The sequence below is a fragment of the Streptomyces iakyrus genome, from assembly GCF_000717055.1.
Taxonomy (GTDB): domain Bacteria; phylum Actinomycetota; class Actinomycetes; order Streptomycetales; family Streptomycetaceae; genus Streptomyces; species Streptomyces iakyrus.
The window spans coordinates 1-55830 of the sequence record NZ_JNXI01000033.1; the positions used below are offsets into that span (position 1 = coordinate 1).

Genomic DNA, 55830 nt, shown 5'->3' on the forward strand with positions numbered 1-55830 from the left:
TGGCTGGACTGGTACAACTACCACCGACCCCACACCGGAATCGGCGGCCAAACGCCAGCCAGCCGCGTCACCAACCTGCCCGAACAGCACACCTAGGGCGTCCGGGTGGCGGCCTTTGACGGGTCCGGCCCGACGCCGTCCCAGAAGTCGGCGAGGGCGTGGGCCGTCGGGAGCGGCTGATCGGCGTTGGGGGAGTGCTCGGCTCCGGTGACGACCGTGCGGTGCGCGTCCAGGCGCAGGGCCATGTCGTCCAGGATCGCCACCGGCCAGGTGTCGTCGTGCGCGCCCGACAGGACGTGGAACGGCAGCGGGACGGCGGCGAGTTCGGCCACGCGGTCCGGCTCGGTGCACAACTGGCGACCTGTCGCGAGCAGTTGTGCGGGGCTGTGGCCGAGCCAGCGGCGGCGCAACTGGTCCTGGTCACCGAGGCCGCGGGCCGGCCCGCCGACTTCCTCCGGCGGTCCCATGGCCTGGATGGCCTCCCACACCTCCTCCATCGACAGCACGGCGAGCGCGTCGCGCAGCAGCTTCACGCGCTGCTGCTGGGAGACGGAGATCTCCGCCGGGCCGGACGAGACCAGGGTGAAGGAGACGAAGGGGGAGTGGTCGAGCAGCACGGCCGCACGGGCGATCTGCCCGCCGAGTGAGTGCCCCACGAGGTGGACGGGCACGCCCAGCGCCTCGGCCTGTGCGAGCACGTCCCGCGCCAGTTCCCGCTGGGCGTAGGCGGATTCGTCGTGCAGGGGACCGGCCGACTCGTGCTGCCCGCGCCCGTCCACGGCGACGACCCGGTACCCCCGCTGTGCGAGCGGCTCGTGGAGCAACCGGAAGTCCTCCTTGCTCCCGGTGAACCCCGGCAGCATCAGGACGACTCCCCTGGCCTCCTCACCCGCCGCCGGCGGCGAGTCGACGACGGCGAACTCGCCGCGCGCGGTGCGCAGGGGGTAGGCGCGGGCGCCCGGGGGCGGGGGGAAGGCGGGGTGGCTGGTCACGGGGCGAGGGTAGCGGGTGGGAATCGCCCCTGGCCTCCGGGCGAATGCCGACGGCCCGGCTCCCCGTGAGGGGCCGGGCCGTCGGAGAGGGGTGTGTCAGCCCTCCGTGGGCTCCGCGGTGGCCGTGGCCTTGCGGGTGCGGCGGGCCCTGGGCTTCGCCTCCGTCGCGTCCTCCGCAGCGGCAGCCGTGGCGGCCGTGGCGGTCGTGGTCGCCTTGCGCGTGCGGCGCGGCTTGGCGGCCTCCGGCTCCTGATCCGCCTGTGCGGGGATCTCGGCGGGCTCGGCGGCCTTGCGGGTGCGGCGGCGCGGCTTGGCCTCCGTGCCCTCGGCCGTGTCGACGGCAGCCTCGGCCGCGGCGGCGGTCTTCCGCGTGCGGCGCGGCTTGGCCTCGGCGGCCTCTCCGTCCGGGGCGGCGGCGGTCTTCCGCGTGCGGCGCGGCTTGGCCTCGGCGGCCTCCCCGTCCGGGGCGGCCGCGGCGGTCTTCCGCGTCCTGTGCGGCTTGGCCTCGGCGGCCTCCGGCTCCTGAGCCGTCTGGGCCGGGATCTCGGCGACGGCCGCTGCGGCCGTCTTGCGGGTGCGGCGCGGCTTGGCCTCCGTGCCTTCGGCCGTGTCGACGGCGGCCTCCGCCGGGGCGGCGGTCTTGCGGGTGCGGCGCGGCTTGGTCTCCGCGGCCTCCGGAGCCGTGGCCGTGGTCTCGGTGGCCTCGGCCACCTCGGCGGTCTTGCGGGTGCGGCGGCGCGGCTTGGCCTCGGTGGCCTCCGCCGTGTCGACGGCGGCCTCGGCTGCCGCTGCCGTCGCCTTGCGCGTACGCCGGGGCTTCGCCTCGGCCGTCCCGGAGGTGTCCTCCGCCGTTGCGGCCGTCTTGCGCGTGCGGCGCGGCTTGGCTTCGGCCGCCTCGGCCGTGTCGACGCTCGCCTCGGCCTTCGCGGCCGTCTTGCGGGTACGGCGCGGCTTCGCCTCCACCGGCTCCGCAGCGGCCTCGGTGGTCCCCTCGGCCGTGTCGGCCGCGGACTCGGCCGCGGACGCCGCCGTGGCCTTGCGGGTGCGGCGGCGCGGCGTGGCGACGGCGGCCTCGGGCCGAGCGGTTTCCGCAGGGGCCTCGGTGACGGTCACCTGCTCCGGGACCGACGGCGTCACCGCGGCCTCGGTCTCCACCACGGGCGTCTCCGAGCGGCGCGTACGGCGCCGGCGCGGCTTCGCGGCCGTCTCCGGAGCCTCGGCCGTCGTGCCCTCCGCCGTCGCGACGGCGGTCTCCGCCTGCTCGGACACCGGGGACTCGACCGCCACGACCGGGGCCGCCTCGGGCTGGGCCCCGCCGCGGGTGCGGCGACGGCGGCGCGGGGTGCGCGGAACCGTGACGGCGTCCGCCTCGGCGGCACCGTCGCCGACCGTGGTGCCCGGCGCGGTCGTGCCGGTGGACTCCGGCGCCCCGTCCACCGCGGCCCCGCCACGGGTACGGCGGCGGCGACGCGGCGTACGCGAGGACCGCTCGCGGTCCTCCGAGCGGGACTCGTCCCGGTCGCCGCGGCCACCCCGGCCGCCGCGACCGCGCGGCCCGCGCCCGCCCGGCTCACCCAGGTCTTCCAGCTGCTCCGCGTCCAGCCCGGCGCGCGTACGCTCCGAGCGCGGCAGGATGCCCTTCGTGCCCTCGGGAATGCCGAGGTCGGAGTAGAGGTGCGGGGAGGTGGAGTACGTCTCCGGCGGGTCGTTGAAGTCCAGCTCCAGCGCCTTGTTGATCAGCTGCCAGCGCGGGATGTCGTCCCAGTCGACCAGGGTGATCGCCGTACCCTTCGCGCCCGCGCGGCCCGTACGGCCGATGCGGTGCAGGTACGTCTTCTCCTCCTCCGGCGACTGGTAGTTGATGACGTGCGTCACGCCCTCGACGTCGATGCCGCGGGCGGCGACGTCGGTGCAGACGAGTACGTCCACCTTGCCGTTGCGGAAGGCGCGCAGCGCCTGCTCGCGGGCGCCCTGGCCGAGGTCGCCGTGAACCGCCCCGGAGGCGAAACCGCGCTGCTTCAGCTGGTCCGCGAGATCGGCCGCCGTGCGCTTGGTGCGGCAGAAGACCATGGCCAGCCCCCGGCCCTCGGCCTGGAGGATGCGCGCGACCATCTCGGGCTTGTCCATGTTGTGCGCGCGGTAGATGTACTGCTTGGTGTTCGCGACCGTCGCGCCCGCGTCGTCCGGCGACGTGGCGCTGATGTGCGTGGGCTGCGACATGTAGCGGCGGGCGAGGCCGATGACCGCGCCCGGCATGGTCGCCGAGAACAGCATGGTCTGACGCCGCACCGGCAGCATGTTGATGATCTTCTCGACGTCGGGCAGGAAGCCCAGGTCGAGCATCTCGTCGGCCTCGTCGAGGACCAGCGACTTGATGTGCTTCAGGTTCAGCTTCTTCTGCCCGGCGAGGTCGAGGAGCCGGCCCGGGGTGCCGACGACCACGTCGACGCCCTTCTTCAGGGCCTCGACCTGGGGCTCGTAGGCCCGGCCGCCGTAGATGGCGAGGACCCGTACGTTGCGCACTTTGCCCGCGGTCAGCAGGTCGTTGGTGACCTGCGTGCACAGCTCGCGCGTGGGGACGACGACGAGCGCCTGCGGGGCCTCGGTGAGCGCCTCGGGCTCGGCGCGCCCGGCCTCGACGTCGGCGGGGACGGTGACGCGCTCCAGGAGCGGGAGACCGAAGCCCAGCGTCTTGCCGGTGCCGGTCTTGGCCTGGCCGATGACGTCCTTGCCCGAGAGGGCGACGGGGAGCGTCATCTCCTGGATGGGGAAGGGGGTGATGATGCCGACGGCCTCAAGGGCCTCGGCGGTCTCGGGGAGGATTCCGAGCTCTCGGAACGTAGTCAGGGTGCTGCCTCTTCTGTGTGGGCGGCGCGAGGCGAGCGCGGGGTCGTGTCAGACCGTGCCGGGGACGTCGGCTGCCTACGGGCGGGCCGTAGAGCACGGGACCGCGCCGACGCTCTAGCGCTCGTGCCGCTGAGGGTGTCCCCTCCGGGTCTCGTACGCACTGGGGCGGACGGCCGGGGAGGGCTGTCGGGTCGGAGCCGATCGGGCCACCGACCGGGCATCCTCATACGTGCGGCCTGTCGAGGTACGTCGACGTACCAGCAGGCGCATTACCACCATACCCCGGAATCGCGCACATGCGATGGCCGATTCGGTCACGTAGTCGTCGTCACAGTGAATGACCAGGGCCTTACGCCCCCCGGCGGGCAGACTATTGTGCGCTTCATGACGAGCTCTGACAAGCCTGAGAACGCCTCGGACACCGCCGCCGCCGAACCGACCTCGGTCGCCGCCCGGGACTGGGCGACGGCCTCCGCCGACCCGCAGTACCGCGCCGCGGTCGTGGACCTGCTCGGTGCGCTTGCGTACGGGGAGCTGGCGGCGTTCGAGCGGCTCGCGGAGGACGCCAAGCTGGCGCCGACACTGGCGGACAAGGCGGAGCTGGCGAAGATGGCGTCGGCGGAGTTCCACCACTTCGAGAGGCTGCGCGACCGGCTCGCCGAGATCGGGGAGGAGCCGACGCGGGCGATGGAGCCCTTCGTCGCCGCGTACGACGGGTTCCACAAGCAGACGGCCCCCTCGGACTGGCTGGAGGGCCTTGTCAAGGCCTACGTCGGCGACTCCATCGCCAGCGACTTCTACCGGGAGGTCGCCGCCCGGCTGGACTCCGACTCCCGCAATCTCGTGCTGGCCGTGCTCGACGACACGGGGCACGGCGGCTTCGCCGTGGAGAAGGTGCGGGCCGCGATCGACGCCGACCCGCGCGTGGGCGGGCGGCTCGCGCTGTGGGCGCGGCGGCTGATGGGCGAGGCCCTGTCGCAGTCCCAGCGGGTGGTCGCCGACCGCGACGCGCTGTCGACCATGCTGGTGGGCGGTGTCGCGGACGGCTTCGACCTCGCCGAGGTCGGCAAGATGTTCTCCCGGATCACCGAGGCCCACACCAAGCGGATGGCCGCGCTGGGACTGGCCGCCTAGTCCATCGCCGGGCGGCCGGGCCACGTCGTCAGCGCCACCACCGTCGGCGACTGCTCAGGCGGTCGCCGACCGGCGGCGCAGTCTTCCCGCGGGGCGCAGCAGCAGCGACAGCGAGGCCACGGAGACGATCACCGCACCGAGCAGCACGAGCAGCACGTGCCCGGCGTCCAGCGCGCTGTGCATGACGAAGGCCCCGAAGAGGGCGCCGGCGACACCGGTCGACAGCACCATGGGGCGCGCCGGGAGACGGTGCGACAGGCGGTGCGTGGCCGCCCACGCCAGAGCCAGGCCGAGGATCGCGGAGCTCAGCGCTTCCAGGAGCATGTCGGGGTCCCTCCCACACGGCCGGATGCCCACATCGGTCGTAGCCCGTCTTACCCCTGACCTGCGAAATCCAATCCACCCCTGTGGGCGACTTGTGCTCCATCCGTGGAGGAAGCGGTGTACCGCAAGGGGCCGGGGAACGCGAAGGGGCCTGGGAGCGCGAAGGGCGCGCATGCGCATGAAGGGCGCGCATACGCGAAGGGGGCGGAACGGCCGGCAGCCGTTCCGCCCCCTTCGCGTATGCGCCTACAGCGCGCCGAAGCCCACCTTGCGCGGGGCCGGCTCACCGATCTCGACGTACGCGAGACGGTCGGCCGGGACGAGGAGCTTGCGGCCGTGCTCGTCCACGAGGCTCAGCAGCTGCGACTTGCCTGCCAGTGCCTCGGCGACCACGCGCTCGACCTCCTCGGCAGTCTGACCGCTCTCCAGAACGATCTCGCGGGGCGCGTGCTGCACGCCGATCTTGACCTCCACGGCTATGTCCCTCCGACGGTCAGTGATGTGCGCGACCTTCCGCGCCGTACGCAGCACACATTAGCCCGGTGAGGGGACGTACATGGTCCGCCCGAGAACGCCACGAGCGAACACCGGACGGGAACAAGGCGCCCCTCAGTGGTGCGGCTGGTCCATGCCGTGCAGCGGGAAGCCCGCGATACCGCGCCACGCAAGCGACGTGAGCAGCTGTACGGCCTGGTCGCGCGGCACGCTGCGGTCGCTGTGCAGCCAGGACCGCGCCACCACCTGGGCCAGGCCGCCCAGGCCCGAGGCGAGCAGCATCGACTCCGCGCGCGACAGGCCGGTGTCCTCGGCGATGACGTCGCAGATCGCCTCCGCGCACTCGTTCGTGACCTTGTCGACGCGCTCGCGCACGGCGGGCTCGTTCGTCAGGTCCGACTCGAAGACCAGGCGGAAGGCGCCGCCGTCGTCCTCGACGTAGGCGAAGTAGGCGTCCATCGTCGCCCGGACGCGCTGCTTGTTGTCGGTCGTCGACGCGAGCGCGTTCCGCACGGACTGGATGAGCGACTCGCAGTGCTGGTCCAGCAGCGCGAGATAGAGGTCGAGCTTGCCCGGGAAGTGCTGGTAGAGCACCGGCTTGCTGACGCCCGCGCGCTCCGCGATGTCGTCCATCGCGGCCGCGTGGTAGCCCTGGGCCACGAAGACCTCCTGGGCGGCGCCCAGGAGCTGGTTGCGTCGGGCACGGCGCGGCAGGCGTGTGCCCCGCGGGCGAACCGCCTCTGTCTGCTCGATGGCTGTCACGCCGCCTCCCATGTTCGTCCATGTGCGGATCTGGCCGCGTCGCCATCGTACTTTTCGGTAACCGTGGTGTGCGCGGTGAGAACGCAGAATTTCACGGACCGGACGGTTGCGAAAGCGGTTGCGAAGGTTTCAAACAGGGTCAGAGCGGGCAAACTGCTGCCTCTTTCCTGTTCGTGGGAGCTGCTCGTCGCCCGTCGGCGGCGAGTGTCACCGGTAGTCGTCCTCGTCGAGCGAGACGATCCGGGCCTGCTCCACCAGGTCGGCCTCATTGGCGCGGTCCGGGTCGACGGCGGTCAGCGGGTCGTCGCGGTCCGGCGCGATGTCCGCCTGCTGCTCGGCCGCGTCGACCTCGGGGGCCTCGACGTCGAACTCCTGCGCCTGTGGCGCGTCCTCGGCCTCGAACGTCTCGGGGTCGGTGGGGTCTACGGCCATGCTGGGCTCCCTTCCTACGAACGTCCCTGGGAATGCAGGGGCCACACGCGGGTGCCCTCTGTACGAGCCTAGGAGACACCCGATCCGGACGCTATGCGATCCGCGTCCGGGACGTGACACAGTGCGCATTCCCTTCACTGCTACCCGCAGCTGTCCGGGTGCCTCCACTTCCGCCTCCGCAACGGGCCGAATCCTGTGACGGCGAACACAGGCGAACACATGAGTCACTGCGTGATCGTCTCGTAACATTGCCGCATGTCTTCGACCGAGCTGCCGTTCGTGCCGCCCGCCAATGTGCTGCCGAAGGTGGGGACCGTCCGGGTCGCGGAGGGGGAGCGCCTGCGGTCGGTCGAGCTGCCCGGCGTCACGCTGACGGTCCGGTCGAGGCCTCCCGCGCGCGAGGGGCTGCCGCCCGCGCTGTACGTGCACGGGCTCGGCGGTTCCTCACAGAACTGGTCGGCGCTGATGGCGCTGCTGGACGGCGACGTCGACGGCGAGGCCCTCGACCTGCCCGGCTTCGGCGACTCCCCGCCACCGGACGACGGCAACTACTCCGTCACGGGCCACGCGCGCGCCGTCATCCGTTACCTCGACGCCTCCGGGCGCGGCCCCGTGCACCTGTTCGGGAACTCGCTCGGCGGCGCCATCACCACACGTGTCGCCGCGGTCCGGCCCGATCTGGTCCGTACGCTCACCCTTGTGTCGCCCGCCCTGCCGGAGATCCGAGTGCAGCGCGCCGCCGTGCCCACGGGGCTCCTGGCGGTGCCCGGAGTCGCCCTGCTCTTCACCCGGCTCACCCGCGATTGGACGGCGGAGCAGCGGGTCCGCGGCGTGATGGCGCTGTGTTACGGAGACCCCGGGCGGGTGACGCCGGAAGGATTCCGCAACGCCGTGCAGGAGATGGAGCGGCGGCTGCGGCTGCCGTACTTCTGGGACGCGATGGCGCGCTCCGCGCGAGGGATCGTCAACGCGTACACCCTGGGCGGCCAGCAGGGGCTCTGGCGCCAGGCCGAACGGGTCCTCGCCCCGACCCTCCTCGTCTACGGCGGCCGCGACCAGCTCGTCGGCTTCCGCATGGCACAGAAGGCGGCCCGGGCCTTCCGCGACTCCCGGCTCGTGACGTTGCCCGACGCGGGCCATGTGGCGATGATGGAGTACCCGGAGACGGTGGCTCTGGCGTTTCGTGAACTCCTCGAAGACGCGGGAGAGTTGGGCGCGCAGCGAGCGAGGCGGGCCGGCCGGGCGGACACCGGGGGCGACGCCGTCGACGAAGCAGGAACCGACGAGAGCATGGGGGGCTGAGGCGCGACGTGGGACGCCACAGCCGCCGCGGACCGGTCGCCAAGGGCGACAGCGCGGACACAACCGCAGTACGGGACGGCCGGGCCGGGGCCGCGCAGGGGCAGAGGCCGGGCCAGGCGCCGGACGCCGGCCGTGGAGCCAGGACCGCACCGCCCGGCGCCCCGCAGGGCGGCTGGCCGTCGCAGGGCCCGCGCAGGGTGCCGGGGCCGCGGCCCGCGCCGGCTGAGGGGACGCCGCCGCCACCCGGCATGCCCCGCCTCCCCGACGGCTGGCACCCGCACGGCACACCGCCCCAGGGCCTCCCGCGCCTGCCGGACGGCACGCCGGTGCGTGGGGTGCCGCGGCTCGCGGACGGGACTCCGGCGCGGGGTGTTCCGGGGTTGGCGGATGGGACTCCTGCGCATGGTGTGCCGAGGTTGGCTGATGGGGCCCCTGGGCACGGCGTTTCTCGGCTGCCCGATGGGACTCCCGCGCACGGGATGCCACGGGTGGCCGGTGGTACGCCGCCGCGCGGTGTGCCGCGGCTGCCCGACGGCCCGCCCGCGCACGGCTTTCCGCAGGCCCGCGGCGGGCATCCCGAGCAGCGCGAAGCAGGAGGCGCCTGGGGTGAGTTGAGAGGGAACGGCGGGGCACCCGCCGAAGTCGGTGTTCCCATACCGCGGCAGCGCCGGGCCTCCGTGCCCGGGCCGCGGCAGGACTATCTCGATGCCTTCGTCGACGAGGAGGACGACGTCTTCGCGCCCCGTACGCCCGGCTCCGCGCACGCCGCGGACGCCTACGCCTCCGTCACGGACTGGAGCGTCGGCAGCGCCGCCGACTCCGGGTCCGGGTCCGGCGGCCAGGACGACGCGAGGCCCACCGGCGCGCCCGTGCCGGGCAAGGGCGGCAAGGGCCGTGCCTTCACCGGCATCGCGGCCGCGGCCGTCACCACCGTGCTGGCCGTCGTCGTCGCCGGCCAGGTCACCGACGACAACGGCGGCGCCGGCGTGCAGTCGCAGTCCGCCCCCGACCGGGGCCGCGACGTCCGCGACTCCGCGTCCCGCGCGGACGGCCGGGCACCCGCCCCCGAGGTCAAGCCGCTGACGTACGACGAGAAGATGAGCCGGACCTACCCGCTCGGCGCCGAGCTCAAGGGTTCCGGGAGGTTCGACGCCGTCCCCGGCATCGCCGAGGCGCCGGGCGCCGGGCAGAAGTTCACCTACCGCGTCGACGTGGAACAGGGACTCGGACTCGACGGCGCCCTGTTCGCCGAGGCCGTGCAGCAGACGCTCAACGACCGGCGCAGCTGGGCCCACAACGGCGCCCGCACCTTCGAGCGCATCTACTCCGGCAAGCCCGATTTCGTGATCACTCTCGCCAGCCCCGGCACGACCGCCGACTGGTGTGCCAAGTCGGGCCTGGACACCACCCAGGACAACGTCTCCTGCGACTCGGCCGCTACCGAACGCGTGATGATCAACGCCTACCGGTGGGCCCAGGGCTCACCGACCTACGGCGACAGCAAGATCCACGCCTACCGGCAGATGCTGATCAACCACGAGGTCGGCCACCGCCTCGGCTACAACCACGTCACCTGCGACAAGAACGGCGACCTCGCGCCGGTCATGCAGCAGCAGACCAAGTTCCTCGACCACGACGGAATCCACTGCCGCGCCAACCCCTGGGCCTACCCCGGCAGTTGACGATCGGCACCGGTGGTGTGGCACGGCTCGCGTTGACATGCTCGGAAAGTTCGATCATATTTCTGAGCATGTCGCCCCGCCACGTCTCCGTTCGCGCCGCCATCGAGCTGGCGCTCATCGGCGTGACCCCGCTGTGCGTGGCCGACATTCACTGTTGCTGACGCCCGCCCCAGGCGCGCGTCGCTGACCTTCCCGTGACCCTGTCGCGGCTTTTCGACGACCCGGCGCCGGGCAGACGTCTGTCTTCTTTCGTCTCACCCTTCGTCATTTCGTCTCGCGATCCGAGATCTGTGATCAGTGATCCGTGATCTGTGATTCAAGATCCGTTTCTGTGATCCGTGATCCGTGATCCGGGACGCCTTCCGAGAGGTCGTCATGGTGATGCGCCATCCGTCCGTCAGAGCGCGCCGCGTGGCCGCGGCATCCGTCAGCCTGGTCCTGGCAGCGGGTGCCGCCGCCTGCGGGCCGAAGGACAACGATGCCAAGGGCGCCGGCGGCGACTCCGCGCCCCACAAGGGCGGCACCCTCACCGTCCTGAACGCCAACGCCCAGCAGGACTTCGACCCGGCCCGCCTCTACACCTCCGGCGGCGGCAACGTCCCGTCCCTGGTCTTCCGCACGCTCACCACCCGCAACCGCGAGAACGGCGCCGCCGGCGCGAAGGTCGTCCCCGACCTCGCCACCGACACCGGGCGTCCCAACAAGGACGCGACCGTCTGGACGTACACCCTGAAGGAGGGCCTGAAGTACGAAGACGGCACCACCATCACCTCGGCCGACATCAAGTACGGCATCGAGCGCTCCTTCGCCCCCGAACTGTCGGGCGGCGCCCCCTATCTGCGGGACTGGCTCGTCGGGGCCGCCGGCTACCAGGGCCCGTACAAGGACAACAAGGGCCTCGACGCGATCGAGACGCCGGACGAGCGGACCATCGTCTTCCACCTGAACAAGCCCGAGGGCGAGTTCCCCTACCTGGCCACGCAGACGCAGTTCACGCCCGTCCCGAAGAGCAAGGACACCGGCACGAAGTACGAGGAGCACCCGGTCTCCTCCGGGCCGTACAAGGTCGTGCGGAACGACAACGACGGAGAGCGGCTGGTCCTGGAGCGCAACCCGCACTGGTCCGCCGCTACCGACGCCGAGCGCAAGGCCTACCCGGACAAGATCGACGTACGGTCCGGGCTCGACTCGTCCGTGATCAACCAGCGCCTGTCCGCGTCCCAGGGAGCGGACGCCGCCGCCGTCACCACGGACACCAACCTCGGCCCGGCCGAACTGGCCAAGGTCACCGGGGACAAGGACCTCGCCTCCCGCGTCGGCACCGGGCACTTCGGCTACACCAACTACATCGCGTTCAACCCGTCCATCAAGCCGTTCGGCAACGCCAAGGTGCGGCAGGCGATCTCGTACGCCATCGACCGGTCGTCCGTGGTGAACGCCGCGGGGGGTTCCGCCCTGGCCGAGCCCGCCACCACCTTCCTGCCCGACCAGAAGTCCTTCGGCTACACGCCCTACGACCTCTTCCCCGCGGGCAAGGCCGGCGACCCGGCCAAGGCCAAGGCGCTGCTGAAGGAGGCCGGATATGCGAAGGGCCTCACCGTCACGCTGACGCATTCCAACGCCAAGGACTTCGAGACCAGCCCCGAGATCGCGACCGCCATCCAGGACGCCCTCAAGAAGGCCGGCATCACCGTCAAGCTCCAGGGTCTGGAGGAGAACGACTACTCCGACAAGATCCACAATGTGAAGACCGAGCCCGGCTTCTTCCTCGCCCACTGGGGTGCCGACTGGCCCTCCGGCGGTCCGTTCCTCGCCCCGATCTTCGACGGCCGTCAGATCGTCGAGGACGGCGCGAACTTCAACACCGGCCTGCTGAACGACAAGTCCGTCAATGCCGAGATTGACGCGATCAACAAGTTGACGGATCTTGACCAGGCAGCCAAGAGGTGGGGTGCACTGGACAAGAAGATCGGCGAGAAGGCCCTGACCGTCCCGCTGTTCCACCCCGTCTACACGCGCCTGTACGGCGAGGACGTCAAGAACATCGTGATCAGCGACTGGACCGGTGTGCTGGACATCTCGCAGGTCGCGGTGAAGTGACGCCGTGAGTGAGGCACTTCTCGCCGCCGAGGCGGCCGTGACGGACCCTGCCGTCCCGGCCGCCTCGGGGGCCCGTCAGTTCTGGCGGCGGCTGCGCACGCAGCGCGCCGCCCTCGTCGCGGCCGGAGTCGTCGCGTTGCTCGTCCTGGTCGCGCTCGCCGCGCCGCTGCTCACCGCCGTCGAGGGCCAGGACCCGACCACCTACCACCCGTCCCTCGTGGACTCCGCACGCGGCGGCGTGCCCATCGGATCCTTCGGCGGAGCGAGCGCCGACCACTGGTTCGGCGTCGAACCGCAGACCGGCCGGGACCTGTTCGCGCGGCTGGTGTACGGCGCGCGCGTGTCACTGGGCGTCGCGCTGGCCGCGACCGTCGTACAGGTCGCCATCGGCATCACCCTGGGTGTCGCGGCCGCGCTGGGCAAGCGATGGGTTGATCAACTGTTGAGCCGGTTCACGGACATCATCGTCGCCATGCCGCTCATGATCATGTCGCTGGCGCTGCTCGCGATCGTCCCGGCGAGCTTCCCGCGGCCCGTGCTCGTCGCGCTCGTCATCGGCCTGATCGGCTGGGGCAACATCGCCAGGATCGTGCGCGCGCAGACCCTCACCCTCAAGGAGCTCGACCACGTCTCCGCGGCCCGGCTCAGCGGCTGGGGCACCTGGAGCATCGCCCGCCGCGAACTGCTGCCCGGGATCGCCGCCCCCGTCATCACCTACGCCGCGCTGCTCGTCCCGTCGAACATCACCGTCGAGGCCGCGCTCTCCTTCCTCGGCGTCGGTGTGAAGCCTCCGACGCCCTCATGGGGACAGATGCTCACCGCCGCCGACGTCTGGTACCAGGCCGCTCCGCAGTACCTGCTGCTGCCCGCGGGCGCCCTGTTCGTCACCGTGCTCGCCCTCACGGTCCTCGGCGACGGGATCCGCACGGCCCTCGACCCGCGCGCGGCCTCCCGGCTGCGCATCGGCACCGGACGCAGGCGGGAGTCCAAAGCGCCCGGGGGAGGGACGGCATGAACGGGTTCACCGGTTTCGTCCTGCGCCGCGCCGTCGGTGCCGGAGTCACCCTGCTCGCCATCTCGGTGATCGTCTACGTCGTCTTCTACGCCACCCCAGGCAACGTCGCCCAGATCACCTGCGGTCCGCGCTGCTCACCGGAACAGGTGCACCAGGTGGCCCGGCAACTGAACCTCGACGACCCGCTGTTCGTCCGGTTCGGGCACTTCCTCCAAGGCCTCGTCGCCGGCCAGGACTACTCGACCGGCACGTCCGTGCAGCACTGCTCCGCGCCCTGCCTCGGCCTGTCGTACCAGAGCGACCAGCAGGTCATGCAGCTGATCTGGGCGAAGCTCCCCGTCAGTCTGTCCCTGGTGGCCGGCGCGATGGTGCTCTGGCTGATCCTCGGGGTGGGCACCGGCATGCTCTCCGCCTGGCGGCGCGGCCGGTTCTCCGAGAGGGTGCTGACCGGCGTCACCCTCGCGGGCACGGCCACCCCGGTCTTCGTGATCGGCCTGATCCTGATGATCGTCGTCTGCGGGGAACTGCGGCTGCTGCCCTTCCCGCAGTACGTCGCCCTCACCGACGACCCCGAACAGTGGGCGTGGAACCTGCTGCTGCCCTGGCTGTCGCTCGCCCTCATCGAGGCCGCCGCGTTCGCCCGGCTCACCCGGGCATCCATGCTGGAGACACTGGCCGAGGACCACATCCGCACCTTCCGCGCGTACGGCGTCGGCGAACGGTCGATCGTCGGACGGCACGCCCTGCGCGGTGCGTTCGCGCCGGTCATCGCACTGAACGCCAACAACGTCGGCTCGGCCATCGGCGGCGCCGTACTCACCGAGACGCTGTTCGGCCTGCCCGGCATCGGACAGGAGCTCGTCCATGCCGTCAACGTCGTCGACCTGCCGGTCGTGGTCGGCATGGTCCTGGTCATCGGATTCTTCGTGGTCCTCGCCAACGCCGTCGCGGACGTCCTGTACGCGGTGGCCGACCGACGGGTGGTGCTGACATGAGCCTGGTCGACGTGACCGGCCTGCGCGTGGACTTCGGCGCGCTGCGCGCCGTCGACGGACTCTCCTTCCGCCTGGAGGAGGGCGCCGCCCTCGCCCTGGTCGGAGAGTCCGGCTCCGGCAAGTCGACCGTGGCGTCCGCGCTGCTCGGCCTGCACCGTGGCACGGGCGCTCGGGTCGAGGGCACCGTCGAGGTGGCCGGCACCGATGTGCAGCACGCCTCCGATGAGGAGCTTCGCCGGCTGCGCGGCGGGCGGGCCGCCATGGTCTTCCAGGATCCGCTGTCCTCCCTCGACCCGTACTACGCGGTCGGCGACCAGATCGCCGAGGTGTACCGCGTGCACGCCCGCGCGTCCCGGCGGGCGGCACGCGCGCGTGCCGTGGAAGTCCTGAACCGGGTGGGCATCCCGGACGCGGTCCGGCGATCCCGGTTCCGGCCGCACGAGTTCAGCGGCGGTATGCGCCAGCGCGCCCTGATCGCGATGGCGCTCGCGTGCGAACCCCGGCTGCTGATCGCCGACGAGCCGACGACCGCCCTCGACGTGACCGTCCAGGCCCAGGTCCTCGACCTGCTCCAGACTCTGCGCGAGGAGACCGGCATGGGCCTGCTGCTCGTCACGCACGATGTGGGTGTCGCCGCCGAGAGCGTCGACGAGGTGCTGGTGATGCGGCACGGCAAGGCGGTCGAGCACGGACCGGTCACCGGCGTGCTGGGCGCACCGGCCGAGCCGTACACCCGGGAACTCCTGGCCGCGGTTCCCCGGCTGGACGCGCCGCGGAAGACCTCGACGGCCCCCGAGGAAGTCGTCCTGGAGGCGGACGGCCTCAGGCGCGTGTTCGGGCGCGGGAAGCGGGCCTTCACCGCCGTGGACGACGTGTCCCTGACCCTGCGCCGCGGGGAGACCCTCGGGATCGTCGGCGAGAGCGGCAGCGGCAAGACGACCCTCGGACGCATGCTCGTCGGGCTGCTGGAGCCGACGGCGGGAACGCTGACCTTCGAGGGCCGTCCGCACGCAGGGGTGACCCCGGCCGTGCAGATGGTCTTCCAGGACCCCGTCTCCTCCCTCAACCCGCGCCGCAGCGTGGGCGAGTCCATCGCCGACCCGCTGCGCGCCCGGGGCGAGCGGCAGGAAGGGCGCATCCGCGAGCGCGTGGGTGAACTGCTGGTGCGCGTGGGGCTCGACGCGGCTCACTACGACCGCTATCCCCATGAGTTCAGCGGCGGGCAGCGCCAGCGTGTCGGCATCGCCCGGGCGCTCGCGGCCGACCCACGCGTCATCGTCTGCGACGAGCCGGTCTCAGCCCTCGACGTCACCACCCAGGCGCATGTGGTCGACCTGCTCGCGGAGTTGCAGCGCGAACTCGGGCTCGCACTCGTCTTCGTCGCGCACGACCTGGCCGTCGTCCGCCAGGCCAGCGACCGGGTCGCGGTGATGCGGCGGGGCAGGGTCGTCGAGGAGGGGCCCGTCGAGGACGTGTACGAGTCGCCGAGCGACCCCTACACCCGGCAGTTGCTGGCCGCCGTGCCGGCGCTGGACCCGGAGGCCGCCGAGCGACGCCGGGTGCAGCGGGAGGAGTTGGCCACAGCATGACACCGTCATCGGCGCGGGAGCCGGCCGCGGCGTGACGATCCGTGTCCGCTTGATCTCCTAGCGCGACAGAACGCGATCCGCGCAGGAAAGTTACGACCGTTCACCCCTTTTGGTGGTGCGACGGACAACCGTCCGTCGCACCACCGCCTTGTCCGCATACGTTCGTCCCGCTGCGAGCCGCCGGGCAACGGCGGCTCCCCATACGGGAGATCGGGGGTGCACTCGTGCGCATCGGACTGCTTACGGAAGGTGGCTATCCGTATGTGAGCGGTGACGCCAGGCTCTGGTGCGACCGGCTGGTGCACGGACTCGCCCAGCACGAGTTCGACGTCTACGCGCTCAGCCGCAGCCAGCACCAGGAGGACGAGGGCTGGATCCCGCTGCCACGGAACGTCCGCAGGGTGCGCACCGCGCCACTCTGGATGGCCGAGGACGACGAGGTGGCGCTCGGGCGCCGCGCGCGCCGGCGGTTCACCGAGTGCTTCGGGGAACTGGCCGCCGTGCTGTGCGGGGCGCCGGGGGCTTCGCCGGGAGGTGCTTCCGGTGCTGCCGGGGGGATCTCCGGGAGCGCCTCCAGTGCCACCGGAGGCGCTCCGACCTCGGAGGCGGACCGTTTCGCCAACGCTCTGTACGGGCTCGCCGAACTCGCCCGCGAGGAGGGCGGACTGACGGGAGCCCTCCGGTCGGAGGCCGCCGTACGCACCCTGGAACGCGCCTGTCGCGCGCCCGGCGCTCACCGCACGGCCCGTGAGGCGCGCGTACCGGATCTGCTCACCGTCGCCACACACCTGGAACGCGCCCTGCGCCCCCTCTCCCTCGACTGGTACGAGGACGACGGGCTCGGTGCGGTCGACCTCTGCCACGCGGCATCCGGCGGCACGGCCGCCCTGCCGGGCCTGCTCGCCCGGCACTTCACCGGCGTGCCCCTGATGGTGACCGAGTACGGCGTGCGTCTGCGGACGCACTACCTCACCGCCCCGGACGCCCCACCCGCCGTACGGTCCCTGCTGGCGGCCCTCCAGGGCCGGCTCGCGGCCGAGGCCTACAGGCAGGCCGAGGTCGTCACCGCCGGCAACACCCACGCCCGCCGCTGGCAGGAACGCTGCGGTGCCGAGCGCGAGAAGCTCCGCACGGTCTACCCCGGCATGAATGCCCGGCCCTTCGCCGAGGTGGGCGAGTCGCCGGACTGCGTCGACCCCGACACGCTGGTCTGGGTCGGCCGCGTCGAGCCCGCCAAGGACCTGGTCTCGCTGCTGCACGCCTTCGCGGAGGTCCGCAAACAGTCGCCGAGGACCCGCCTGCGCATCGTCGGCACGCCCGCCGGCCCCGAGGGCGCGGCCTACCTCGGCCACTGCAGGACGCTGGCCGCCCAGCTCTTCCCCGACGAGGCCGAGGGCCCGCACGCCGCCGGAGACAACCCGGTGTCCTTCGAGGAGACCGGCGGCCCCGAACTCCCGGCCCTCGCCGACGCCTACGCCTCGGGCGCCGTGACCGTCCTCTCCAGCGTCGTCGAGGGTTTCCCCGTCGGCCTCGTGGAGGCCATGCTCTGCGGTCGCGCGACGGTGTCGACGGACGTCGGCGCGGTCGTGGAGGTCATCGGAGGTACGGGGCTCGTCGTACCGCCGCGCAACCCGCGGGCGCTCGCCGAGGCGTGCGTGGCACTGCTGCGCGACCCCGAGCGGCGTGCGCGCCTGGGAGCCGCCGCTCGCGCCCGGGCCCTCGAACTGTTCACGGTCGAGCAGAACATCGAGGCATTTCACGGCATTTACCTGGAGATCGTCTCCCGGGCACCCGTCCGCCGGGCCCTCCTCGACGGAGCGGGAGAGCCGCTGCCGTTCGCGATTCCCGCCGAAGCGCATGTGTCCGTCCGCTGGACCGCCGCCTCGCCCGACCTCGCCGCCCGCGGCGGCCCCGGCTGGGCTGCGAGCAGGCCCGTACGCGCGACCACTCCGCTCCCCGCCCCGGAGGGCGCCCGATGAGCGACTTGGACGAACTGGACCGTCCGGGAACCGCACCCCACCCCGGGACACGGGATGTCCACCCGGAGAAGGAACCGGCCACGACGATCACGAACTCGGCCACCACGGACTCGCCCACGACGGACTCCGCCCCGGCGCACTCGGCCGTCACGGACCCGACAGCTCCTGAGGCGGCCGCCGACCCCAAGGTGCCAGGAAGCCGGAAGCCGGCCTCAGGCCCCAAGGTGCCCGGGACGGCTGAGCCGGCCGCCGGCCGCAAGGTGCCCGGGACGGCTGGGCCGGCCGCCGGCCGCAAGGCGTCCGCCCCGCGTCGGGGCGCTGCCGACCCGGTGAAGGCGCTGATGCACCGGCACCGGGAGCTCTGCGAGCGTGCGGTGGACCCCCTCGAGATCGCCGCGGGACTGGAGGCGCACGGCATCACCGACCGGACCGCCGCCCGCTTCCGCCACCGGGACGTCTTCTCCCTCGCCGAGGAGATGTACGCGCGCGTCTCCCGTGACGGGGACACGCCCCTGCCCGCCCCACCCGCCACGCCCCGGGTGCGCGCCGGCTGGGCCCTTCTGAGCCTGCTGCCCGGTGCGCTGTGCGCCGCCGCCGTGACCGCCGTGCACCTCAGCCATGGCCAGTCACGCCTGCTCGCGGCCGCAGCCGGTGGCCTCGCCGTGGCCCTGGCGCTCCGCGCGGCCCTGCGCCGCGGCCCCCTCAGCAGGACCGATGCGGCCCGGCCCGGACCACGGCCCGGCGCGGCCTCCGGCCGGACCACCCCCTGGACCGTGTGGCTCATCGCCTACTCCCTCCTGGGCAACGGCCTGCTCGACAGCGCCCTCGCCGGAGGCCCCGCCGCCCTGCCCACCGGCACGGCCGACGGCCCCTGGCCCCTCACCGCCGCCCCGGTCCTGGCCCTCGCCCTGGCCTGCGCGCCCGCCGCCTGGACCGCGCACCTCTTCACCGTGCGCACCCGTCGCCGACTCGGGGCCAGCCGCGGCCTGGAGGACTTCGCCGCCGCCGTACGCCCCCTCCTGCTCGGCACGATCGCCCTGTTCCTGGGCGCCCTGGCGGGTCTGGTCACCCTCTGCGCGGCAGTCCTCGACGAGCCCGCGGTCCTCGCGCAGGCCCTGGCCCTGGGCTCCCTCCTGTTCCTGGCCCGCCTCCTCACCACGCACGGCTTCACCTACGCCCCCGCCGTGGTCCTCACCGCGGCGGCCACGATCGAGGCGGCCGCCCTCGCCACGGTCTTCGCCTCCCGCCTCCCCGGTCTGGGCTTCCTCGCCACTCCCGTCGAAACCCTCGTCGCCCCCTGGGGCGCCGGGAGCGTCCCCGCGCTCGCCTGCGGGGTGGCGGCCCTGACCCTCCTGGTCCACGCGACCCGCAAGCTGACCCGGGCCTCGGCCCACGCACCGCCGGAACCCGCGCCGTGACCGCCCCGGACACCGGCCCCACCGCCACGGGCGGCACCCGCCCCGTCCCTTCCTTTCCGCTCCCTTCCTTTCCGCCCCGAGGAGAAATCGCATGATCACCCACCCAGGAACCCCGGCGACTTGGGGAGCCGCGCGATGAGAGTCCTGCTGATCGGAGCCAACGGCTACATCGGGCGCTTCGTCGCCGACCGTCTGCTCGCCGACCCGGCCGTGCAACTCACCGCCCTCGGCCGCGGTGACGACGCCGACGTCCGCTTCGACCTCGCCTCCGGCAGTCCCGGCGCCCTCACCCGCTTCCTCGACGCGGTCCACCCCGGTGTCGTCGTCAACTGCGCCGGCGCCACCCGCGGCGGGGCCCGCGAACTCACCCGCCACAACACCGTCGCCGTGGCCACCGTCTGCGAGGCCCTGCGCCGCAGTGGCTGCGGTGCCCGACTGGTGCAGATCGGCTGCAGCGCGGAGTACGGCCCGAGCCAGCCCGGCTCCTCCACCGCCGAGGACGCCGTGCCCCGGCCCGGCGGTCCGTACGGGGTCAGCAAACTCGCCGCCACCGAGCTGGTCCTCGGCTCCGGTCTGGACGCCGTCGTCCTGCGTGTCTTCTCACCGGCCGGACCCGGCACGCCCGCCGGCTCCCCGCTGGGCCGCCTCGCCGAGGCCATGCGCCGCGCCATGCAGTCCGGCGACGGCGAGCTGAAGCTCGGCGGCCTGGGCGCGCAACGCGACTTCGTCGACGTCCGCGATGTGGCCCGTGCCGTCCACGCCGCCTCGCTCTCCGCCGCGCAGGGCGTCATCAACATCGGCTCCGGCCGTGCGGTGCGCCTGCGCGACGCCGCCGCGGTCCTCGCCCGGGTCGCCGGATACGGCGGCGCCCTCCACGAACTCGACGGCCCGCCCGGCGCCCTGCGCACGGCCATCGGCCACCCCCGCCCCGACCCTGACCACGCGCCCCCCGTCGCGTACCCGTACCCCGACGGTTGCGGCAGCTGGCAGCAGGCCGATGTGCGCACCGCTCGCGACCGGCTCGGATGGCGTCCCCGGATCGGCCTGGAGGAGTCCCTCGCCGACATCTGGATGGAGGCGGCATGCCGCATCTGACCAGATCCCGGCGGCACACCTCGGGCACGGAACTCCGCCCCGGCGTCGGCGTCCCCGGGTACGCGCACCCCCTCCTCGCTCCCACCGAGTGGGGCGAGCTGACCCGCCCCGGCACCCCGCTGCACTGGGTGGTCCTCAACGTGTCCGACGGCCCCGGCGCGCGCCCCGACCCGCACTGCCTGGAGGCGGCCGGCCGGCTGCGCAACGCGGGCATCCGCGTCCTCGGCCACCTCGACACCCGGTACGGCACCCGCAACTTCGGCGAGCTGATCTCGGACGCCCACCGGTTCGTCGACTGGTACCAGGTCGACGGCTTCCTCCTGGAGCGCTGCCCGGCGGACCACGCCGGGCTGCCCGAGGTCCGCCGCACGGTCGCCACGCTCCGCGTGATCCGTGACGCTGCCCACATCGTCCTCGGCCACGGCATCCACCCGCACCCCGGCTACGTCGAGCTCGCCGACCAGCTGGTCACCTTCTCCGGACCCTGGAGCGACTACCGCTGGTCGCAGGTCGCCGAGTGGACCGCCGACCATGCGCCCGAGCGCTTCTGCCACTTCGTCCACGGCGTGCCCCGCCCCCACCTGACCGAGGCGCTGCGCATCGCCCGCTGGCAGGGAGCCGCGACGGTCTGGATCACGGACCACACGGACGGCGGCGGGGACGCCGATCCCTGGGAGGCCATGCCCGGCTACTGGGACGAATTCGTCTCGCGGGTCGGAACAGGTGTCTCGGAATGAAAAAGCGCATGGCACTGTTACGGGGAGAACAACCGTAGTGATTGACCGACCAACGGAGTCCCCGTGTCGCTGCCACCCCTGGTCGAGCCGGCTTCCGAGCTCACCGTAGACGAGGTCCGCAGGTACTCCCGCCACCTGATCATCCCCGACGTCGGGATGGACGGGCAGAAGCGGCTGAAGAACGCCAAGGTGCTGTGTGTGGGCGCCGGCGGCCTGGGCTCGCCGGCGCTGATGTACCTGGCCGCCGCGGGCGTCGGCACCCTCGGCATCGTGGAGTTCGACGAGGTCGACGAGTCGAACCTGCAGCGCCAGATCATCCACAGCCAGGCCGACATCGGCCGTCCCAAGGCCGAGTCCGCCCGTGACAGCGTCAAGGGCATCAACCCGTACGTGAACGTGATCCTTCACGAGGAGCGGCTCGAGGCCGACAACGTGATGGAGATCTTCAGCCAGTACGACCTGATCGTCGACGGCACGGACAACTTCGCGACCCGCTACCTGGTCAACGACGCCTGCGTGCTGCTGAACAAGCCGTACGTCTGGGGCTCGATCTACCGCTTCGACGGCCAGGCGTCCGTCTTCTGGTCCGAGCACGGCCCCTGCTACCGCTGCCTCTACCCGGAGCCCCCGCCCCCCGGCATGGTCCCCTCCTGCGCCGAGGGCGGCGTCCTGGGCGTGCTGTGCGCGTCCATCGGCTCCATCCAGGTCAACGAGGCCATCAAGCTCCTCGCCGGGATCGGCGACCCGCTGGTCGGCCGACTGATGATCTACGACGCCCTGGAGATGCAGTACCGCCAGGTCAAGGTCCGCAAGGACCCGAACTGCGCGGTCTGCGGCGAGAACCCGACCGTCACCGAGCTCATCGACTACGAGGCCTTCTGCGGCGTCGTCTCCGAGGAGGCCCAGGCGGCGGCCGCCGACTCCACGATCACTCCCAAGCAGCTCAAGGAGTGGATCGACGACGGCGAGAGCATCGACATCATCGACGTCCGTGAGCCGAACGAGTACGAGATCGTCTCCATCCCGGGCGCCCGGCTCATCCCGAAGAACGAGTTCCTCATGGGCACCGCCCTGGAGAGCCTCCCGCAGGACAAGAAGATCGTCCTGCATTGCAAGACGGGTGTCCGCAGTGCGGAAGTCCTCGCGGTCCTCAAGTCCGCGGGCTTCTCGGACGCGGTGCACGTCGGCGGCGGCGTGATCGGCTGGGTCAACCAGATCGAACCGTCCAAGCCGGTGTACTGAGCCGCACGGGTCCTCTCTTTCCGAGCGGCGGGGGCTTCGCGCACCACGGGTGCGTGGGGCCCCCGCCGTCGTCATGAGCAGACCTTGCCGTCCTTCGGAACCTTGCCGTCCAGCAGGTACGCGTTCACCGTGGAGTCGACGCAGTCGCTCCCACTGCCGTACGCGCCATGCCCCTCGCCTCGCCAGGTGAGCATCACCCCGACGCCCTTGCCCAGCTCGTCGGCCATCCTCCGCGCTCCCTCGTACGGGGTGGCAGGGTCGCCGGTGTTGCCGACCACCAGGACCGGTGCCGCGCCGTGGGCGCTCACCTCCGGGGTGTCGTGCTGCCCGGGCACCGGCCAGTCGTGGCACCAGCCGGCCGTGTCCCAGCCGAGGAACGTCCCGAAGACGGGGGAGATCTTCTCGAACCGGGGCAGCAGCCGCTTCGTCTCGGCCGTCGTCGGCCGCTGCCGGTCGTCCAGGCACGATATGACCCGTTGGGAGTGGGTCGTCGTGCCGTAGCGCCCGGACGGACGGCGTTCGTTGTAGCGGTCGGCGAGGGCCAGCAGCTCCGAGCCGTCGCCCCGCTCGGCCGCGTCGAGGGCGCTGGTCAGTGTCGGCCAGCTGTCCTTGCTGTACAGCGGCAGGAGGATGCCCGTGACCGCGAGGGTCTGGGTCAGCTTCCGTCCGGGCGTGCCCCCGGGCAGGGGCCGGGCGTCGATGCGCCGCAGCAGGTCCGCGATCTTGCGTGTGCCCTCTGCAGGGTCCTGGCCCGTGGACGCGAGGTAGCCGTTGAGCGCGCGCTGGAAGCCCCTGGCCTGGTTCTCGGCGTGGCCCACGGTGTCGGCGCCGGGGTCGACGACCGCGTCCAGCGTCATGCGGCCCACCTTCTTGGGGAAGAGGTGGGCGTAGGTGCCGCCCAGTTCGGTGCCGTAGGAGATGCCGAAGTAGTTCAGGTCGGCGTCGCCGAGGACTTCGCGGATGCGGTCCATGTCGCGGGCCGAGTCGGCGGTCGAGACGTGCGCCATCAGCTTTCCGGCGTTCCTCCGGCAGCCCTCGCCGAAGTCGGCGGCGTCCTCGAAGTACGCCTTCTCCTCGGCGGGGATGTCCGGGGAGACGTCCACCGACTCGGCGGCCTGGATCTCCCTGTCGCCCCGGCACCGCACGCCCTCGCTGGCGCCCACGCCGCGCGGGTCCCAGCTCACCAGGTCGTAGCGTTCGCGGAGCGAGGAGACGGTCGGGGCGTACGACGGCATCATGGACACGCCCGAGGCGCCCGGGCCGCCGAAGTTGAACAGCAGGGACCCGACGCGGTCGCCACCGCGGGCCTTGGCGCGGATCAGCCCCAGGCCGATCGTCTCGCCGTCCGGCTCCGACCAGTCCAGCGGCACCTTCAGCGTCGCGCACTGCCAGTCGCTGCTCGGCGCGGGGCCCTCGGCGGTGGCCTTGCAACGGCCCCACGAGAGCCCGCTCCTGCCGTCGTCGGACGAACCGGCGCTGCAGCCCGCGGCCAGCAGGGCCGAGGCGGCCGCCAGAGCGGTCCACCGAACGAAGCGCGTCATTGCCCATCCCCCCTCGCAGGCCGTCCGCTCTGTGCCGCGGATGGCGGTCAGGCCATGGTAGGCAGATCCCGCCTCGGCCGTTTCGGCCTGTGGATAACCTTCTGACCTGCGAGGATCCGGAATCGTCGGGAGGTCAGGTGCAGACGGTCCCCGCCGGCGGCACCTTCCCGTCCAGCAGATAGCCGTTCACCGCACCCTGCACGCACTTGTTCTTGCTGTCGTACGCGCCGTGCCCCTGCCCCCGGTACGTCAGCTCGACCCCGACGCCCTTGCCCAGCGCGTTCACCATCGCCCGGGCGCCCTCGTACGGTGTGGCCGGGTCGCCCGTGTTGCCGACGACCAGAATGGGTGCCGCGCCCGGAGCGCTAACGTCCGGATGGTCGGCGGCGCCGGCCACGGCCCAGTCGGTGCAGCCGATCATGCCCCAGGCCATGGAGTCGCCGAACAGGGGTGATGCGGCCCGGAACTGCGGCAGCAGCCGCTCGACATCGGCGGCGTCGTAGCGAGGTTTGGCGTCGGCGCAGCTGATGGCGGTGAAGGCGGCGGTCGAGTTGTCGTACTCGCCGTTCTCGCTGCGTCCGTTCATCAAGTCGGAGAGGATCATCAGGGTGCTGCCGTTGCCGTCGTAGGCTTCCTCCAGGCCGTCGGTGAGGAATTCCCACAGGTCCTTCGAGTACAGGGCCTGCAGGATGCCGCTGGTCGCCGCGGTCTGGGTCAGCTGGCGCGGGAAGATGCCCTCGACCGGCTTGCGGTCGAGGTCCTTCAGCAGTGTGGCGATGCGGTCCTTCACGTCCTGCGCACTGTCGCCGATCGGGCACTCCTCGGTCTTCGACACGCAGTCCTCGGCGAAGTTGTCGACAGCGAGCTGGAAACCCTTGGCCTGCCCCAACGACCCCTGCTCGGGGTTCTTCGTGGGATCGACGACGGCGTCGAACACGGCACGGCCGACCCGCTCGGGGAACAGGTGGGCGTAGACGCCGCCCAGCTCGGTGCCGTAGGAGATGCCGAAGTAGTGCAGCTTGTCGTCGCCGAGGACCTGGCGCATCAGGTCCAGGTCGCGCGCCGCGTCGGTGGTACGCACGTGGGGCAGGATCTTCTCCGAATTCTGCTCGCAGGCGTCGTTGAACTCCGTGGTGCTGTCGAGGAGCTGGGTGCGTTCGGCGGCGTCGTCGGGGGTGCCGTCCTGCTGGAAGTAGGCGTCGAGCTGCTGGTCGTTCTCGCAGATCACGGGGTCGCTGCGGCCGACCCCGCGCGGGTCGAAGCTCACCAGGTCGTAGCGGGTGCGCAGTTTTTCGTAGCTCTCGGCGAAGCCGGGGAGCGAGGAGACGCCCGAGCCGCCCGGGCCGCCGAAGTTGAAGATGAGCGAGCCGATGCGTTCGTTCTCGGCGCCGGTCGTGCCGACCCGGATCAGTTCGAGGCCGATGGTGTCGCCCTTCGGGTCGTCCCAGTCGAGCGGGGCCTTCATGGTGGCGCACTGCCACTCACCGCCGTCCGGGAGAGGAGAGGGCGAGGCGCCTCCGCCCTGCGCCTCGTCCGGAGCCGGGCAGGCCTTCCAGCTCAGTTCCTGCCGCGTGAGGTCCTCGTCCTGGGCCTCGTCGCTGCCGCACCCCGCCAGCATGGTGGACAACAGCACGGCGGAGAGGGTCAGTGCGGCGGCCCGCGGCCGGAGGAGGGAGGGCATGGTTCCATCCTGCGGCGGCACCGGACGGGGCGCGCGGGACGCGTGCCGTACGAGGTAAGAGGTGCAAGAGGGTTCGGTGAGGCCAGAGGGCCGACGGAACGGACGGCCGCGATCGCCCCGCCGCGCAGGCCCGGCTGACCGTGCGTGGGACCCGCTTCCGGCCCGGTCGGGTCAGAGGGCCTGCTTGCGCGTGAGGTGATTGAAGGCCAGCCAGCCCGGCAGCACGGGCAGCCACAGCGTCAGCAGACGGAACAGCAGGACCGCCGGCGCCGCGACCTCCTTCGGGAGCCCGACGGCGATCAGACCGACCGTCAGAGTCGCCTCGACCGCGCCCACACCGCCCGGTGTCGGAGCCGCCGACCCCAGGGCGTTGCCCGCGAGGAAGACGACGGCGACGCTGGCGAGGCTGATCGACGTGGACTCGTCGCCGAACGCGCGGATCGAGGCGTCCAGGCACATCACGAAGCAGGCGGTCAGCAGCAGCATGCCGCCGATGCCGGTGACCAGCTTCTGCGGCCGTTGCAGCACGTCCAGCATGCGCGGCACGACGCCCGCGAACAGCGACCGCACACGCGTGGACACGAACTTGCGCAGGAACGGCACCGACGTCACCACGAGCACGAGCACCGCGACCGTCAGCAGACCCGCGATGACCGTCCGGGACGGCGACAGCGACGGCGTCTTCTCGGTGCCGGTCAGATAGCCGAAGGACAGCAGCATCAGGATGTGACAGCCGAGCCCGAACAGCTGCGACGCGCCGACACTCGCCACCGCGAGCCCGGGCCGCACGCCCGCGCGCTGGAGGAAGCGCGTGTTCAGGGCGACTCCGCCCACCGCCGCCGGGGCGACGATCTTCACGAACGATCCGGCGACCTGCGCCGCCACGGTCCGTACGAACGGCACCCGCTCGGGCACGAATCCCAGCAGCGCCATCGCCGCCGCCACGTAGCTGCACATCGAGAACAGCACGGCCGCGGCGACCCAGCCCCACTCGGCGTTCGCGATGAGCGGCCCGAACTCGATGTGCGTGAGCTGCGTCAGCAGGAAGTACGCGCCGATCGCGCCGGCCATGAAACTGATCAGCGTGCGCGGCCGCACCCGCTCCAGCCGGGCCGGCTCGACGGGTGCCTGCGGCCTGATCCGCAGTACCGCGTGCCGGATCTGCGTGAGCAGGTCCTCCTCGCGCGCCTCCTCCACGGCCTCGTCGATCGCCCGCTTCTCGGCCCGCTGCTCGGCCCGTACGGCCTTCTTGTCGGGCTTCTCCAGGACGGGCACGGGGTCGTCCGCGTCGCCCTCCAGGCGGACCTGTTTGGCCTGCCGGGACGCCTCCAGGACCGCGTCGCGCTCGCGCTGTGCCCGCTCCCGGGCCAGTCTGCGCAGCGTCGCGCGCGTGGAGCGGCTGAGGGCGATGGGCTGGAGCATCGGCAGGCAGTCCGCCACCGCGTCCGGACCGAGCACGCCCACCGCCGACGCGACCGCCCGCTCGGCGCCCACCCGCAGGCCGAGCGTCACCAGCAGCTGGGAGGTGTCCATGCGCAGCAGCAGATCACCGGCCGCGATCTCGCCGACGCGCAGGTCGGTGAGGATCACCGTGCCGGAACGATCCACCAGAATCGCGTCTCCCACCAGCCTGCGATGCGCGATGCGCCGCGACTGCAGGGCCTTCACCTGGTGCCAGGTGTCGCGCAGCAGGTCGTCGGTGATCTCCTCGTCCGACAGCGAGTCGAGGGTGCGTCCGCCGCTGTGCTCGTAGACGAGCATCACCGCGTCGGGGCCGAGCTCGGAGGTGGCGATCAGCTTGGGCGCGTTGGCGCCGGCCGCGATCGCCGCGTACGCCAGCAGGGCCTCCTGCTCCAGGGCCTGCCGCAGCGACTGGAGGCTGCTGCGGGTGGCGAAGCCGCGCAGGGTGAGGTTGCGCCAGGCGCGGTAGAAGAAGCCCTGGGCCTGCTGCTCCCGGTCGACCACCGTCACGTCGAGGGGCGGGCCGTCCTCCAGCGTGACGAAGTAGCGCCGGCCTCGGTCCCCGGTGTCAGGGTTGTCCGAGGTGTCCTCGCGGGACGCGCTGACGGGGCGGAAGCCGACGGTCCGCAGGCCGGCCATCAGCGTCTGTCCGGTGGGCCGGACGTTGGGCGAGCCGACCGCGTACAGCGTGCCGTAGGCCACGGTCCAGCCGATCAGCACGGTCAGGATGATCGAGAACGGGGTCGTGTACCCGGTGACGAGCATCGAGAAGGCGTCGAGGAGCAGCACCACCCACAGCACCGCGCGCCAGCGCGGTCTGCGCGACATGCCGACGGCCGTCATGTAGGCGATGACGGGGGCCAGATAGCCGTGCACGGGATCGGTCAGGGCGTGGATGTCACCGGGGGAGGGCTGGGTGAGCGCTTCCTGGATCGAGTCGGGGGCGGCCCGGGCGACCCACAGGTCCGTGGCGAGGGTCACACCGTGTGCGAGGACCGCCGCGAGCACGCCGTCGGCGATGCGCAGTCCGTCCCGTTTGATCAGACGCTCGATGGCGAAGGCGACCGGCACCAGCAGGATGGCGATGCTGGAGGCCAGCCCCGCGATCTTGATGAGCAGGTCGGGCGCCTGACCGGTGCCCTTGTTGATGTCCTGTTCGAGGCCGGAGGTGGTGCCGTGCGCGAACGCGGCGATCCCGATCAGGATCGCGACGGCGAGCACGCCCACCAGCAGGCGCATCAGGTCGGAGGGGCGGTGCACGCGCGCGGGGAGCAGCGGTTCGTCGCCCTCCACCTCGTCGATGTGCGCGAAGTCGGGCTCCTCGGCGGCCGCGCGGTTCTTCTTCGCCGCCCCCTTCGGACCGTCGTCCCGAGTGCCCGGGCGCGACGAAGCGTCAGAGGTGCCTTCCGTGTCCTCGGGGTGCGCACCTTGCTGCTTCATCGTCTCTTCTTGGTCTCGTATCACCGGTCACCGCCCGCACGATGGTGGCATGCCGCACCGGCACACGGGGCAATCAGGGTGCACATGCGGGGGCGGACAGTCTGCCCGACGCACTCGTGCCGGGCGAGCAGAACGCTCCGGAGCACGCCCGGCCCGTTGTCGGTGGGGTGGGGCAGGATGGGGCGGATGAGTGAGCAGAGCCCTGAGGGGGGCGGGCACGAGGACGAGCCCGTGCATGCGCTGCCCGAGTACGCCGAGCGGGTCCTCGACGTCGCCGAGCTGATCCCGCCGGGCCGGGTCATGACCTACGGGGACGTCGCCGAATGGCTGGAGCAGGGCGGTCCGCGGCAGGTCGGCCGGGTGATGGCGCTCTACGGGGGAGCCGCCCCGTGGTGGCGCGTCGTCCGCGCGGACGGCGTCCTGCTGCCGGGGCACGAACAACGGGCGCTCGGACACTACCGGGCGGAGGGCACGCCCTTGAAGGAGGCGAGCCGCGCCGCCGAGGGCCACCTGCCGCGCATCGACATGAGACGGGCGCGGTGGGACGGCGGTGATCGCGCGGAGGGTCACACCTGACAGCTTCCGCCATCGGACGGCCTCCTGTGTGACCCGTGATCCGTACGGGGGAATCGGGGCACACCGGCGGCATGACGTACGTTCGTGAGTCGAGGGGCATGAGTGCCGCGAGTGCCGTGAGTGGCCGGTGGGAAGAAGGGGAAGCCCTGCTTCCGCCTTACTCGTCGGCGTAGCGTCGGCTGCGCGTGCCCCCGTCACCCCGCGGTCACCGCCCGCCACCCGCGGTGGCCCGCCAACCAGCACTTCCACCAGAACCGGCGAACCACGTGAGCTCCTCTTCCTCCACCAGCGGCCTGCCGCACCCCCGGGTACGGCGGGGGAACCGTGGCGCTTACCGACTCGTACGTACCCCTCCTGCCCGCGTGGACCCCCCTCATTTGGACGCCTCACAGCGCTCCGTGGTTGACCACACGGCGGGTCCGCTCCTCGTCCTCGCAGGTCCGGGCACCGGCAAGACCACCACCCTCGTCGAGTCCGTGGCCGAGCGCGTGGCCCGGGGCGGGGACCCCGAGCGCGTCCTGGTACTCACCTTCAGCCGCCGGGCCGCGGTCGAGCTGCGCGACCGCATGGCCCGGCGGACCGGGGCCGCCCGCGCTCCCCGGGCGACCACCTTCCACTCGTTCTGCTACGCCCTGGTCCGCGCCCACCAGGACAGCGCCCTGTTCGTGGAGCCGCTGCGGCTGCTGTCCGGCCCCGAACAGGACGTCTCGGTGCGCGAACTGCTCGCGGGCCAGCTGGACCTGGAACGGCTCGGGCTCGCGCACGTGCGCTGGCCCGACGAACTGCGCGCCTGCCTGACCACCCGCGGTTTCGCCGACGAGGTCCGCGCGGTCCTCGCCCGCAGCCGTGAACTGGGCCTCGGCCCCGACGCCCTGGACGCCTTCGCCCGCCGCACGGGACGGCCCGACTGGCGCGCCGCGGCCGCCTTCCTCGCCGAGTACCTCGACGTGCTCGACCTCCAGGGTGTGATCGACTACGCGGAACTCGTCCACCGCGCGGTGCTCCTCGCACGCCGCCCCGAGGTCGCGGCGTGGCTCGCCGCCCGGTACGACGCCGTCTACGTCGACGAGTACCAGGACACCGATCCCGCTCAGGTACGACTGCTGGACGCCCTGGCCGGCGGCGGCCGCACGCTCGTGGCCTTCGGCGATCCCGACCAGTCGATCTACGCGTTCCGCGGGGCCGACGTGAACGGCATCCTGGACTTCCCGCACGCCTTCCCCCGCGCGGACGGCCGCCCGGCCCCCGTCACCGTGCTGCGCACGTCCCGCCGCTCCGGCGCCGGTCTGCTGGCCGCCACCCGGCTGCTCACCCAGCGCATGCCGCTGACCCGGCTGCCCGCCGAGAAGGTGCGCGCCCACCGCGAACTCGCCCCCGTACGGGGCGGCGGCCGCGTCGAGGCGTACACGTACCCGACGTCCGGGACGGAGCTGGACAACATCGCCGACATCCTCCGCAGGGCCCACCTGGAGGACGGCGTCCCGTGGAGGGACATGGCCGTCCTGGTGCGCGCCGGCACCCGCACCATCCCCACGGTCCGCCGCGCCCTCACCGCGGCGGGCGTCCCCGTCGACGGCGACGGTGATGACGTGCCGCTGCGGCACGAACCGGCGGTGGCACCGCTGCTGACGGCCTTGCGGGCGGTGGCCCTGGCGGAGGCCGCCGGGCCTGCCGATACGAATACGGCGGCCGACGGTGCGCCCGACTCGGAGCCGACCGTCTCCTGGCTCGACACCGAGACCGCCCTCACTCTCCTGACCTCACCCCTCGCGAGCATGGACGCGGCCGACCTGCGCCGCCTCGGCCGCGCCCTGCGCGACGAGGAACGGGCCGCCGGCAACCCGCTTCCGCCGCCCTCCGACGTGCTGCTCGCGCAGGCACTCGCCGAGCCGGAGCGGCTGGCCGTGCACGACCCGGCGTACGCGCGCGGCGCCCAGCGCCTCGGCGCACTGCTGCGCAAGGCCCGCGAGCGCCTGGCCGGCGGCGGTACGGCCGAGGAGGCGCTGTGGGACCTCTGGGACGGCACACCGTGGCCCGCACGACTGGAGCGGGCCGCCCGCCGGGGCGGCGCCGCCGGGCGCAACGCGGACCGCGACCTGGACGCCGTCTGCGCCCTGTTCGCCACCGCGGCCCGCGCCGAGGAACGCACCGGCGGCCGGGGCACCCTGAACTTCCTGGAGGAGATCGAGGCCGAGGACATCGCCGCCGACACCCTCGCGCGGCGCACCGTACGCCCCGACGCCGTCCGCCTGATGACCGCCCACCGCTCCAAGGGCCTTGAGTGGCGCCTCGTGGTCGTGGCGGGGGTGCAGGAGGGCCTGTGGCCGGACCTGCGCCGCCGCGGCTCCCTCCTGGAGGCCGACCGCATCGGCCGCGACGGGCTCGCCGAACCCCTCACCCCCGGCGCGCTGCTCGCCGAGGAGCGCCGCCTGTTCTACGTGGCCGCCACGCGCGCGAGCGAACGTCTCGTCGTCACCGCGGTCAAGGCCCCCGCGGACGACGGTGACCAGCCCTCCCGCTTCCTGACCGAACTCGGCGTCGAACCCAAGGACGTCACCGGACGCCCCCGCCGCCCGCTGTCCGTGGCCGCACTCGTCGCGGAACTGCGGGCCACCACGGTCGACCCGCGCGTCTCCGACGCCCTCCGGGAGGCCGCCGCCCGCCGCCTGGCCCGGCTCGCCGCCCTCGCCGACGAGGACGGCCGCCCCCTGGTGCCGTCCGCGCACCCCTACCGCTGGTGGGGCATGTTCGAGCCCACCGAGTCCAAGGTGCCGCTGCGCGACCGCGACCAGCCCGTCGTGCTCTCCGGCAGCGCCCTCGACCAGCTCGCCAACACCTGCGCCCTGCAGTGGTTCCTGGGCCGCGAGGTGAAGGCCGACGCACCCGCCACGGCCGCCCAGGGCTTCGGCAACGTCGTGCACGTCCTCGCCGACGAGGTCGCCTCCGGGCACACCCCGGCCGACCTCGGTGTCCTCATGGAACGCCTCGACTCCGTGTGGAACGCGCTGGCCTTCGACGCGCCGTGGAAGTCGGCCCAGGAGAAGGACAACGCGCGCGTGGCGCTCGAACGGTTCCTGCAGTGGCACGTCATGAACCGCACCGGGCGCACCCCGGTGGCCAGCGAGCACGACTTCGACGTCACCCTCGAAGCGGGCGACTACCAGGTGCGCATCCGCGGCCAGATGGACCGGGTCGAGGCCGACGGCGACGGTCGCGCCTACGTGGTCGACTTCAAGACCGGAAAGCAGGCGCCCGGTTCCAAGGAAGTGGAGCGCCACCCGCAGCTGGCCGTCTACCAGCTGGCCGTCCGCGAGGGCGCCGTCGACGAGGCCTTCGACGGCGTGCGTCCCGAGCCGGGCGGCGCCGAACTCGTCCACCTCCGGCAGGGAGCGGCCAAACGCGACGGCGGCGAGACCCTGCCCAAGGTGCAGGCCCAGGAGCCGCTGGAGGGGGAGTGGGTCGGCGACCTGCTCGCCACCGCCGCCGGCAAGGTCCTCGACGAACGGTTCACACCGACCGCCGGGCAGCACTGCACGCACTGCGCGTTCCGGGCCTCGTGCAGCGCCCGGCAGGAGGGGCGCCACGTGGTGGAGTGAGCTATCGCACCACCTGTGCTGACCTGCGCTTCCTGTTCCCCGGAGGCCCGTTCGGTCACCACTGTCAGTGGCCGCCGCTAGCCTTTCGATGTGCCCGCCCGTATCACCGATCCCGACCAGCTCAAGGAGCTCCTCGGCATCCCGTTCACCCCGGAGCAGACGGCCTGCATCACCGCGCCGCCCGCCCCGCAGGTGATCGTGGCCGGAGCCGGCTCGGGCAAGACGACGGTGATGGCGGCCCGCGTGGTGTGGCTGGTCGGCACCGGCCAGGTCGCCCCCGAGCAGGTGCTCGGCCTCACCTTCACCAACAAGGCCGCCGCCGAACTCGCCGAGCGCGTCCGCAAGGCGCTCGTCAGAGCCGGCGTCACCGACCCGGACGCCATCGACCCGGACAACCCGCCGGGCGAGCCGGTCATCTCCACCTACCACGCCTTCGCGGGCCGCCTCCTGACCGACCACGGACTGCGCATCGGTCTCGAACCCACCTCCCGGCTGCTCGCCGACGCCACCCGCTTCCAGCTCGCCGCGCGCGTCCTGCGCGAGGCCCCGGGGCCCTACCCGGCCCTGACCCGTTCCTTCCCGGACCTCGTCGGCGACCTCCTCGCGCTCGACGGCGAACTCGCCGAGCACCTCGTACGCCCGGAAGCACTGCGCGCGTACGACGCCGAACTGCTGCTGACCCTGCGGGGCGCCAAGCTCAGCAACGCCGACCTGCGCAAGGTCCCCGACGCGGCCGCCGCCCGGCGTGAACTCGCCGAGCTGGTCACCCGCTACCGGGCCGCCAAGCGCGAGCGGGACCTGCTCGACTTCGGTGACCAGATCGCCCTGTCGGCCCGGCTCGCCGGCATCCCCGAGGTGGGCCACGTCCTGCGCGACGAGTTCCGGGTGGTCCTGCTCGACGAGTACCAGGACACGTCGGTCGCCCAACGCGTCCTCCTGGCGGGCCTGTTCGGCGAGGGCACCGGCCACCCCGTCACCGCCGTCGGCGACCCCTGCCAGGCGATCTACGGCTGGCGCGGTGCCTCCGTCGCCAACCTCGACGACTTCCCCGAGCACTTCGCCCACGCCGGCGGCCGCCCCGCGACCCGGCAGGCCCTCAGTGAGAACCGCCGCAGCGGCGGCCGCCTCCTCGACCTGGCCAACGGCCTCGCGGAGCCCCTGCGCGCCCTGCACGCGGGCGTGGAGGCCCTCCGCCCGGCCACCGGCGCCGAACGCGACGGCATGGTCCGCTGCGCCCTGCTGAGCACCCACGCCGAGGAGATCGACTGGGCCGCCGACTCCGTCGCCCACCTCGTCCGGACCGGTACGGCACCCGGCGAGATCGCCGTTCTGTGCCGTACCGCGACCGACTTCGCCGAGATCCAGGGCGCCCTGGTCGCCCGGGACATCCCCGTCGAGGTCGTCGGCCTGTCCGGGCTGCTGCACCTCCCCGAGATCGCGGACCTCGTCGCCGTCTGCGAAGTCCTCCAGGACCCCGGCGCCAACGCCTCCCTGGTACGCCTGCTCACCGGCCCGCGCTGGCGCATCGGACCGCGCGACCTCGCCCTCCTGGGGCGGCGCGCCCGGCTTCTCGTCACCCACGCGCGCGTGGCGGGCGACGACGACCGGGACCGCCGTCTCGCCGAGGCAGTCGAAGGGGTCGACCCGTCCGAGGTGATCTCCCTCGCGGACGCCCTCGACACGTTCCTGGAGACGCCGCTGGACGGTCGCGGTGACGACGACGGACTGCCGTTCTCGCCGGACGCGCGCGTGCGCTTCGCCCGGCTCGCCACCGAACTGCGCGAGCTGCGGCGCTCCCTGTCCGACCCGCTGATGGACGTCCTGCACCGCGTCCTCGCCGTCACCGGCCTGGAGGTCGAGCTGTCGGCGTCCCCGCACGCCCTGGCAGCGCGCCGCCGCGAGACGCTGTCCAACTTCCTGGACGTCGCCGCCTCCTTCGCCGCCGGCGACAACGAGGCGACCCTGCTCGCCTTCCTGGGCTTCCTGCGCACCGCCGCCCAGTACGAGAAGGGGCTCGACAACGCTCTTCCGGGCGGCGAGAACACCGTCAAGGTGCTCACGGCCCACAAGTCCAAGGGCCTGGAGTGGGACGTGGTGGTCGTCCCCGGCCTGGTCACCGGCACCTTCCCCAGCAGCCAGGGCCGCGAGAAGTGGACCTCCCAGGGCAAGGTCCTGCCGCACGCGCTGCGCGGCGACGCCGACACCCTGCCCGATGTGACGTCCTGGGACGCCAAGGGCCTGAAGGCCTTCCACGAGGCCATGAAGGACCACCAGCACACCGAGGAACTCCGTCTCGGCTACGTCACCTTCACCCGCCCCCGCTCCCTCCTCCTGGGCTCCGGCCACTGGTGGGGGCCCACCCAGAAGAAGCGCCGTGGGCCGTCCGCGTTCCTCCAGGCCCTCTACGAGCACTGCGACGCCGGTTACGGCGAGATCGAGGCCTGGGCGGACGAACCCGCCGACGACGAGGAGAACCCGGCCCTGCACCGGGCGACGGCCGACCAGGTGTGGCCCCTGCCCCTGGACGCGGCAGCCCTGGCACGCCGCCGCGCGGCAGCCGAGACCGTCCTGGCCCACCTGGAGAATCTCGCGTCCCATGAGGACGGGCACCCCGCGGCCACGCACGACCCGGACGTCCTCGACGACCCGGAGTGGCCCCCGCCGCCCGAGGACGACGAGCCCCTCCACAGCGAGCCCCCGCACGACGAACCGGACCCGTTCGACGGCGCACCCCTCGACGGCGCACCGTTCGACGACGTCCCCTTCGACGAGGTGCCCGCCGAAGAGATCTCCGGCGAAGACCCGGCGGACGGTGACGCCCCGCCCGTGATCCACCTCGCCGTCCCCCACCAGGCGGCCCCGCCCGAGGCCCCGGCCACCCGCCCTCTCCCCGGGACCCCCGGACATCCCGGCCCCCAGGGCCGGGCACATCCGCACCTCACCCCGGAGGAGGCCCGCACCGTCGCCTCCTGGGACCGCGACCTCGACGCCCTCACCGGAGAGCTCCTGCGCGCCCGCGACAGCGTCACCGAGGTGCCCCTGCCGGCGTCCCTCACGGCCTCCCAGCTGATGCACCTGGCCGCCGACCCCGACGGCCTCGCCCAGGAGCTGGCCCGCCCCATGCCGCGCCCGCCCCAGCCCGCCGCGCGCCGCGGCACCCGCTTCCACGCCTGGGTCGAGGCCCGCTTCGAGGCGCTCACACTGCCCATGCTGGAGCCGGAGGAACTGCCCGGCAGCGACGCCGAGATCGCCGACGAGGAGGACCTGGAGGCGCTCAAGGAGGCCTTCGAGCGCACCGAGTACGCACGCCGCACGCCCCACCGGGTGGAGGCCCCCGTCCAGCTCGCGATCGGCGGCCGGATCGTCCGGGGCCGCATCGACGCCGTCTACAAGGAAGGCGACGGGGAGGACGCGACGTACGAGATCGTCGACTGGAAGACCAGCCGCTCCCGCACCGCCGACCCGCTCCAGCTCGCCGTCTACCGGCTGGCCTGGGCCGAGCAGCAGGGCGTGCCGCCGGAGTCGGTCACAGCCGCGTTCCTGTACGTGCGCAGCGGCGAGGTCGTCCGCCCGCGGGACCTGCCCGGCCGGGCCGCCCTGGAGCGGCTGCTCCTGGACGACCCGTCGGGAGGGGAGGTCGGTGAGGAACCGCACTCCGAGGACGTCCGTGCGGGCCGATAGGCTCGTGACCATGAGCCAGACCCCGGACAGCGTCGTCCGTACGTACATCCAGCAGCACCGCGCCGCCTTCCTCGACGACCTCGCCGAGTGGCTGCGCATCCCGTCGGTGTCCGCCCAGCCGGACCACGCGCCCGACGTGCGACGCAGCGCCGACTGGCTCGCCGCCAAGCTCAAGGAGACCGGCTTCCCGACGGCCGAGGTCTGGCAGACCCCCGGCGCGCCCGCCGTCTTCGCCGAGTGGCCCTGTGCGGACCCGCAGGCACCCACCGTGCTGGTCTACGGCCACCACGACGTGCAGCCTGCGGCCCGGGAGGACGGCTGGGACAGCGAGCCCTTCGAGCCGGTCGTGCGCGGCGACCGCCTCTACGCGCGCGGGGCGGCCGACGACAAGGGCCAGGTGTTCTTTCACACCCTCGGCGTGCGCGCCCACCTCGCCGCCACCGGCCGCAGCACCCCGGCCGTGCACCTCAAACTGATCGTTGAGGGCGAGGAGGAGTCCGGCTCGCCGCACTTCCGGGCCCTGGTCGAGCAGCACGCCGAGCGGCTCGCCGCCGACGCCGTGATCGTCTCCGACACCGGCATGTGGTCCGAGGACACCCCCACGGTGTGCACCGGCATGCGTGGCCTCGCCGAGTGCGAGATACGCCTGCACGGCCCCGACCAGGACATCCACTCCGGTTCCTTCGGCGGCGCCGTGCCCAACCCGGCGACGGCCGCCGCCCGACTCGTCGCCGCCCTGCACGACGAGCACGCGCGCGTGGCGATCCCGGGCTTCTACGACGGCGTGGTCGAGCTCACCGACCGCGAGCGTGAACTGCTCGCCGAGCTGCCCTTCGACGAGCAGCAGTGGCTGCGCACGGCCAAGTCGTACGCCACCGAGGGGGAGGCCGGGTACACCACCCTGGAGCGGATCTGGGCCCGCCCCACCGCGGAGGTCAACGGCATCGGCGGCGGCTACCAGGGCCCCGGCAGCAAGACGATCGTCCCCTCCTCCGCCCTGGTGAAGCTGTCCTTCCGTCTGGTGGCGGGGCAGGACCCCGGGCAGGTGGAGAAGGCCGTCCGCGCCTGGGCCGAGCAGCAGGTGCCCCCGGGGATCCGCTGCGGCATCACGTTCAGCGGGGCCACGCGCCCGTGCCTCACGCCGCTGGACCACCCGGCTCTCCGGTCGGTCACCCGCGCCATGGGCCGGGCCTTCGAGAAGCCGGTCCGCTTCACCCGCGAGGGCGGCTCCGGACCGGCGGCGGACCTCCAGGACGTCCTCGGCGCCCCGGTGCTGTTCCTGGGCATCTCCGTCCCCTCGGACGGCTGGCACGCCCCGAACGAGAAAGTCGAACTCGACCTGCTCCTCAAAGGCGTCGAGACCGCCGCGTACCTGTGGGGTGACCTCGCCGAGAACTGGCGCCATGCGCCCTGAGCGTCCTTCCGTCCGGACCGGGCACGCGCGCGGGGCACACTGGAAGCGCCGCCCCGCACCGCCCGAGCCCGCCGGACCCGGTCGTCTCCCGCCGTACGTCCCGCTGAACCGCCCGCCGAACCCGACTGTTCCACCGGGGAGTTGGAAGCACCCGTGACCACCTGGACCGACCACAACGCCGACCGTCCCATCTCGCTCACCGCCCCGAGCGGCGTCGACCGGGCCGCCCACCACCGGCTCGACGAGGCCTGGCTCGCGGCGGCGTGGAGCCACCCCACGACGCGCTGCTTCGTGGTCTCCGGCGGACAGGTCCTCATCGACGAGACGGCGGACGGGCGCACCGAACTCGTCATGACCCCCTCCTTCGAGGCCCCCCTCACCGAAGCGCACCGCTACTTCCTCGGCATCGACGAGGACGGCGTCAGCTACTTCGCCCTCCAGAAGGACTCCCTGCCCGGGCGCATGGACCAGTCCGCGCGCCCCGCGGGCCTGCGCGAGGCGGGCGCCCTGCTGTCGGCCCGGGACGTGGGCCTGATGGTGCACGCGGTGGGCCTGGAGAACTGGCAGCGCACGCACCGCTTCTGCTCGCGCTGCGGCGAACGCACCGTCATCGCCGCCGCCGGACACATCCGCCGCTGCCAGGCCTGCGGCGCGGAGCACTACCCGCGCACGGACCCCGCTGTGATCATGGCCGTGACCGATGAGGACGACCGCGTCCTGCTCGGCCGCCAGGTCCACTGGCCCGAGGGGCGCTTCTCGACGCTGGCCGGCTTCGTCGAGCCCGGCGAGTCCATCGAGCAGTCGGTGCGCCGCGAGGTCCTGGAGGAGGTCGGCATCAGCGTCGGCCAGGTCGAGTACGTCGCCAGCCAGCCCTGGCCCTTCCCGTCCAGCCTCATGCTGGGCTTCATGGCCCGCGCCACCTCGACCGAGATCGAAGTCGACGGCGACGAGATCCACGAGGCCCGCTGGTTCTCCCGTGACGAGCTGCGCGCCGCCTTCGAGTCCGGCGAGGTGCTCCCGCCCTACGGCATCTCCATCGCGGCCCGCCTGATCGAGCTCTGGTACGGCAAGCCGCTCCCGACACGGAGCGTTGTCTGACCTCGTCAGCGCGCCCGTCGTCGGCATGAGAGAAGGCGGCCCCTGAGCTGTCTCAGGAGCCGCCTTACCCGCACAGACACACGGCGACTAGGCGCCGATCTTCTGCTTCACCTGTGCCAGCGACGGGTTCGTGAGCGTCGAGCCGTCCGGGAAGAGGACGGTGGGCACCGTCTGGTTTCCGCCATTCGCCTTCTCCACGAACGCGGCGGACTCCGGGTCCTGCTCGATGTTGATCTCGGTGTACGCGATGCCCTCGCGGTCCATCTGGCTCTTCAGCCGGCGGCAGTAGCCGCACCACGTGGTGCTGTACATCGTCACAGTGCCCAGCATGTCTCTCGTGCTCCTTCGGTGGCTCGGGGCGGGTGGCCGCAGTGGGGGAACGCATGTGAAAGGTCCACCATTCCCGGTGCCCGTGCCAGGCCCGACGTGACGCCTGCCGCATTAGTACGACTATCAGTGCCTGCCTGTGGACAACCGGCGCAGCCGTCTCGCGCGACCTGGCAGCATGGCTGTGTGACAGCAGCAACGCACTCCACCCTGTTCCCGCAGGTACCGGACTCCGCCGACGCGGTGCTCGAAGGGCTCGACCCCGAGCAGCGCGAAGTGGCCACGGCCCTGCACGGCCCGGTGTGCGTCCTGGCAGGCGCGGGCACGGGCAAGACCCGGGCGATCACCCACCGCATCGCCTACGGAGTGCGCGCGGGCATCCTGCACCCCTCCAGCGTCCTCGCCGTCACCTTCACCAACCGCGCGGCCGGGGAGATGCGCGGCCGGCTGCGCCAGCTCGGCGCCGCGGGCGTCCAGGCGCGCACGTTCCACTCGGCCGCCCTGCGCCAGCTCCAGTACTTCTGGCCGAAAGCGATCGGCGGCGCCATGCCCCGTCTCGTCGACCGCAAGATCCAGCTCGTCGCCGACGCGGCGGCCGCCTGCCGCATCCGGCTCGACCGGGGCGAGCTGCGGGACGTCACCGCCGAGATCGAATGGTCCAAGGTCACCCAGACCGTCCCCGCCGACTACGCACCCGCCGCCGCCAAGGCCGGCCGCGAGTCCCCCCGCGACCCCGCCGAGATCGCCCAGCTCTACGCCGCCTACGAGGACGTCAAACGCGAGCGGTCCGTCATCGACTTCGAGGACGTGCTGCTGCTGACCGTGGCGGTTCTCCAGGACCGCCACGACATCGCCGAACAGATCCGCGCCCAGTACCAGCACTTCGTGGTCGACGAGTACCAGGACGTCAGCCCCCTCCAGCAGCGCCTGCTCGAACTGTGGCTGGGCGAGCGGGACAGCCTGTGCGTAGTCGGGGACGCCAGCCAGACGATCTACTCGTTCACCGGGGCCACCCCGGACCATCTGCTCGACTTCCGCACCCGCCACCCCGGTGCGACCGTCGTCAAGCTGGTCCGCGACTACCGTTCCACGCCCCAGGTCGTCCACCTCGCCAACGGTCTGCTCGCCCAGGCCCGGGGCCGGGCCGCCGACCACCGCCTGGAGCTCGTCTCCCAGCGCCCCGCCGGGCCCGAGCCGGTCTACGCCGAGTACACCGACGAACCCGCCGAGGCGGAAGGCGCGGCCCGCCGGATCCGCGAGCTCGTCGACTCGGGAGTCCCGGCCTCCGAGATCGCTGTCCTCTTCCGCACGAACGCGCAGTCCGAGACCTATGAGCAAGCCCTCGCCGACGCCGCGGTGCCCTACCAGCTGCGCGGCGCCGAGCGGTTCTTCGACCGCCCGGAGGTGCGCAAGGCGGGCATCGCCCTGCGCGGCGCGGCCCGCTTCGGCGGCAACGACTCCCTCCTGGACGACGTCGTCGACCTTCCCTCCCAGGTGCGCGCCGTGCTGTCGGGAGAGGGCTGGACGACGCAGCCACCGGCCGGCTCCGGCGCGGTGAGAGAGCGCTGGGAGTCCCTGGCCGCCCTGGTGAACCTCGCCCAGGACTTCGCCGCCGCCCGGCCCACCGCCACCCTGGCGGACCTCGTCGCCGAACTCGACGAACGGGCGAACGCCCAGCACGCCCCCACCGTGCAAGGCGTCACCCTCGCCTCCCTGCACTCGGCCAAGGGCCTGGAGTGGGACGTCGTCTTCCTGGTCGGCGTCGCCGAGGGCATGATGCCGATCACCTACGCCAAGACAGACGAACAGATCGAGGAGGAGCGCCGCCTCCTCTATGTCGGAGTCACCCGCGCGCGAGAGCACCTCCATGTCTCCTGGGCGCTCTCCCGCTCGCCCGGAGGGCGCCCGAGCCGCCGTCCCAGCCGCTTCCTCGACGGGCTGCGCCCCGGCTCGGCGGCCGCCGCGGGCCGTACCGCCGCCGGAGGAGCGGGCGGAATCGAGCGCGGAATCCCCGGAACCAGGGGGTCCACCCCGAAACGGGCGCAGCGAGTCCCCGCCCGCTGCCGCGTCTGCGGCCGCACGCTGACCGACCCGGGCGAAATGAAGCTGATGCGCTGCGACGACTGCCCCTCCGACATGAACGAGGGCCTGTACGAGCGGCTGCGTGAGTGGCGCGCCGACCAGGCACGCAGCAGTGGCCAGCCCGCCTTCTGCGTGTTCACGGACAGGACGCTGATGGCGATCGCCGAGTCCGCCCCCGACGACGAGCGCGAGCTCGCCCGCATCCCGGGTGTCGGGATGCGCAAGCTCACCCGCTACGGCGCCGACGTACTGGCCATCTGCGCAGGCCAGTCCCTGGCGGAGAGCACAGATCACGACTGACACGAACTCGTCGAAAAAATAGTTTGCGCATGCCCCAGCAATCCCCATAGGTTCTTAGGCACGAGAGCAGCGGCCTTCTCGAAGGCCCTGATCCCGTGATGTACTTGCATATCCGTCGGACTGGTTCACCCAGTCCCCCGATACGCCGAGAGGAGGCGAGTCCAGTGATCAGCATCTACACCAGCTCCGTCAGCACCGTGAAAATGACCGATCGCTCGGCCGTCTCCGCGTGCATGCTCGGCGTTTCGAACCTGGGCACCGGTCTGTCCGGCATTCGTGCCGTCCGTCCGGCGTCCTCCTCCGTCGCCCCCGCGGGCCTTCCCGTCCGCGAGCGCAATGAGCGACCGACCAAGGCACTGGAAGCGGCAGTAGCGGCACAGGCGCAGGCCTATGCCTTTACGGCGACCGGTGCCGGATTCCGGAAGCAGACGACGCAGCACCACCAGATGTGGGCCTTCCGTGGGCCAGAACCCTGGAGTGATCCAGCCTGATCGCCGATCAGGCCGGCGCCTTCAGGGCCGCGGAACCCCATCCGGGATCCGCGGCCCTTCTGTTTGTCCCTGAACAGGGATGACGGACCGAAGGAGCCTCGGGACAAGAAAAGAACCCGGTACCACCCACCCCGGCCAACAGGCCGGAATGACCAGACGAGGAAGACGAACCGTGCAACTCGAAGCGCACGCCCCGTCCGTACCGCCTTCCGACACGATCCCCAAGCCCGGCTCCACGGAGGACCCCGCCTTGACCCCGCTCACCGCGCTCACCGCGCTCGACGACGCCATCGAGAACCTCGGCGTACCCGTCCCGTGCCGCTCCTACGACCCGGAGGTCTTCTTCGCCGAGTCGCCCGCGGACGTCGAGTACGCCAAGTCCCTCTGCCGTACCTGCCCGCTGGTCGAGGCCTGCCTCGCCGGTGCCAAGGAGCGGCGTGAGCCCTGGGGCGTCTGGGGTGGCGAGCTGTTCGTCCAGGGTGTCGTCGTCGCCCGGAAGCGGCCGCGTGGCCGCCCGCGCAAGAACCCGGTCACAGCATGAACATCGCAGGAACGATCGACCGCCCCCTCACGCACGACCCCCAGAAGCAGGCCCCGATGAAGCCGTCCACTTACGAGCCCGCAGGCTCCGCGACCCAAGACTTCACCATCAGCGGCGCGAAGGACTCGCGTCAGAACAGGACCCGAGAGATGCAACTCATTCCAGAAGCCATGGCTCGTGCGCATATGCGCGAGCGACTGCAGGAGGCGGAGAGGGATCGCCAGGCCGCGCGCCTGGTGGCCGCCCGCCGGATGCAGCGCAGGGCGGAGCGCGCGTCGATGCGTGCCCGTCGGGCGCTCGCCATGGCGGTCATGCAGTAACCCGCGCACCGCACGGGGGCCTCCCGGCCAGGGAGGCCGCGCTGCCGCCGCCGTAGAGCTCTCACCGCGGGGGCCGGTCCGTACGAACGGGCCGGCCCCCGCGGTGCGTTGAGCCGAGCAGGAGGGCATGCGGCCGCCATGGGTGCCGGGTGCTTGGCGCCGCTCGCGCTGGTGCGGGGTGCTGGTCCGGCAGATGCGGGGTGTGCCCCTGGGCCGGTGTGTGGTGTTTACCCGGGGGCCGGGCGTCTGGTGCTCCGCCGTCGCGGGGTACCCGGCGGCCGGCCGTCTGGTGCTCCGCCGTCGGGGGGTGTCGTGGTCATCTGGGTCGACGCGCGGTGCTACGAACCAGGGGGTGGACCCGTCGAGCCCGGGTGGGTGGAAGTTGTGCCTGCGGAAGCCCCGGCGCGGAGATATCGTCACCGGGTGACGAGTCCTCCTGGAGGCGGCGAGAACGGCTCCGCCGGGGAGCCGCGGCGGTTCGTCTGTGCCCGCTGCGGCACGTCGGTCGACGTCCCGGCCGAAGGCCCGCCCCTCACCTGGACCTACTCCGTGGAGAGCGGCATCCGCCAGTACTACTGCGAGAGCTGCTCCCGAGAGAACCTCAGGTCCATCGAGGGGCGCCTGGACTCGGACTGGTGGTGAACCCCGCGGCCGGGACTCACGCCTCCGCCACCGCCTCTTCGCCGTCCACCGGGTCCTCGGGGACGAACCCCGGCAGCCACTCCTCCAACTCCTCGCGCAACCGCACCGTCGCCCCCAGCTGACACAGCACGCCGATCGTGCTCAGTGTCACCCGGTGGATCAGCAGATAGGACGGGGGCAGGTTGAGCTGCTTGCCGAGCTGGTAAGCGGGGGAGCGGGGGTCGGCGACCCGAGCCGCCTGGTTGCGCATCCAGCCCCGTGTGAAGGTGAACTCCTCGACCTGGGCCGGCTCGATGATCGGCAGCAGGTAGTCCATGACGGCGTCCGGGTCCAGCTCTATCGTCTCCTTGACGAACCCTTCCGCGCACAGCAGCTCGTAGACCGCCTCGGCCTCCCCGTCGAGAGTCATCCGCAGGGACTCGCCGATCGTGGCCGGCAGTCCCCCCGGGAGACGGTCGACCGTGCCGAAGTCCAGGACGCCCAGGCGCCAGTCGTCCTCACCCTCCGGGCCGCCGGGCAGGAGCCGGAAATTGCCCGGGTGGGGATCGGCGTGCAGCAGGCCCGTGCGGGCGGGGCCGGAGAACAGGAAGCGGGCCAGGAGCTGACCGGCACGGTTGCGCTGCTCCTGGGTACCGTCCGAGATGATCTCCGACAGCGGGATGCCGTCCATCCACTCGGTGACCAGGACCTGGTCGGACTGGTGCACCACCTGCGGCACGACCACGTCCGGGTCGTCCGTGAACTCCTCCGCGTGCGCCTGCTGGGCCTGGGCCTCCAGGCCGTAGTCCAGCTCCTCCGAGACACGGTCCTTCAGCTCCGCGATCAGCGGCTTGATGTCCATGCCGGGGATCAGCGGACCGAGCAGACGCGAGAAGCGGCTCAGCTGGTTCAGGTCCGACAGCAGGGCCTCACCGGCGCCCGGGTACTGCACCTTGACCGCCACCTCGCGGCCGTCGTGCCACACCCCTCGGTGGACCTGGCCGATCGAGGCCGCCGCGGCGGGTTTGTCCTCGAACTCCAGGAACAGCCCCTGCCAGCCCTCGCCGAGCCGCTCCTCCAGCACCGCGTGCACGGTACGGGTCGGCATGGGCGGCGCCGCCTCCTGGAGCTTGGTCAGCGCGGCCCGGTAGGGGCCGGCCACCTCCTCAGGCAGCGCGGACTCGAAGACCGACAGGGCCTGGCCGAACTTCATCGCTCCGCCCTTGAGCTCGCCGAGCACCTTGAACAGCTGCTCCGCCGTGCGCTGTTGGAGTTCCCGGCCGACGAGCTCGGCGGACTCGCCGACGATCCGCTTGCCGAATCCCCAGGTGGCCCGCCCGGCGATGCCGAGCGGGAGCGCGGCGAGCTTGGCGGTCCGGGTAACCGCCTTCCGGGGAAGATCAGACATGCGCCCTCCAAGTCCCAGCCGGCCGCTCCGCCTCTGCCTCGCGGCATCGCTCCGACGGCCGTTGCACCGCCATTGTCTCGTGCGACTCCCCGTCCTCCGAGAGGTGCTCCCCTTTTCCTCTCTCCGCCGCCGCACACGAGCATGCCGGATGTACCCGGACCGGCCGCGCTTGCCAGTGGAGAGCCGGGAGGGAAACCTCCCAGCGGGCGCCGGCGCTGGACGGAACCCGGCCGTCCAGGAAAGCGAGCGCATGGGCGGCGGCCAGCCCGGCCACGGTCGTGGCCAGCGTCAGGTCGCAGGGCCCCACCTGCCGCTGCCTGCCTGAGCGCCACTGGGCGATCAGGCGCGGCCAGGCCTGGTCCCGGTCGGCGCGGTCCTCGTGCAGACAGCCCGCGCAGCCCGTCTCCCCGGGCAGGACGAACGGGCCGACCACACCGGTGCCCTCCACGACACCGGCGTACAGATGCGGGGTCCCGGAGACCATCAGCGGCTCGGCGGCGGCCGGGTCGGGCGCGTGCACGCCCACGTCGTCCCGTGGGGCGAGGATCACCAGTGAGAATCCCGGGTCGCCGTCCTCCGGGGATGCCTGGGCCGCTGTACGGCGCGGTGGCCGGTCCGGGGCCGCCCGGCGCACGGCACGGCGGGCCGACTCGTCCCTGCGGTCGCCGACGGATTCCGGGGGAAGCCCGCCCGGTGCGACGTCCCACGGCTCCACACAACCACCGTCGAGCACATCCACCTCGCCCACGCCGGCCCCGGCCAGGAGCGAGGCCAGCACGGCCCCCACCCGGCCGGCGCCCCTCACCTGCACGCGCTGCGAGCGCCGGGCGGCCAGCTGCCCGATCGCGTCGCCGGGCGAGGAGGTCGTCAAGGACAGGGAGGCAAGGTCGGGGCGCAGCCGGTCCAGCACCTCCTTCTTCTTCTTCCGCAGGGCGTCGGCGGCCGGTCCGCCGCCCCGGGAGTCGTCCAGCAGCCCGGCTCGCGCGAGCCCTCTCACCAGTCCGTCGACATGACCGTCGGGCAGGTCCATACGGCGTCCCTCCTCGCGCAACAGCTCCAGCCCCCGTGTGCCGTTCAGCAGGTCGAGGAAGCTGCCTGTCGCCAGGTCCATCGGACCGAGCGTCATCGCGTGCGCCGGTGTCATCCCGAACTGCACGGTCTTGAGGTCACGCCAGCCGCGCCTGAGCGCGGGTTTGACCATCGGATGCATGACAGGCCCCCGTATGCCGTAGATCGTCCCCGTATGCCGACGGAGCGTGGACGCGGGCCCCGGCCGGTCATGCCGGGGCCGGTCGCCCGCATGCCCTGAGTGCAGCTGCGCACCGCCCCGTCATCGCTTCGCCGACGAGATCCAGCATGCCCAAACCCGCCGACGCCTGCCGAAAGTTGTCCACAGGTGCGAGCATTCGTCGTACAAATCCGGCGGCAAATGGGAGCGGTGGCACCGAACCGTCCCGGAGTCGGGACTTCCCCGTGTGCAGCGGGTAACGTCGGGGCGTGCCCGCCGACCCACTGCACCGCGCCGGAACCGCACAGCGCAGCACGACGAGCCAGCCGCCGAGCGGCTCGGGGGCGAGCGCGATCGAGGTCCGCAGGAGCACCCGCCGACGCAGAACGGTCTCCGCGTACCGCGAGGGCGATCGCACCGTAGTGCTCATCCCCGCCCGGATGTCCGAGGCGGAGGAGCAGCGCTGGGTGAGCGTCATGCTCGACAAGCTCGCCGCCCAGGAGAGCAAGCGGGCCCTCGGCGACGCCGAGCTCGCCGAGCGCGCCCGGCGTCTTTCGGACCAGTACTTCGAGGGGCGGGCCCGGCCCGCGTCGGTGCGCTGGGTGACCAACCAGAACACGCGCTGGGGGTCCTGCACCCCCTCCGAGGGCAGCATCCGTCTGTCGCACCGCCTCCAGGGCATGCCTGATTACGTCGTCGACTACGTCCTCGTCCACGAACTCGCCCATCTGCTCGTGCCCGGACACGGACCTCGCTTCTGGGAACTCCTGGAGGCCTATCCGCGCACGGAGCGGGCCCGGGGATACCTTGAAGGCGTGGTGGCCGCGGAGCGGTTGCCCCATGTGCCCGGCGCCCGGGGCGAGAGCCCCGAGGGGTGACCGACCGCTTTCCGCGAGCGAACAGCCGATACGGCCGTGCGGGCGTTGTGTACCGGCTCTGTACCGACCTCGTCCGGTGTCCGAGTTTGCCGTTAGCCTGGCGCGACGCACTCACGCTCTGGATGGGGGACGGTCGTTACGCATGGCCAGGGAATTCCAACGCGGCCACAAGGCCAGGATCAGTGACCTCACCGCGGGCACGGATCTGTACGTAGGCGTACAGATCGCCGGCCCCGGGCTGAGCTTCGACATCAGCTGCTTCGGCCTCGACGCCGACGAACGGCTCTCGGACGACCGGTACTTCGTCTTCTTCAACCAGCCGAAGTCCCCCGAGGAGTCCATTCAGCTTCTGGGCGCCCAGGCGGGCGACACGGAGTCCTTCCGGGTGACGCTCGACCGGATCCCGCAGCAGATCCAGAAGCTGTCCTTCACGGCGACCATCGACGGCGCCGGGCAGATGTCGCAGATCACCTCCGGCTACATCCGGATCGTCGCGGGCGGCGAGGAGGTGGCGCGCTACTCCTTCAACGGCTCGGAGTTCTCCACCGAACGGGCCGTGATGCTGGGCGATTTCTACCTCAAGGACGTCTGGCGGTTCGCCGCCGTCGGGCAGGGCTTCGACGGCGGTCTTGACGCGCTGCTGAAGAACTTCGGCGGTGAGGTGGCCGAGGAAGAAGCACCCTCGCCCGCCCCGCAGCAGCCGCAGGCCGGCGCGGCCCCGGGCTTCGCGCCGCCCGCGTTCGGAGTCCCCGGAACCGCGGAACCCGCCCCGGCGGCGCCTCCGGCGGCTCCGGCGCCCGCGCCCCAGCCCGCTGCGCAGGGCTTCGCGCCCCCGCCCGGCCCCACCCCGCCTCCGGCCCCGGCCCCGGCGCCCGCACCCCAGGTGCACGCCGCCCCGACCATCGTCGCTCCCCTGAACACTCCGCCCGGCGGCTCCCCGGTGCCGCCCCCGGCACCCGCGCCGTACGGCCAGCCGGGCCAGCAGCCGCCGCAGTACGGGCAGGTCCCCGGCCAGACGGCCCCGCCGCCTCCCGGCTACGGCCAGCCCCAGGCGCCCCACGCCCCGGCCCCGCCGCCCGGCTACGGCCAGCCGACGCCGCCCCCGGGCTACGGCCAGCAGCCGCCGCCGTTCGGACAGGCCCCCTACGGAGCCCCGCAGGGAGTGCCTCACGGAGCCCCGCAGGGTGTTCCTCAAGGCGCTCCCCAGGGCCCCGGCGTGTCCGCCGCGCTCCAGCAGTTCAAGGAGACCCCGACCGGGCAGCGCTGGACGCAGCAGAACAAGAAACTCGTCCGCGTCGACCTCGGCATCGGCGGACAGCCCGTGCTGGCCCGGCAGGGCAGCATGGTGCTGTACCAGGGCAAGGTCGACTTCAGCTACAAGGGCGCCGGCTTCTCCGGCCGGATCGTGGGCAACGCCACCGGCCAGGAGATGCAGCTGATGCGCTGCACGGGCCAGGGCCAGGTCTTCCTCGCCGAGAACTCGACCATGCTGCACCCCCTCGAACTGCAGGGCGACGCCGTCTGCGTCTCCGCAGAGAACGTCCTCGCCTTCGACGAGAGCCTTCAGTACGAGGTCCGCCGCATCGAGGGCCACGGCATCCCCGGCGGCGCGCTGTTCACCATGCAGTTCCAGGGCACCGGCACGATCGTCGTCAAGACGCACGGCACGCCCGTGGTGCTGCCCGTCACGCCCACCACGTTCGCCGACTGCAACGCCGTGGTCGCCTGGTCGGCCGCGGCCCAGGTCGTCGTCTCCAGCCAGGTGCGGATGCGCCGCAACGCCTACCCCGGTGACACCGGGGAGAGCGTCAACCTCCAGTTCCGGGGAGCGCCCGGCAACTTCATCGTCGTCCAGCCGTACGAGGTCTGAGGGAGCCCGTCATGACACAGCAGCTCGCGGGCCATGCCCCCGCACCCGTCACCGCCCGCATGGAGAACCACGGCAACCACATGCTGAAGGTCGCCATGCAGACCGGGAACGACCTCCTCGCGCGCGTGGGGTCGATGGTCGCCTACGAGGGCTTCGTGCAGTACGAGCCCAACCCGCCGGCCGTGCGCCAGATCGCCAAGGACTGGCTCACCGGCGAGGGCGCGCCCTTGATGAAGTGCTCCGGCGACGGCCTGCTCTACCTCGCCGACTACGGGGCGAACGTCGTCGTCATCAACCTCAACGGCGACGGCATCTCCGTCAACGCCACCAACCTGCTCGCCTTCGACGCCCACCTGACGTGGGGCGTGGAGCGGGTCAAGGGCCTGGCGAAGTTCGCCGGGCAGGGCCTGTGGAACACCAAGATCTCCGGGCAGGGCTGGGTCGCGCTGACCTCCCGGGGCAAGCCCATCGTCGTCGACTGCGGAGGCGGCGAGGACGAGACGTACGTCGACCCCGACGCGCTCGTCGCGTGGTCCCCGAACCTCAAGGTGAAGGGCAAGCGCAGCTTCCGGGCCCAGTCGCTGATCGGCCGCGGCAGCGGCGAGGCCTACCAGATGGCCTTCTCCGGTCAGGGCATCGTCGTCGTCCAGCCCAGCGAGGACAGCACCGACCGTCTCCGGGTCCGGGGCTGAGGGGGAACCACACGCCATGCAGAGCCCGATTTTCGCCTACAACGAGCAGCCGACCCAAGAGCGCTGGAGTCTGCAGAACAAGCAGATGCTGCGCGTCGCCCTGGAGGGCCACGACGACATCCTGGCCCGCAAGGGCACCATGGTCGCCTACCAGGGCCTCGTCGAGTTCGACGCCGAGTACCAGAGCAACGAACAGTCCCGCGCGCGTGCGCAGACCGGTGAGGGGCTCGACCTGATGCGCTGCCACGGGCAGGGCACGGTCTACCTCGCCAACCTCAAGCAGCACGTGCACGTCATGGAGGTGGACCAGGACGGCCTCACCGTCGACAGCAGCTACGTGCTGGCGATGGACTCCTCCCTGCACCACGAGGTCATCGCCGTGGACAGCCTCTACGGCATCTCCGGCTCGGGGAAGTACCAGCTCAACATCTCTGGCCGGGGCAAGGTGGCCCTGATGACGTCCGGGATGCCGCTGCTGCTTCAGGTGACGCCCGACAAGTACGTCAACTGCGACGCCGATGCGATCGTCGCCTGGTCGACCAGCCTGCGCGTGCAGATGCAGGCCCAGACGCACTCCTCCGGAGTGTGGCGGCGCCGCGGCAGCACCGGCGAGGGCTGGGAGCTCAGCTTCATGGGCACCGGCTTCGCGCTCGTCCAGCCGAGTGAGCTGCTGCCGCCGCAGGGCGCCCAGATCGGCTCGGGCCTCGCCGCGCAGTACGGCATGGGCCAGCAAGGGGCGCGCGGACAGAACCAGGGCAACGTCTGGAGCTGAGCGCTCCGCGGGTTCGGCCGAAAGGTCCGGGGCCTGCTGTCTCGCCTCGACCGCGGGCCGTCTGTGCCTGGTCGCGCAGTTCCCCGCGCCCCTGAAGGGGCGCAGTCCACCGTCGGGATCGAATGTAAGGGGCGGCCGCCGACAGCGACCGCCCCTTACACGTGACTCACGTCGCGAGCCTCGCGCGTGCGGCCGCCAAGAGCTGCACGACCGACTCGTCCGCCACCTCGGCCACCTCGTCGTAGCCGAACCAGCGCACGTCGAGTGACTCGTCGCTGATCGCGTGCGCGGCGTCCGGCGGTGCCACGACCGCGTACTGGACATCGAAGTGGCAGTGGCACGGCGGCGGGATCGGATGCCGGTCCAGACGCACCGGACCGCCGGGCAGCAGGGAGAGCCCCGAGACACCGGACTCCTCCGTCGCCTCACGCAGGGCCGCTGCCGCCAGAGTGGCGTCACCGGGCTCGCAGTGTCCGCCCATCTGCAGCCACATCTGCAGCTTCTTGTGGAGGGTCAGCAGCACCCGGCCGCCCTCGGGGTCGATCACCAGCGCGCTCGCCGTGATGTGCCCCGCGTGGCAGGCCTTCCACAGGCCGTCCGGGTGCTCCGCCAGATGGTCGAGATACGCCTGGCGGAGGTCCGTCTGGTCCTCGTACCCCTTCAGCACGAGGACCGCGTCGTCGTACAGGCTCACCCGGCGTCGTCGCCCTTGTTCTTGCCCTCGCCCTCGTCCTCGTCCTTCTTCTTGAGGTCGGGCTTGTCCGCCGCTTCGCCGAGCATCTTGTCCAGCTCGGAGAAGTCGATCTGCTCGCGGTGCACGAAGCCGTCCGGGTCGTCCAGGTCGGACGCCGTCGGCAGCATGTCCGGGTGGTGCCACAGTGCGTCCCGGCCGTCCACACCCCGCGCGTCCGTGAGCGAGGCCCACAGACGGGAGGCGTCCCGCAGACGGCGCGGGCGCAGCTCCAGGCCGATCAGCGTGGCAAACGTCTGCTCGGCCGGACCGCCCGAGGCACGGCGGCGGCGCAACGTCTCGCGCAGGGCGTCGGCGGACGCCAGGCGGGGTTTCGCGGCGGCGTGGACCACCGCGTCCACCCAGCCCTCCACGAGCGCCAGAGCCGTCTCCAGACGGGCCAGGGCGGCCTTCTGCTCGGGCGTGTCCTCCGGCTGGAACATGCCCTGCTGGAGGGCCTCCTGCAACTGCTCCGGGTTCTGCGGGTCGAACTGGCCGACCACGTCCTCCAGCTTGGCCGTGTCGACCTTGATCCCGCGCGCATAGCCGTCGACCGCACCGAACAGATGCGAGCGCAGCCACGGCACGTGCGCGAAGAGGCGCTGGTGGGCGGCCTCGCGCAGGGCGAGATACAGCCGCACCTCCTCCTGGGGGACGCTCAGGTCCTTGCCGAACGTCTCGATGTTCACCGGCAGCAGCGCGGCCTTGCCGGCCGGGCCGAGCGGCAGGCCGATGTCGGACGAGCCGACGACCTCGCCGGCGAGCACGCCGACGGCCTGCCCGATCTGCGTGCCGAACATGGCGCCGCCCATCGAGCGCATCATGCCGATCAGCGGGCCGGCCATGGCCTGCATCTCCTCCGGCAGGACGTCGCCCATGGCGGTGCCGACGCGCTCGGCGACCGGGTCGACGAGCTCCTTCCAGGCGGGCAGGGTGGCCTCGACCCACTCCGCGCGGCTCCAGGCCACCGCGGAGGCGGCGCCGGACGGCAGGGAGGTGGCATCGTCGAGCCACAGGTCGGCCAGGCGGACGGCTTCCTCGACGCCCTTGCGGTCGGCAGGGCCGACGCTGGCGTCCTTGGTGCCGTCAGGACTGCCCTGGGAGACCGTCTGGCGGGCGATCTGCTTGGCCATGTCCCAGTTCACCGGGCCGCCCTCGTAGGAGAGCATCTGGCCCAGCTGCTGGAACGCGGCGCCCAGGTCGGTGGGGTTCAGCGACCCGAACATGGCTGCGAACGGATTGTCCGCACCGGGGCCCCCGGGGCCGCCAGGGCCTCCGCCGAAGCCTCCGGCTCCGGGCAGGCCGCCGAAACCGAACGGGTTGGCCGGTCCCTGACCACCACCGCTCTGCTGGTCCTTCTTCTTGCCCTCGTCGCCGTCGTCCGGCTCCTCCGGCGGAAGGCCGAATCCGAATGGGGTGTCACTCACGGGATTCCTCGGCTGGTAGGGCCGCCGGTTCTTTCCGGCGGCACGGCTGCCCGACAACACCACCCAGCGTAGACACCTGGGGCGGATCGGGCCTCGGTGCTTCGCCGACTGACGGCCTGCGGCAGGATGGATGCCACCTGGTACGCACGCGTCGGACGCGCTCGTACTGAAGACAACCGCTGGAGACGCCCGGTGAGTTCCCCAGATCCGCAGGTTCGCGCAGCGCGAAACCAGTCAACCAGTTCCGCGAGTCCCGCGGCACGTGGACCCGTCGTCGCGGTCACCGGCGCCGCTTACGGCGTGGGAGCCCTGCTCACCGAGCAGCTCGCCGCGTCCGACGAGGTCAAGCAGGTCGTGGCCATCGACGAGCGGCGCGGCGAGTGCGCCTCGGCCCAGTGGCACATCCTGGACGTACGGGATCCGGCCATCGCGGACAAACTGCGCGGCGCCGACGTGGTGGTGCACCTCGCGCTGGATCTCGATCTGGAAACCGACGCGGCCGCCCGAACGGCCTACAACGTGCGGGGGACGCAGACCGTCCTGACGGCCGCCGCGGCGGCCGGAGTGCACCGCGTCGTGCTCTGCACCTCGGCGATGGTCTACGGGGCGCTGCCCGACAACGAGCTGCCGCTGTCCGAGGACGCCGAGCTGCGCGCCACGGCCGAGGCGACCGGCGTCGGCGACCTCCTGGAGATCGAACGGCTGGCGAGGCGCGCGCCCCGGGCGCACCCGGGGCTCAACGTCACCGTCGTACGGCCCGCCGTGCTGGTGGGCGGAGGCACGGACACCGCGCTGACCAGGTACTTCGAGTCTCCCCGGCTGCTCGTCGTCGCCGGGTCGCGGCCCGCGTGGCAGTTCTGCCACGTCGAGGACCTGTGCAGCGCGCTGGTGTACGCCGTTCTGGAGAAGGTCGACGGGGAGCTGACCGTCGGGTGCGACGGCTGGCTGGAGCAGGAGGAGGTCGAGGAGCTCAGCGGGATCCGGCGGATGGAGCTGCCGTCGGCGGTCGCGCTGGGTGCGGCGGCGCGGCTGCACCGCATCGGGCTCACGCCGTCCCCGGCCGGGGACCTGGCGTACACGATGTACCCCTGGGTCGTGAGCGGCAGCCGGCTGCACGACGCCGGGTGGCGGCCGCAGTACACCAACGAGGAGGTGCTGGCGGAACTCCTGGAGGAGGTCGCCGGCCGGCACACGGTCGCCGGACGGCGGCTGGGCCGCAAGGACGCGACGGCCGCGGGCGCCGCGGGTGCGACCGTGGCGCTGCTGGGTGCGGCCGCGGTGGTGCGGCGGGCGCGGAAGGCCCGGCGGCGGATCTGAGGTACCCGCTGCCGGAACCGCCGAAGAGGGCCGCCCCTGTAGGAGGCTCCAAACGCGTATGCGCGCGTGCTGGTCGATGGCTCTATTCCGTGCCGTCGGTCGTGTGCGGCACGATGGGGACATGGCAACCACGAACGATCACCCCGGTGAGCAGGCCGCGCAGGACCCCGTCAAGCTGATCGGGATCCGGGACTCGGCCCTCTCCCTGGACGAGGTGTTCCGGGCCGTCGGGGACGACGCGGCCGGGGGCACCGCGCTCTTCGTGGGAACCGTGCGGAACCACGACGGGGGCGCCGACGTCGAGGAGCTGGGGTATTCGTGCCACCCCAGCGCCGAGGCCGAGATGCGGCGGATCGCCGAGAAGGTCGCCGCCGAGTTCCCGGTGCGGGCCCTGGCGGCCGTGCACCGCGTGGGGGACCTCCGGGTCGGGGATCTGGCCGTGGTCGTAGCGGTCTCCTGCCCCCATCGTGGCGAGGCCTTCGAGGCCTGCCGGAAGCTCATCGACGACCTCAAGCACGAAGTGCCCATCTGGAAGCACCAGAAGTTCTCCGACGGCACGGAGGAATGGGTGGGGGCCTGCTGATCCGGGAAGCCGTCTTCCGGTTGCGTAACCGCACCCCTGGCGTGAGCGTTGTCACTGCGGATCGTTAATCTGCTGATCAGTCAGTTGCGGACGTTCAAAGGGGTTGGAGGTCGGCATGGCGGCGCTCGCCTGGTTGCTGATTCCGCTTGTGGCTGCCATCGGCGCGGGGCTCTGGGGCAGTTGGGCCAACCGGACCCGCAGGGTCCGTAACGACGGCCCGGAGCTCATCGGCTACGCCCGCTTCCGCGAGGCCATGGAGAAGCCCCGACCAGGTGCCTGAGAGTCGGGAAACAGCAGGTCACAGGCGTCTGTGAGCCCAGGGTCGCCCCGGACGGGCGGCCCTGACGGTGCGCTGACAGGACCGTCCCGTACTGTCGACTCATGCCACGCCGCACCGCGACGATGCTCGCTTCCACCCTGATGCTGATCGCGCTCCTGTGCGCGGGAGTGTTCATCCCCGTGCCCTATGCGGAGATGTCCCCGGGGCCGACGGTGAACACGCTGGGCGATCACGACGGTGAGCCGGTGCTGCAGATTGCGGGGAAGAAGACCTACGCGACCAGTGGCCACCTGAACATGACCACGGTCCGGGTCACGAGCGCCGATTACCGGATGAACCTGGTCGAAGCCGTCTACGGCTGGCTCGCACACGACAACAAGGTCGTGCCGCACGAGACGCTCTACCCGGACGGCAAGACCGAGGAGCAGTCCACCCAGGAGAACGCCGAGGAGTTCAGCCAGTCTCAGGAGAGCGCCAAGGTCGCCGCCCTGAAGCAGCTGGACGTTCCGGTGAAGTCCTGGGTGATCGTCTCGACCGTGGTCAAGGGCTCCCCGGCCCAGGGCAAGCTGCACGCGGGGGACGTGATCAAGGCCGTCGACGGCACGCCGGTGAAGCAGCCGAACGACGTCGCGAAGCTCGTCACCAAGCACAAGCCGGGCCAGGACGTCCGCTTCACGATCGTGCCGGCCAAGGAGCAGGCCGCCGCGGAGAAGGAGAAGCGGACGCCGACCAAGACGCAGGACATCAGCATGACCACCACGACGTCCGACGACACCGGAGAGAAGCGCGCCATCGTCGGGATCTCCGCGGGCACCGACCACACGTTCCCGTTCACCATCGACATCAAGCTCGCCGACGTCGGCGGGCCGAGCGCCGGGCTGATGTTCGCTCTCGGCATCTACGACAAGCTCACCCCGGGCAGTCTGACCGGCGGCACGTTCGTGGCGGGCACCGGCACGATCGACGACGCCGGCAAGGTCGGTCCGATCGGCGGCATCGAGATGAAGACCGTGGGCGCGCGGGCCAAGGGCGCGCAGTACTTCCTGACGCCCGCCGACAACTGCGCGGCCGCCGCCAAGGACACCCCCGACGGCCTCACCCTCATCAAGGTGGGCACCATCCAGGACGCCCTCGGCGCCCTCAAGGACATCCGCAGCGGCGACACCGCGGATCTGCCGAGGTGCGGTAAGTAGGTCGGGGACCGGGCCCGGAGAACCGGGCCCACGGTCCGTCGGGGCTAGGTGTGCTGTCCCGGGACGTTGGTGACAGGCGACACGCCTTGAGTGGTCCTTGAACGAGGCGAGGGCCTCTGGGTTCGGTGTGGATTGCGAAGTC

At 72.2% G+C, this 55830-nt stretch carries 46 protein-coding genes; 32 read left to right on the plus strand and 14 right to left on the minus strand.

The features are described from left to right. A partial coding sequence (locus tag OO68_RS45905; RefSeq protein WP_033313852.1) for an integrase core domain-containing protein occupies positions 1-96 on the plus strand: 96 nt, incomplete at its 5' end. Here the strand turns inward: OO68_RS45905 and OO68_RS37425 are convergent. After that, on the minus strand, positions 93-992 hold the full coding sequence (locus OO68_RS37425; protein ID WP_033313853.1) for an alpha/beta fold hydrolase: 900 nt from the start codon (positions 990-992) through the stop codon (positions 93-95). The two genes, OO68_RS45905 and OO68_RS37425, sit on opposite strands and share 4 nt — an antisense overlap. A 96-nt stretch (positions 993-1088) precedes the next feature. Next, complete coding sequence (locus OO68_RS37430) at positions 1089-3749, minus strand: DEAD/DEAH box helicase (RefSeq protein ID WP_033313854.1); 2661 nt, start codon at positions 3747-3749, stop codon at positions 1089-1091. 474 nt (positions 3750-4223) lie between these two features. Between OO68_RS37430 and OO68_RS37440 the strand changes: the two genes are divergently transcribed. Continuing rightward, positions 4224-4973, plus strand: a complete 750-nt coding sequence (locus tag OO68_RS37440) for a ferritin-like fold-containing protein (protein ID WP_033313892.1) — start codon at positions 4224-4226, stop codon at positions 4971-4973. A gap of 54 nt (positions 4974-5027) precedes the next feature. Here the strand turns inward: OO68_RS37440 and OO68_RS37445 are convergent, their stop codons facing one another. The 4 genes from OO68_RS37445 to OO68_RS37460 all read right to left on the minus strand — a co-directional run bounded on the left by OO68_RS37445 (position 5028) and on the right by OO68_RS37460 (position 6986). Beyond that, a complete protein-coding gene (locus tag OO68_RS37445; RefSeq protein WP_033313856.1) occupies positions 5028-5297 on the minus strand; it encodes a hypothetical protein in 270 nt (89 codons plus the stop codon). A 246-nt stretch (positions 5298-5543) separates the two neighbouring features. Beyond that, positions 5544-5771 (minus strand): DUF3107 domain-containing protein, encoded by a 228-nt coding sequence (locus OO68_RS37450; RefSeq protein ID WP_030854792.1) that lies wholly within the window; start codon positions 5769-5771, stop codon positions 5544-5546. 135 nt (positions 5772-5906) lie between these two features. After that, positions 5907-6554 (minus strand): TetR/AcrR family transcriptional regulator, encoded by a 648-nt coding sequence (locus OO68_RS37455; RefSeq protein WP_031132394.1) that lies wholly within the window; start codon positions 6552-6554, stop codon positions 5907-5909. 207 nt (positions 6555-6761) lie between these two features. After that, positions 6762-6986, minus strand: coding sequence for an Rv3202a family protein (locus OO68_RS37460; protein WP_033313858.1), 225 nt, complete (start codon positions 6984-6986; stop codon positions 6762-6764). 255 nt (positions 6987-7241) lie between these two features. Between OO68_RS37460 and OO68_RS37465 the strand changes: the two genes are divergently transcribed. The 12 genes from OO68_RS37465 to moeZ all read left to right on the plus strand — a co-directional run bounded on the left by OO68_RS37465 (position 7242) and on the right by moeZ (position 22140). Further along, positions 7242-8288 carry an alpha/beta fold hydrolase gene (locus tag OO68_RS37465; RefSeq protein WP_033313859.1) on the plus strand — a complete coding sequence of 349 codons (1047 nt, stop codon included), beginning with the start codon at positions 7242-7244 and terminating at the stop codon, positions 8286-8288. Positions 8289-8296: 8 nt separating this feature from the next. Continuing rightward, positions 8297-9970, plus strand: coding sequence for a DUF3152 domain-containing protein (locus tag OO68_RS37470; RefSeq protein WP_033313861.1), 1674 nt, complete (start codon positions 8297-8299; stop codon positions 9968-9970). Between the two features lie 68 nt (positions 9971-10038). Continuing rightward, the gene (locus OO68_RS48525) at positions 10039-10131 is read left to right on the plus strand and encodes an Ms4533A family Cys-rich leader peptide (protein ID WP_311774658.1); all 93 of its coding nucleotides are present in this window, start codon (positions 10039-10041) and stop codon (positions 10129-10131) included. 220 nt (positions 10132-10351) lie between these two features. Further along, on the plus strand, positions 10352-12070 hold the full coding sequence (locus tag OO68_RS37475) for an ABC transporter substrate-binding protein (RefSeq protein WP_033313894.1): 1719 nt from the start codon (positions 10352-10354) through the stop codon (positions 12068-12070). Between the two features lie 4 nt (positions 12071-12074). Further along, the gene (locus OO68_RS37480) at positions 12075-13085 is read left to right on the plus strand and encodes an ABC transporter permease (protein ID WP_033313862.1); all 1011 of its coding nucleotides are present in this window, start codon (positions 12075-12077) and stop codon (positions 13083-13085) included. Beyond that, positions 13082-14080, plus strand: a complete 999-nt coding sequence (locus OO68_RS37485) for an ABC transporter permease (protein ID WP_033313863.1) — start codon at positions 13082-13084, stop codon at positions 14078-14080. Before OO68_RS37480 ends, OO68_RS37485 begins: the two co-directional genes overlap by 4 nt. Continuing rightward, on the plus strand, positions 14077-15669 hold the full coding sequence (locus OO68_RS37490) for a dipeptide ABC transporter ATP-binding protein (protein ID WP_033313864.1): 1593 nt from the start codon (positions 14077-14079) through the stop codon (positions 15667-15669). The genes OO68_RS37485 and OO68_RS37490 overlap by 4 nt, the downstream gene beginning before the upstream one ends. 224 nt (positions 15670-15893) lie before the next feature. Next, complete coding sequence (locus tag OO68_RS37495; RefSeq protein WP_033313866.1) at positions 15894-17648, plus strand: DUF3492 domain-containing protein; 1755 nt, start codon at positions 15894-15896, stop codon at positions 17646-17648. Beyond that, positions 17645-19066 (plus strand): hypothetical protein, encoded by a 1422-nt coding sequence (locus OO68_RS37500; protein ID WP_033313867.1) that lies wholly within the window; start codon positions 17645-17647, stop codon positions 19064-19066. The genes OO68_RS37495 and OO68_RS37500 overlap by 4 nt, the downstream gene beginning before the upstream one ends. Positions 19067-19201: 135 nt before the next feature. After that, a complete protein-coding gene (locus tag OO68_RS37505; RefSeq protein WP_010047687.1) occupies positions 19202-20161 on the plus strand; it encodes an NAD-dependent epimerase/dehydratase family protein in 960 nt (319 codons plus the stop codon). Beyond that, positions 20149-20898 (plus strand): spherulation-specific family 4 protein, encoded by a 750-nt coding sequence (locus OO68_RS37510; RefSeq protein ID WP_033313868.1) that lies wholly within the window; start codon positions 20149-20151, stop codon positions 20896-20898. Before OO68_RS37505 ends, OO68_RS37510 begins: the two co-directional genes overlap by 13 nt. Before the next feature lie 63 nt (positions 20899-20961). Further along, positions 20962-22140, plus strand: coding sequence for an adenylyltransferase/sulfurtransferase MoeZ (gene moeZ, locus OO68_RS37515; RefSeq protein ID WP_030854826.1), 1179 nt, complete (start codon positions 20962-20964; stop codon positions 22138-22140). Positions 22141-22211: 71 nt separating this feature from the next. Here moeZ and OO68_RS37520 read toward each other — a convergent pair whose 3' ends face one another. The 3 genes from OO68_RS37520 to OO68_RS37530 all read right to left on the minus strand — a co-directional run bounded on the left by OO68_RS37520 (position 22212) and on the right by OO68_RS37530 (position 28263). Beyond that, positions 22212-23681, minus strand: a complete 1470-nt coding sequence (locus OO68_RS37520) for an alpha/beta hydrolase (RefSeq protein WP_033313869.1) — start codon at positions 23679-23681, stop codon at positions 22212-22214. 133 nt (positions 23682-23814) lie between these two features. Next, on the minus strand, positions 23815-25362 hold the full coding sequence (locus tag OO68_RS37525; RefSeq protein WP_033313870.1) for an alpha/beta hydrolase: 1548 nt from the start codon (positions 25360-25362) through the stop codon (positions 23815-23817). Between the two features lie 171 nt (positions 25363-25533). Then, the gene (locus OO68_RS37530) at positions 25534-28263 is read right to left on the minus strand and encodes a lysylphosphatidylglycerol synthase transmembrane domain-containing protein (protein WP_033313871.1); all 2730 of its coding nucleotides are present in this window, start codon (positions 28261-28263) and stop codon (positions 25534-25536) included. 186 nt (positions 28264-28449) lie between these two features. On the opposite strand from OO68_RS37530, the gene OO68_RS37535 reads away from it, so the two are divergent. The 5 genes from OO68_RS37535 to nudC all read left to right on the plus strand — a co-directional run bounded on the left by OO68_RS37535 (position 28450) and on the right by nudC (position 38628). Next, a complete protein-coding gene (locus OO68_RS37535; protein WP_033313872.1) occupies positions 28450-28839 on the plus strand; it encodes an MGMT family protein in 390 nt (129 codons plus the stop codon). A gap of 266 nt (positions 28840-29105) precedes the next feature. After that, a complete protein-coding gene (locus OO68_RS37540) occupies positions 29106-32435 on the plus strand; it encodes an ATP-dependent helicase (RefSeq protein WP_078625719.1) in 3330 nt (1109 codons plus the stop codon). 90 nt (positions 32436-32525) lie between these two features. Beyond that, entirely contained in the window at positions 32526-36116 is a 3591-nt protein-coding gene (locus OO68_RS37545) for a UvrD-helicase domain-containing protein (RefSeq protein WP_033313874.1), read from the plus strand. A 10-nt stretch (positions 36117-36126) separates the two neighbouring features. After that, positions 36127-37530, plus strand: a complete 1404-nt coding sequence (locus OO68_RS37550; RefSeq protein WP_033313896.1) for a dipeptidase — start codon at positions 36127-36129, stop codon at positions 37528-37530. 153 nt (positions 37531-37683) lie between these two features. After that, entirely contained in the window at positions 37684-38628 is a 945-nt protein-coding gene (gene nudC / locus OO68_RS37555) for an NAD(+) diphosphatase (protein ID WP_033313875.1), read from the plus strand. 87 nt (positions 38629-38715) lie between these two features. Here nudC and OO68_RS37560 read toward each other — a convergent pair whose 3' ends face one another. Then, positions 38716-38958 carry a mycoredoxin gene (locus OO68_RS37560; protein WP_003992805.1) on the minus strand — a complete coding sequence of 81 codons (243 nt, stop codon included), beginning with the start codon at positions 38956-38958 and terminating at the stop codon, positions 38716-38718. 126 nt (positions 38959-39084) lie between these two features. On the opposite strand from OO68_RS37560, the gene OO68_RS37565 reads away from it, so the two are divergent. The 5 genes from OO68_RS37565 to OO68_RS37585 all read left to right on the plus strand — a co-directional run bounded on the left by OO68_RS37565 (position 39085) and on the right by OO68_RS37585 (position 43331). Continuing rightward, a complete protein-coding gene (locus OO68_RS37565) occupies positions 39085-41337 on the plus strand; it encodes an ATP-dependent DNA helicase UvrD2 (RefSeq protein WP_403550405.1) in 2253 nt (750 codons plus the stop codon). 164 nt (positions 41338-41501) lie between these two features. Beyond that, complete coding sequence (locus OO68_RS44840; RefSeq protein WP_078625720.1) at positions 41502-41828, plus strand: hypothetical protein; 327 nt, start codon at positions 41502-41504, stop codon at positions 41826-41828. Between the two features lie 172 nt (positions 41829-42000). After that, positions 42001-42369 carry a WhiB family transcriptional regulator gene (locus OO68_RS37575; protein ID WP_033313877.1) on the plus strand — a complete coding sequence of 123 codons (369 nt, stop codon included), beginning with the start codon at positions 42001-42003 and terminating at the stop codon, positions 42367-42369. Beyond that, entirely contained in the window at positions 42366-42689 is a 324-nt protein-coding gene (locus OO68_RS37580; RefSeq protein ID WP_033313878.1) for a putative WhiB-interacting protein, read from the plus strand. Before OO68_RS37575 ends, OO68_RS37580 begins: the two co-directional genes overlap by 4 nt. Before the next feature lie 423 nt (positions 42690-43112). Further along, positions 43113-43331 carry a hypothetical protein gene (locus tag OO68_RS37585; protein ID WP_033313879.1) on the plus strand — a complete coding sequence of 73 codons (219 nt, stop codon included), beginning with the start codon at positions 43113-43115 and terminating at the stop codon, positions 43329-43331. A gap of 16 nt (positions 43332-43347) precedes the next feature. Here the strand turns inward: OO68_RS37585 and OO68_RS37590 are convergent, their stop codons facing one another. Next, positions 43348-44718 (minus strand): ABC1 kinase family protein, encoded by a 1371-nt coding sequence (locus tag OO68_RS37590; RefSeq protein ID WP_033313880.1) that lies wholly within the window; start codon positions 44716-44718, stop codon positions 43348-43350. Beyond that, positions 44711-45928, minus strand: coding sequence for a ThiF family adenylyltransferase (locus OO68_RS37595; RefSeq protein ID WP_033313881.1), 1218 nt, complete (start codon positions 45926-45928; stop codon positions 44711-44713). The genes OO68_RS37590 and OO68_RS37595 overlap by 8 nt, the downstream gene beginning before the upstream one ends. 287 nt (positions 45929-46215) lie before the next feature. Here OO68_RS37595 and OO68_RS37600 point away from each other — a divergent pair, with 287 nt between their 5' ends. From OO68_RS37600 to OO68_RS37615, 4 genes are all read left to right on the plus strand, one after another. After that, positions 46216-46824, plus strand: a complete 609-nt coding sequence (locus OO68_RS37600) for a M48 metallopeptidase family protein (RefSeq protein WP_033313882.1) — start codon at positions 46216-46218, stop codon at positions 46822-46824. 142 nt (positions 46825-46966) lie between these two features. Next, entirely contained in the window at positions 46967-48694 is a 1728-nt protein-coding gene (locus OO68_RS37605) for a TerD family protein (RefSeq protein ID WP_033313884.1), read from the plus strand. Positions 48695-48705: 11 nt separating this feature from the next. After that, the gene (locus OO68_RS37610; protein WP_030854889.1) at positions 48706-49386 is read left to right on the plus strand and encodes an AIM24 family protein; all 681 of its coding nucleotides are present in this window, start codon (positions 48706-48708) and stop codon (positions 49384-49386) included. 16 nt (positions 49387-49402) lie between these two features. Then, positions 49403-50158, plus strand: coding sequence for an AIM24 family protein (locus OO68_RS37615; RefSeq protein WP_033313886.1), 756 nt, complete (start codon positions 49403-49405; stop codon positions 50156-50158). Positions 50159-50324: 166 nt separating this feature from the next. Here the strand turns inward: OO68_RS37615 and OO68_RS37620 are convergent, their stop codons facing one another. Continuing rightward, on the minus strand, positions 50325-50852 hold the full coding sequence (locus tag OO68_RS37620; RefSeq protein ID WP_033313887.1) for an NUDIX hydrolase: 528 nt from the start codon (positions 50850-50852) through the stop codon (positions 50325-50327). Then, entirely contained in the window at positions 50849-52315 is a 1467-nt protein-coding gene (locus tag OO68_RS37625) for a zinc-dependent metalloprotease (RefSeq protein WP_033313888.1), read from the minus strand. The genes OO68_RS37620 and OO68_RS37625 overlap by 4 nt, the downstream gene beginning before the upstream one ends. Before the next feature lie 192 nt (positions 52316-52507). On the opposite strand from OO68_RS37625, the gene OO68_RS37630 reads away from it, so the two are divergent. From OO68_RS37630 to OO68_RS37640, 4 genes are all read left to right on the plus strand, one after another. Beyond that, complete coding sequence (locus tag OO68_RS37630) at positions 52508-53632, plus strand: SDR family oxidoreductase (protein ID WP_033313889.1); 1125 nt, start codon at positions 52508-52510, stop codon at positions 53630-53632. A 121-nt stretch (positions 53633-53753) separates the two neighbouring features. Continuing rightward, entirely contained in the window at positions 53754-54215 is a 462-nt protein-coding gene (locus OO68_RS37635) for a molybdenum cofactor biosynthesis protein MoaE (protein WP_033313890.1), read from the plus strand. 115 nt (positions 54216-54330) lie between these two features. Further along, the gene (locus tag OO68_RS47035) at positions 54331-54495 is read left to right on the plus strand and encodes a hypothetical protein (RefSeq protein ID WP_167345944.1); all 165 of its coding nucleotides are present in this window, start codon (positions 54331-54333) and stop codon (positions 54493-54495) included. A gap of 101 nt (positions 54496-54596) precedes the next feature. After that, positions 54597-55688 (plus strand): YlbL family protein, encoded by a 1092-nt coding sequence (locus OO68_RS37640; RefSeq protein WP_033313891.1) that lies wholly within the window; start codon positions 54597-54599, stop codon positions 55686-55688. Positions 55689-55830: the final 142 nt, after the last annotated feature.

Excerpts from the sequence above, each read along its gene's own strand:
- OO68_RS37590 (WP_033313880.1), bottom strand. The coding sequence starts at position 44,718 with ATGTCTGATCTTCCCCGGAAGGCGGTTACCCGGACCGCCAAGCTCGCC.
- OO68_RS37525 (WP_033313870.1), bottom strand. The coding sequence starts at position 25,362 with ATGCCCTCCCTCCTCCGGCCGCGGGCCGCCGCACTGACCCTCTCCGCC.
- OO68_RS37560 (WP_003992805.1), bottom strand. The coding sequence starts at position 38,958 with ATGCTGGGCACTGTGACGATGTACAGCACCACGTGGTGCGGCTACTGC.
- OO68_RS37520 (WP_033313869.1), bottom strand. The coding sequence starts at position 23,681 with ATGACGCGCTTCGTTCGGTGGACCGCTCTGGCGGCCGCCTCGGCCCTG.
- OO68_RS37460 (WP_033313858.1), bottom strand. The coding sequence starts at position 6,986 with ATGGCCGTAGACCCCACCGACCCCGAGACGTTCGAGGCCGAGGACGCG.
- OO68_RS37440 (WP_033313892.1), top strand. The coding sequence starts at position 4,224 with ATGACGAGCTCTGACAAGCCTGAGAACGCCTCGGACACCGCCGCCGCC.
- OO68_RS48525 (WP_311774658.1), top strand. The coding sequence starts at position 10,039 with ATGTCGCCCCGCCACGTCTCCGTTCGCGCCGCCATCGAGCTGGCGCTC.
- OO68_RS37580 (WP_033313878.1), top strand. The coding sequence starts at position 42,366 with ATGAACATCGCAGGAACGATCGACCGCCCCCTCACGCACGACCCCCAG.
- OO68_RS37640 (WP_033313891.1), top strand. The coding sequence starts at position 54,597 with ATGCCACGCCGCACCGCGACGATGCTCGCTTCCACCCTGATGCTGATC.
- OO68_RS37530 (WP_033313871.1), bottom strand. The coding sequence starts at position 28,263 with ATGAAGCAGCAAGGTGCGCACCCCGAGGACACGGAAGGCACCTCTGAC.
- OO68_RS37510 (WP_033313868.1), top strand. The coding sequence starts at position 20,149 with ATGCCGCATCTGACCAGATCCCGGCGGCACACCTCGGGCACGGAACTC.
- OO68_RS37610 (WP_030854889.1), top strand. The coding sequence starts at position 48,706 with ATGACACAGCAGCTCGCGGGCCATGCCCCCGCACCCGTCACCGCCCGC.
- OO68_RS37485 (WP_033313863.1), top strand. The coding sequence starts at position 13,082 with ATGAACGGGTTCACCGGTTTCGTCCTGCGCCGCGCCGTCGGTGCCGGA.
- OO68_RS37430 (WP_033313854.1), bottom strand. The coding sequence starts at position 3,749 with ATGACGCTCCCCGTCGCCCTCTCGGGCAAGGACGTCATCGGCCAGGCC.
- OO68_RS37615 (WP_033313886.1), top strand. The coding sequence starts at position 49,403 with ATGCAGAGCCCGATTTTCGCCTACAACGAGCAGCCGACCCAAGAGCGC.
- OO68_RS37475 (WP_033313894.1), top strand. The coding sequence starts at position 10,352 with ATGCGCCATCCGTCCGTCAGAGCGCGCCGCGTGGCCGCGGCATCCGTC.
- OO68_RS37550 (WP_033313896.1), top strand. The coding sequence starts at position 36,127 with ATGAGCCAGACCCCGGACAGCGTCGTCCGTACGTACATCCAGCAGCAC.
- OO68_RS37595 (WP_033313881.1), bottom strand. The coding sequence starts at position 45,928 with ATGCATCCGATGGTCAAACCCGCGCTCAGGCGCGGCTGGCGTGACCTC.
- OO68_RS37605 (WP_033313884.1), top strand. The coding sequence starts at position 46,967 with ATGGCCAGGGAATTCCAACGCGGCCACAAGGCCAGGATCAGTGACCTC.
- OO68_RS47035 (WP_167345944.1), top strand. The coding sequence starts at position 54,331 with ATGGCGGCGCTCGCCTGGTTGCTGATTCCGCTTGTGGCTGCCATCGGC.
- OO68_RS37500 (WP_033313867.1), top strand. The coding sequence starts at position 17,645 with ATGAGCGACTTGGACGAACTGGACCGTCCGGGAACCGCACCCCACCCC.
- OO68_RS37490 (WP_033313864.1), top strand. The coding sequence starts at position 14,077 with ATGAGCCTGGTCGACGTGACCGGCCTGCGCGTGGACTTCGGCGCGCTG.
- OO68_RS37535 (WP_033313872.1), top strand. The coding sequence starts at position 28,450 with ATGAGTGAGCAGAGCCCTGAGGGGGGCGGGCACGAGGACGAGCCCGTG.
- OO68_RS37505 (WP_010047687.1), top strand. The coding sequence starts at position 19,202 with ATGAGAGTCCTGCTGATCGGAGCCAACGGCTACATCGGGCGCTTCGTC.
- OO68_RS37445 (WP_033313856.1), bottom strand. The coding sequence starts at position 5,297 with ATGCTCCTGGAAGCGCTGAGCTCCGCGATCCTCGGCCTGGCTCTGGCG.
- OO68_RS37465 (WP_033313859.1), top strand. The coding sequence starts at position 7,242 with ATGTCTTCGACCGAGCTGCCGTTCGTGCCGCCCGCCAATGTGCTGCCG.
- OO68_RS37635 (WP_033313890.1), top strand. The coding sequence starts at position 53,754 with ATGGCAACCACGAACGATCACCCCGGTGAGCAGGCCGCGCAGGACCCC.